At 61.4% G+C, this 56697-nt stretch carries 58 protein-coding genes (1 of these 58 running past the window's edge); 30 read left to right on the forward strand and 28 right to left on the reverse strand.

The window, feature by feature from the left end:
• Positions 1 to 227: 227 nt before the first annotated feature.
• A complete protein-coding gene (locus QMG25_RS04520) occupies positions 228 to 350 on the reverse strand; it encodes a hypothetical protein (protein WP_283457636.1) in 123 nt (40 codons plus the stop codon).
• A 104-nt stretch (positions 351 to 454) separates the two neighbouring features.
• The gene (gene purH / locus QMG25_RS04525) at positions 455 to 2128 is read right to left on the reverse strand and encodes a bifunctional phosphoribosylaminoimidazolecarboxamide formyltransferase/IMP cyclohydrolase (RefSeq protein WP_283457638.1); all 1674 of its coding nucleotides are present in this window, start codon (positions 2126 to 2128) and stop codon (positions 455 to 457) included.
• Positions 2129 to 2204: 76 nt separating this feature from the next.
• On the opposite strand from purH, the gene QMG25_RS04530 reads away from it, so the two are divergent.
• The 8 genes from QMG25_RS04530 (at position 2205) to QMG25_RS04565 (ending at position 9449) form a co-directional block, all read left to right on the forward strand.
• Entirely contained in the window at positions 2205 to 3764 is a 1560-nt protein-coding gene (locus QMG25_RS04530; protein WP_283457640.1) for a glycoside hydrolase family 3 protein, read from the forward strand.
• Complete coding sequence (gene murQ / locus QMG25_RS04535) at positions 3761 to 4702, forward strand: N-acetylmuramic acid 6-phosphate etherase (RefSeq protein WP_283457643.1); 942 nt, start codon at positions 3761 to 3763, stop codon at positions 4700 to 4702. Before QMG25_RS04530 ends, murQ begins: the two co-directional genes overlap by 4 nt.
• Positions 4703 to 4725: 23 nt before the next feature.
• Positions 4726 to 5844, forward strand: a complete 1119-nt coding sequence (locus QMG25_RS04540; protein WP_283457645.1) for a serine hydrolase domain-containing protein — start codon at positions 4726 to 4728, stop codon at positions 5842 to 5844.
• Positions 5841 to 7193 (forward strand): MFS transporter, encoded by a 1353-nt coding sequence (locus QMG25_RS04545; protein WP_283457929.1) that lies wholly within the window; start codon positions 5841 to 5843, stop codon positions 7191 to 7193. The genes QMG25_RS04540 and QMG25_RS04545 overlap by 4 nt, the downstream gene beginning before the upstream one ends.
• Positions 7194 to 7403: 210 nt before the next feature.
• On the forward strand, positions 7404 to 7652 hold the full coding sequence (locus QMG25_RS04550; protein ID WP_283457647.1) for a hypothetical protein: 249 nt from the start codon (positions 7404 to 7406) through the stop codon (positions 7650 to 7652).
• A gap of 106 nt (positions 7653 to 7758) precedes the next feature.
• Positions 7759 to 8349, forward strand: a complete 591-nt coding sequence (locus QMG25_RS04555) for a hypothetical protein (protein ID WP_283457649.1) — start codon at positions 7759 to 7761, stop codon at positions 8347 to 8349.
• A gap of 87 nt (positions 8350 to 8436) precedes the next feature.
• Positions 8437 to 8739: a hypothetical protein gene (locus tag QMG25_RS04560; protein WP_283457650.1), complete on the forward strand. Its 303-nt coding sequence runs from the start codon at positions 8437 to 8439 to the stop codon at positions 8737 to 8739.
• A 77-nt stretch (positions 8740 to 8816) separates the two neighbouring features.
• A complete protein-coding gene (locus QMG25_RS04565) occupies positions 8817 to 9449 on the forward strand; it encodes a DedA family protein (protein WP_283457652.1) in 633 nt (210 codons plus the stop codon).
• Here QMG25_RS04565 and purN read toward each other — a convergent pair.
• From purN to QMG25_RS04580, 3 genes are all read right to left on the reverse strand, one after another.
• On the reverse strand, positions 9446 to 10027 hold the full coding sequence (gene purN / locus QMG25_RS04570) for a phosphoribosylglycinamide formyltransferase (RefSeq protein ID WP_283457654.1): 582 nt from the start codon (positions 10025 to 10027) through the stop codon (positions 9446 to 9448). The genes QMG25_RS04565 and purN overlap by 4 nt on opposite strands.
• Positions 10028 to 10061: 34 nt before the next feature.
• Positions 10062 to 11384 (reverse strand): cell division protein PerM, encoded by a 1323-nt coding sequence (locus QMG25_RS04575; RefSeq protein WP_283457656.1) that lies wholly within the window; start codon positions 11382 to 11384, stop codon positions 10062 to 10064.
• 198 nt (positions 11385 to 11582) lie between these two features.
• Entirely contained in the window at positions 11583 to 11786 is a 204-nt protein-coding gene (locus tag QMG25_RS04580; RefSeq protein ID WP_038467205.1) for a cold-shock protein, read from the reverse strand.
• A gap of 490 nt (positions 11787 to 12276) precedes the next feature.
• Between QMG25_RS04580 and QMG25_RS04585 the strand changes: the two genes are divergently transcribed.
• From QMG25_RS04585 to QMG25_RS04600, 4 genes are all read left to right on the forward strand, one after another.
• Positions 12277 to 12771, forward strand: a complete 495-nt coding sequence (locus tag QMG25_RS04585) for a hypothetical protein (RefSeq protein WP_283457688.1) — start codon at positions 12277 to 12279, stop codon at positions 12769 to 12771.
• Between the two features lie 157 nt (positions 12772 to 12928).
• Positions 12929 to 13654, forward strand: a complete 726-nt coding sequence (locus QMG25_RS04590; protein ID WP_283457690.1) for a DsbA family protein — start codon at positions 12929 to 12931, stop codon at positions 13652 to 13654.
• Between the two features lie 2 nt (positions 13655 to 13656).
• Positions 13657 to 14496: a cytochrome c biogenesis CcdA family protein gene (locus QMG25_RS04595; RefSeq protein ID WP_283457692.1), complete on the forward strand. Its 840-nt coding sequence runs from the start codon at positions 13657 to 13659 to the stop codon at positions 14494 to 14496.
• A 1-nt stretch (position 14497) separates the two neighbouring features.
• Positions 14498 to 14962, forward strand: a complete 465-nt coding sequence (locus tag QMG25_RS04600; protein ID WP_283457694.1) for a hypothetical protein — start codon at positions 14498 to 14500, stop codon at positions 14960 to 14962.
• 414 nt (positions 14963 to 15376) lie between these two features.
• Here the strand turns inward: QMG25_RS04600 and QMG25_RS04605 are convergent, their stop codons facing one another.
• From QMG25_RS04605 to QMG25_RS04635, 7 genes are all read right to left on the reverse strand, one after another.
• On the reverse strand, positions 15377 to 16192 hold the full coding sequence (locus QMG25_RS04605; protein ID WP_283457695.1) for a YqjF family protein: 816 nt from the start codon (positions 16190 to 16192) through the stop codon (positions 15377 to 15379).
• A 15-nt stretch (positions 16193 to 16207) separates the two neighbouring features.
• Complete coding sequence (locus QMG25_RS04610) at positions 16208 to 17893, reverse strand: acyl-CoA dehydrogenase family protein (protein ID WP_283457698.1); 1686 nt, start codon at positions 17891 to 17893, stop codon at positions 16208 to 16210.
• Between the two features lie 86 nt (positions 17894 to 17979).
• On the reverse strand, positions 17980 to 18420 hold the full coding sequence (locus QMG25_RS04615) for a DUF1810 domain-containing protein (RefSeq protein WP_283457700.1): 441 nt from the start codon (positions 18418 to 18420) through the stop codon (positions 17980 to 17982).
• 30 nt (positions 18421 to 18450) lie between these two features.
• Entirely contained in the window at positions 18451 to 19134 is a 684-nt protein-coding gene (locus tag QMG25_RS04620; RefSeq protein ID WP_283457703.1) for an alpha/beta fold hydrolase, read from the reverse strand.
• An 84-nt stretch (positions 19135 to 19218) separates the two neighbouring features.
• Positions 19219 to 20739 carry a hypothetical protein gene (locus QMG25_RS04625; protein WP_283457704.1) on the reverse strand — a complete coding sequence of 507 codons (1521 nt, stop codon included), beginning with the start codon at positions 20737 to 20739 and terminating at the stop codon, positions 19219 to 19221.
• A gap of 149 nt (positions 20740 to 20888) precedes the next feature.
• Complete coding sequence (scpC, locus tag QMG25_RS04630; RefSeq protein ID WP_283457706.1) at positions 20889 to 22427, reverse strand: succinyl-CoA:acetate CoA-transferase ScpC; 1539 nt, start codon at positions 22425 to 22427, stop codon at positions 20889 to 20891.
• Positions 22428 to 22445: 18 nt separating this feature from the next.
• A complete protein-coding gene (locus QMG25_RS04635) occupies positions 22446 to 22652 on the reverse strand; it encodes a hypothetical protein (RefSeq protein ID WP_283457708.1) in 207 nt (68 codons plus the stop codon).
• 39 nt (positions 22653 to 22691) lie between these two features.
• On the opposite strand from QMG25_RS04635, the gene QMG25_RS04640 reads away from it, so the two are divergent.
• From QMG25_RS04640 to QMG25_RS04650, 3 genes are read left to right on the forward strand one after another with little or no spacing between them, the layout of a single operon-like run.
• Positions 22692 to 23156 (forward strand): hypothetical protein, encoded by a 465-nt coding sequence (locus QMG25_RS04640; protein WP_283457711.1) that lies wholly within the window; start codon positions 22692 to 22694, stop codon positions 23154 to 23156.
• Positions 23149 to 23514, forward strand: coding sequence for a hypothetical protein (locus QMG25_RS04645; RefSeq protein ID WP_283457713.1), 366 nt, complete (start codon positions 23149 to 23151; stop codon positions 23512 to 23514). The genes QMG25_RS04640 and QMG25_RS04645 overlap by 8 nt, the downstream gene beginning before the upstream one ends.
• A gap of 28 nt (positions 23515 to 23542) precedes the next feature.
• Complete coding sequence (locus QMG25_RS04650; protein WP_283457715.1) at positions 23543 to 23938, forward strand: hypothetical protein; 396 nt, start codon at positions 23543 to 23545, stop codon at positions 23936 to 23938.
• A gap of 100 nt (positions 23939 to 24038) precedes the next feature.
• On the opposite strand, the gene QMG25_RS04655 is transcribed toward QMG25_RS04650, so the two are convergent.
• Positions 24039 to 24935 (reverse strand): DNA-methyltransferase, encoded by an 897-nt coding sequence (locus QMG25_RS04655; protein WP_283457717.1) that lies wholly within the window; start codon positions 24933 to 24935, stop codon positions 24039 to 24041.
• A gap of 113 nt (positions 24936 to 25048) precedes the next feature.
• Entirely contained in the window at positions 25049 to 25549 is a 501-nt protein-coding gene (locus tag QMG25_RS04660) for a hypothetical protein (protein ID WP_283457719.1), read from the reverse strand.
• A 123-nt stretch (positions 25550 to 25672) separates the two neighbouring features.
• On the opposite strand from QMG25_RS04660, the gene QMG25_RS04665 reads away from it, so the two are divergent.
• The gene (locus QMG25_RS04665) at positions 25673 to 26776 is read left to right on the forward strand and encodes a C2 family cysteine protease (protein WP_283457930.1); all 1104 of its coding nucleotides are present in this window, start codon (positions 25673 to 25675) and stop codon (positions 26774 to 26776) included.
• A gap of 9 nt (positions 26777 to 26785) precedes the next feature.
• Positions 26786 to 27064 carry a hypothetical protein gene (locus tag QMG25_RS04670; protein ID WP_283457721.1) on the forward strand — a complete coding sequence of 93 codons (279 nt, stop codon included), beginning with the start codon at positions 26786 to 26788 and terminating at the stop codon, positions 27062 to 27064.
• Here QMG25_RS04670 and QMG25_RS04675 read toward each other — a convergent pair.
• The 5 genes from QMG25_RS04675 to QMG25_RS04695 all read right to left on the reverse strand — a co-directional run bounded on the left by QMG25_RS04675 (position 27061) and on the right by QMG25_RS04695 (position 35377).
• Positions 27061 to 27861 (reverse strand): pullulanase X25 domain-containing protein, encoded by an 801-nt coding sequence (locus tag QMG25_RS04675; protein WP_283457723.1) that lies wholly within the window; start codon positions 27859 to 27861, stop codon positions 27061 to 27063. The genes QMG25_RS04670 and QMG25_RS04675 overlap by 4 nt on opposite strands.
• A 151-nt stretch (positions 27862 to 28012) precedes the next feature.
• Entirely contained in the window at positions 28013 to 28213 is a 201-nt protein-coding gene (locus QMG25_RS04680; protein WP_283457726.1) for a hypothetical protein, read from the reverse strand.
• A 346-nt stretch (positions 28214 to 28559) separates the two neighbouring features.
• Positions 28560 to 29369, reverse strand: a complete 810-nt coding sequence (locus QMG25_RS04685) for a hypothetical protein (RefSeq protein WP_283457728.1) — start codon at positions 29367 to 29369, stop codon at positions 28560 to 28562.
• An 88-nt stretch (positions 29370 to 29457) separates the two neighbouring features.
• A complete protein-coding gene (locus QMG25_RS04690; RefSeq protein WP_502866352.1) occupies positions 29458 to 32577 on the reverse strand; it encodes a DEAD/DEAH box helicase in 3120 nt (1039 codons plus the stop codon).
• A gap of 238 nt (positions 32578 to 32815) precedes the next feature.
• Entirely contained in the window at positions 32816 to 35377 is a 2562-nt protein-coding gene (locus tag QMG25_RS04695) for a hypothetical protein (protein ID WP_283457733.1), read from the reverse strand.
• Between the two features lie 662 nt (positions 35378 to 36039).
• Between QMG25_RS04695 and relB the strand changes: the two genes are divergently transcribed.
• Positions 36040 to 36276, forward strand: coding sequence for a type II toxin-antitoxin system RelB family antitoxin (gene relB, locus QMG25_RS04700; protein ID WP_283457734.1), 237 nt, complete (start codon positions 36040 to 36042; stop codon positions 36274 to 36276).
• A 107-nt stretch (positions 36277 to 36383) separates the two neighbouring features.
• Here the strand turns inward: relB and QMG25_RS04705 are convergent, their stop codons facing one another.
• Entirely contained in the window at positions 36384 to 37898 is a 1515-nt protein-coding gene (locus tag QMG25_RS04705) for a SulP family inorganic anion transporter (protein WP_283457736.1), read from the reverse strand.
• Between the two features lie 184 nt (positions 37899 to 38082).
• On the opposite strand from QMG25_RS04705, the gene QMG25_RS04710 reads away from it, so the two are divergent.
• Both QMG25_RS04710 and QMG25_RS04715 read left to right on the forward strand, forming a co-directional pair.
• A complete protein-coding gene (locus tag QMG25_RS04710; protein WP_283457739.1) occupies positions 38083 to 38460 on the forward strand; it encodes a helix-turn-helix domain-containing protein in 378 nt (125 codons plus the stop codon).
• A 93-nt stretch (positions 38461 to 38553) separates the two neighbouring features.
• Positions 38554 to 39033, forward strand: coding sequence for a DUF6941 family protein (locus QMG25_RS04715; RefSeq protein ID WP_283457741.1), 480 nt, complete (start codon positions 38554 to 38556; stop codon positions 39031 to 39033).
• 42 nt (positions 39034 to 39075) lie between these two features.
• Here QMG25_RS04715 and QMG25_RS04720 read toward each other — a convergent pair whose 3' ends face one another.
• Together QMG25_RS04720 and QMG25_RS04725 are read right to left on the reverse strand one after the other, a co-directional pair.
• The gene (locus QMG25_RS04720; protein ID WP_283457743.1) at positions 39076 to 39726 is read right to left on the reverse strand and encodes an RES family NAD+ phosphorylase; all 651 of its coding nucleotides are present in this window, start codon (positions 39724 to 39726) and stop codon (positions 39076 to 39078) included.
• Positions 39723 to 40367, reverse strand: a complete 645-nt coding sequence (locus QMG25_RS04725) for a hypothetical protein (RefSeq protein WP_283457745.1) — start codon at positions 40365 to 40367, stop codon at positions 39723 to 39725. The genes QMG25_RS04720 and QMG25_RS04725 overlap by 4 nt, the downstream gene beginning before the upstream one ends.
• 323 nt (positions 40368 to 40690) lie before the next feature.
• Here QMG25_RS04725 and QMG25_RS04730 point away from each other — a divergent pair, with 323 nt between their 5' ends.
• The 5 genes from QMG25_RS04730 to QMG25_RS04750 all read left to right on the forward strand — a co-directional run bounded on the left by QMG25_RS04730 (position 40691) and on the right by QMG25_RS04750 (position 44069).
• The gene (locus QMG25_RS04730) at positions 40691 to 41347 is read left to right on the forward strand and encodes a hypothetical protein (RefSeq protein ID WP_283457747.1); all 657 of its coding nucleotides are present in this window, start codon (positions 40691 to 40693) and stop codon (positions 41345 to 41347) included.
• Positions 41344 to 41868, forward strand: coding sequence for an RES domain-containing protein (locus QMG25_RS04735; protein WP_283457749.1), 525 nt, complete (start codon positions 41344 to 41346; stop codon positions 41866 to 41868). Before QMG25_RS04730 ends, QMG25_RS04735 begins: the two co-directional genes overlap by 4 nt.
• Positions 41869 to 42021: 153 nt before the next feature.
• The gene (locus QMG25_RS04740) at positions 42022 to 43077 is read left to right on the forward strand and encodes an alpha/beta fold hydrolase (protein WP_283457751.1); all 1056 of its coding nucleotides are present in this window, start codon (positions 42022 to 42024) and stop codon (positions 43075 to 43077) included.
• Between the two features lie 153 nt (positions 43078 to 43230).
• Positions 43231 to 43443, forward strand: a complete 213-nt coding sequence (locus QMG25_RS04745; RefSeq protein WP_283457753.1) for a hypervirulence associated TUDOR domain-containing protein — start codon at positions 43231 to 43233, stop codon at positions 43441 to 43443.
• Positions 43444 to 43514: 71 nt separating this feature from the next.
• Complete coding sequence (locus QMG25_RS04750; RefSeq protein ID WP_283457755.1) at positions 43515 to 44069, forward strand: DUF488 domain-containing protein; 555 nt, start codon at positions 43515 to 43517, stop codon at positions 44067 to 44069.
• Positions 44070 to 44138: 69 nt separating this feature from the next.
• Here QMG25_RS04750 and QMG25_RS04755 read toward each other — a convergent pair whose 3' ends face one another.
• The 5 genes from QMG25_RS04755 to QMG25_RS04775 form a co-directional block, all read right to left on the reverse strand.
• Positions 44139 to 45740, reverse strand: coding sequence for a beta-N-acetylhexosaminidase (locus QMG25_RS04755; protein ID WP_283457757.1), 1602 nt, complete (start codon positions 45738 to 45740; stop codon positions 44139 to 44141).
• 121 nt (positions 45741 to 45861) lie between these two features.
• Positions 45862 to 46692 carry an ATP-binding cassette domain-containing protein gene (locus QMG25_RS04760; RefSeq protein ID WP_283457759.1) on the reverse strand — a complete coding sequence of 277 codons (831 nt, stop codon included), beginning with the start codon at positions 46690 to 46692 and terminating at the stop codon, positions 45862 to 45864.
• Entirely contained in the window at positions 46689 to 48527 is a 1839-nt protein-coding gene (locus tag QMG25_RS04765) for a dipeptide/oligopeptide/nickel ABC transporter permease/ATP-binding protein (RefSeq protein WP_283457762.1), read from the reverse strand. The genes QMG25_RS04760 and QMG25_RS04765 overlap by 4 nt, the downstream gene beginning before the upstream one ends.
• Positions 48524 to 49465 (reverse strand): ABC transporter permease, encoded by a 942-nt coding sequence (locus QMG25_RS04770; protein WP_283457765.1) that lies wholly within the window; start codon positions 49463 to 49465, stop codon positions 48524 to 48526. Before QMG25_RS04770 ends, QMG25_RS04765 begins: the two co-directional genes overlap by 4 nt.
• 69 nt (positions 49466 to 49534) lie before the next feature.
• Positions 49535 to 51073, reverse strand: coding sequence for an ABC transporter substrate-binding protein (locus QMG25_RS04775; protein WP_283457767.1), 1539 nt, complete (start codon positions 51071 to 51073; stop codon positions 49535 to 49537).
• Positions 51074 to 51220: 147 nt separating this feature from the next.
• On the opposite strand from QMG25_RS04775, the gene QMG25_RS04780 reads away from it, so the two are divergent.
• The 5 genes from QMG25_RS04780 to QMG25_RS04800 all read left to right on the forward strand — a co-directional run bounded on the left by QMG25_RS04780 (position 51221) and on the right by QMG25_RS04800 (position 55586).
• Positions 51221 to 51844, forward strand: coding sequence for a PadR family transcriptional regulator (locus QMG25_RS04780; RefSeq protein WP_283457769.1), 624 nt, complete (start codon positions 51221 to 51223; stop codon positions 51842 to 51844).
• Positions 51845 to 51858: 14 nt separating this feature from the next.
• A complete protein-coding gene (locus QMG25_RS04785; protein WP_283457771.1) occupies positions 51859 to 53460 on the forward strand; it encodes a sulfatase family protein in 1602 nt (533 codons plus the stop codon).
• Positions 53461 to 53505: 45 nt separating this feature from the next.
• The gene (locus QMG25_RS04790; RefSeq protein WP_349307108.1) at positions 53506 to 54327 is read left to right on the forward strand and encodes a TspO-related membrane protein; all 822 of its coding nucleotides are present in this window, start codon (positions 53506 to 53508) and stop codon (positions 54325 to 54327) included.
• 197 nt (positions 54328 to 54524) lie between these two features.
• Positions 54525 to 54860 (forward strand): hypothetical protein, encoded by a 336-nt coding sequence (locus QMG25_RS04795; RefSeq protein ID WP_283457772.1) that lies wholly within the window; start codon positions 54525 to 54527, stop codon positions 54858 to 54860.
• A gap of 36 nt (positions 54861 to 54896) precedes the next feature.
• Positions 54897 to 55586 carry an IS1634 family transposase gene (locus tag QMG25_RS04800; RefSeq protein ID WP_283457774.1) on the forward strand — a complete coding sequence of 230 codons (690 nt, stop codon included), beginning with the start codon at positions 54897 to 54899 and terminating at the stop codon, positions 55584 to 55586.
• 438 nt (positions 55587 to 56024) lie between these two features.
• Here QMG25_RS04800 and QMG25_RS04805 read toward each other — a convergent pair whose 3' ends face one another.
• Positions 56025 to 56697, reverse strand: the 3' portion of a protein-coding gene (locus QMG25_RS04805) for a dihydrodipicolinate synthase family protein (RefSeq protein WP_283457776.1). The gene runs 218 nt beyond the window's last position; 673 of the gene's 891 nt are visible here — the last part of the coding sequence; its start codon lies off the right edge, out of view — the gene reads right to left on this strand; its stop codon occupies positions 56025 to 56027.

The raw sequence follows: 56697 nt of genomic DNA on the forward strand, positions 1-56697 counted from the left end.
CACCCACCCCGCCCCACCATGCCCCACCCGCCCGTTTTGGACGTTTTCTTTATTAACTCTCTCGAGGTTGGGGGGGCGCTCCAATGTTGGTCAGGGGGCCGGCCCGGGGCCCCCGCCACAAAAACACTTATAAAGACAGGCGTTTTAAAAGGCGAGGGGGGCGGGGGGCTTTGGCCCCGACGGCCCCCGCCCCGACGTCGTATTTTTCCGGCTCAGCTCGTTTTGGCTCAGCGCTGGCGCATCTTTACAACAATGCCCACCAGCAGCGCCAGAAACGCTGCCGCGGCAATACCCGTGATCAGGTTCGCGGCAACATAGGGCGCCGCCAACCAGTCAAACAAATCAGTCACAATCCACTCCCATTTTGTTGGACCCGCAGGAGGGCTTGGGTGGGCCCACAGCCGCGAGGGCCCCGCCCCGAGCTTGCGACCCGAAATTGGGGAGGAAGTGGGGCCTAGTGGAAGAAGTGGCGGGCGCCGGTGAAGTACATGGTGATTCCTGCGGCGTTGGCTGCGGCAATCACTTCTTCATCACGGACGGATCCGCCGGGCTGAACCACGGCGCGGACACCGGCGTCGAGCAGGATCTGCAGGCCGTCGGCGAACGGGAAGAACGCGTCGGAGGACGCCACGGCACCCCGTGAACGCTGTTCCGAAACGGCACCTTCGGGAGCGCCAGAAGCGCCGCCGGCTGCGTCAACATCGGATTCCACGGCCACGCCGAGCGTGTTGGCACGTTCCACGGCCAGCTTGCAGGAGTCCACACGGTTGACCTGGCCCATGCCAATGCCCACTGCGGCGCCGTTGTTGGCGAGCAGGATGGCGTTGGACTTCGCTGCGCGGACGGCGGTCCAGGCGAAGGCGAGGTCGGACAGGGTGGCGTCGTCGGCCGGGGCGCCTGCGGCGAGGGTCCAGTTGGCGGGGTTGTCGCCGTCGGCGTCGACCTTGTCTGACATCTGCACCAGCATGCCGCCGGAAACCTGGCGGACTTCTGCCGGGTAGCGGCCGTAGCCCTCGGGCAGGGACAGCAGGCGGATGTTCTTCTTCTTCGAGAGGATTTCCACCGCTTCGGGCTCAAAGTCCGGGGCGATGACAACTTCGGTGAAGATCCCTGCCACGGTGCGGGCCATGCCGGCGGTGACGGTACGGTTCGCCGCGATGACGCCGCCGAATGCCGAAAGCGGGTCGCAGGCGTGGGCCTTCGCGTGGGCGTCGGCGATGGGATCTGCCGCGTCCGGGGAGGCCACGGCCACACCGCACGGGTTGGCATGCTTGATGACGGCGACGGCCGGGCCGGCGAAGTCGAAGGCAGCACGCAAGGCGGCATCGGCGTCGACAAAGTTGTTGTAGCTCATGGCCTTGCCGTGGAGCTGGTCCGCCTGGGCAATGCCCGACGGCGCACCCTTGTCCACGTACAGCGCTGCCTGCTGGTGGGGGTTTTCTCCGTAACGGAGCACCTCTGAGCGTTCCAGCGAGTAGCCCGCGTAGGACGGCCAGTCGATGAGACCGTCGCCGTCCTCGTCCAGGAACTGGGCGGCGGTCCAGGCTGCCACCGCGTTGTCGTAGGAGGCAGTGTGGGCGAAGGCTGCTGCGGCGAGGCGCTGGCGGGCGCCCAATTCGAAGCCGCCGGCCTGCGCTGCTGCAATGACGGCACCGTATTTGGCAGGGTCCACCACCACGGCCACCGAGGGGTGGTTCTTGGCGGCCGCACGGACCATGGAGGGCCCGCCAATGTCGATCTGCTCAACGACGGCGTCCTGTCCGGCACCGGATTTCACGGTGTCCACGAACGGGTACAGGTTCACGACCACCAGGTCGAAGGGCTCGACGTGCATTTCTTCGAGCTGGTGCACATGGTCGGGCAGGCGGCGGTCAGCCAGGATCCCGGCATGGATGAGCGGGTGGAGGGTCTTGACGCGGCCGTCCAGGCACTCGGGGAATCCTGTCAGCGTGGACACTTCGGTTACGGGAACACCGGCGGCAGCAATTTTGGCTGCCGTTGAGCCGGTGGAAACAATGGCGACACCGGCGGCGTGCAGGCCCATGGCCAGCTCCTCCAACCCGGATTTGTCGTAGACCGAGATCAAGGCCCGGCGGATGGGAACACGGTTAAGAGGAACGCTTGTCACAGAAATTCTCCGTAGGGTGGATCGACGATGGCGACATATAGAGTTTAGGCCACTTCCCGCCGGTAGGATTTCCCTTATGACTTCACGTGAGCTGGACCACGCAGCGTCCCTGGCTGAAACCATTGCACCCAACCTCCCCGCAGAACTTCCCCGACTGATCAATTCGGTCATCCTTCCCGGCTTTATTGGTACGACTGTGCCACAGTGGTTGGCGACGGCCCTCGACAACGGGCTGGCCGGCGTCGTGTACTTTGGCCACAATATTGACCCCGATGCCCCGGAACAGGTGGCGGCCCTGTCCGCCGCCATTCACGCGGCCAACCCGAGCGCCGTCATCGCCGTGGACGAGGAAGGCGGAAATGTCACCCGCCTGCAGTCCCGCGACGGCTCCACCCTTCCCGGTGCTGCCGCCCTGGGCGCGTTGGATGACTTGACGACGACGGCTGCCGCGGGCCGGGCGATAGGTCGCCTGTGCCGGGACGCCGGCATCAACTTGACCATTGCCCCGGTGGCGGATGTCAACACCAACCCGTTGAACCCCGTCATCGGCGTGCGGGCCTTTGGCGCCGACACCACCCTTGTCAGCGCCCACACCGCCGCTGCCGTCACCGGCATCCAACGCGAGCGGGTGGCCGCCTGCGCCAAGCACTTCCCCGGGCATGGGGACACCGTGGCCGACTCGCACATGGACACGGCGCGCGTGGACCTCACCATGGAGCAGATGAGGCAGTTCCACCTGCCCCCTTTCAAGGCTGCTGCAGATGCCGGCGTTGCCTCCATGATGAGCGCGCACATCATCATTTCCGAACTCGGCGAGGTTCCCGCCACCTTGAACCCGGCCGCCGGCGCACTTTTGCGCGAGCTGGGTTTTGAAGGTGTGTTGATCACCGACGCGCTTGACATGGCCGCCGTGCGCGCCACGGTGGGTCCCGGCGAGGGCGGCGTGCTGGCACTGCTGGCCGGCAACGACCTGCTGTGCGTCGGCAACCCGCAGAACGCCTACACCACGGGTCGGGACGACGAGTCCTGCTACACCGAGGTGTACGATGCCCTGCTCGCCGCCGCCACTTCCGGCCGCCTGCCGGAGGAGACGCTGCGCCGTGCCGCCGCCCGCGTCCAAGCACTGGCGCAGTGGTGCGCCGGCGAACCCGACGACGCCGCCGCGGATGCCATCGACTGGGCGGACGTGGCTGCCCGCGCCTGCCGCCTGGACTCGCTGGGCGAAGGCTCCGCTGTTTCACTGCCGGTGCTCACGGGGACGGGCCGGGTGACGCTGATCGATTCCCGCACAGGCCACAACATGGCAGCTGGCCCCACCAAGAATTTCCTCGCCACGGCGCTGTCCAGCTACGCGGTGACCGAAGCCAACGCTGCCGAGCTTTCCGGCGCAGAGCTGGAAATCCTCGTCACGCAGTCGCAGGGTGCAGTGCTGGTCATCGCCGATTCACTGGACTCCCCCGAGCAACAGGAAACGCTTGAGCTCGTGCTTTCCGCGGCGCCCGGCGCCGTGTGCATCAATGCCGGTTTAGCCCCCGAACATCCCTGCGCCGTCGCCACCATCCACTGCCACGGGTTCAACAGGGTTGGCGCCCAAGCAGTCGTTTCATTGCTGGAACAAGAGCAGGGAGCGCCATGACCACCGCAGAAGCACGCGGCATCGATGCGGTCCGCTCCGAAATCGGTGCGCTTGTCACCGAGTCGACCAACCCCCGGTACCCGGATTTGGCGGCACTGGGCACTTCCGAGCTCGTCGCTGGAATGAACAGCGAAGACTCCCTGGTTCCGGCCGCGATTGGCAGACAGCTTCCCGTCATCTCCGCCATCATCGATGAGATTGCCACCCGCATGCGCCAGGGCGGCCGGCTCATTTACGTCGGCGCCGGGACACCGGGCCGGCTGGGCGTGCTGGATGCCAGCGAGTGCCCGCCCACTTTTGGCACCGACCCCTCATTGGTGGTCGGTGTCATTGCCGGGGGCCGGACAGCCGTGAACCAGGCGGTGGAAAACGCCGAGGACAGCGAAGAAGCCGGGGTCGCAGACATGGCCGCCTTGGATTTGGGCCCCACGGATTCGGTGGTGGGCCTGGCAGCCTCGGGCCGCACCCCGTATGTGGTCGCCGCAGTGAAGGCCGCCCGCGCGCAGGGCGCCTACACGGTGGGCTTTGCCTGCAACAACAACTCGGTCCTGGGCGCCGCGGCGGACACGGCACTGGAAATCGAGGTGGGCCCGGAAATCCTTAGCGGGTCCACGCGGTTGAAATCCGGAACCTGCCAGAAACTGGTGTTGAACATGATCAGCACCATCAGCATGGTCCGGCTGGGCAAGACCTACAAAAACGTCATGGTTGACCTCCGCGCCACCAACGCCAAGCTGCATGCCCGCAGCGAGCGCACGCTCATGCGCGCCACCGGCTGCGACGCCGCCACGGCCACCTCGGCGTTGACCGCAGCCGACGGCCACGTCAAGTCCGCGATCCTGTCCATCATGACGGGCCTGCCTGCCTCCCAGGCGACGGAATTGCTGGCCGCCAACGACGGTTTCCTGCCTGCAGCCATCGCCGCCGGCACCCTGTAGAAGTACGACGCCGGAGCCCTCCCATGCCTGCCACCCACCAAGAACTCGAAAAAGAAATACAAAGCCTGCTCGACCAGTGCGTGGGCGACGGGGTTGCACCCGCCGCCAGCTGCGCCGTCGCGCTCGGCCGTGATTGGCTGCCGGAAATAAGTGCCGGGAAGGCCTCGGCACAGAGCTTCTTCGATCTGGCCTCCGTCACCAAACTTTTCAGCACCGTCACGGCGCTGGCCCTGGTGGATACCGGCACCCTGGAACTGGATGCGCCCATCAGCACCCAGCTGTCCGCCTACCGCGACGGGCCGAAGTCTGCCGTGACGCTGCGGCACCTGCTCACGCACACCTCCGGGCTGCCCGCGCAGTGGTTCGGTTGGCGGACCGCCCTGTCGGAGGGACGCGGCTTCAACCGGGAAGCACTCCTTGCGGACTTGCTGTCCACGAAGCTGGAGGCAGTTCCGGGAACGCGCTTTGAGTACTCGTGCACCGGATTCAACACCATCATGGCGGTGGCCGAACACGTGACGGGCACGGCTTGGGCGCAACTCGTGCAGGAGCACCTGCTGGATGCACTGCCCACCACCGGCATCACCGGCGCTCCGCCGCTGGAATTGTGCTCCCCCACTGAATTTCAGCCCCTGTTGGGCCGCGGCCTGGTCCAGGGCGTGGTCCACGACGAAGCGGCGTGGTCGCTGGGCGGATTGAGCGGCAACGCCGGCATGTTCGCCACAGCCGCCGGGTTGCGCGTCTTTGGCGTGGCGCTTCTCAACGGCCTGCCCGGCATCCTCTCCCCCGGGCTGGCTGCGGAGATGTGGCGCAGCCAGCTTCCCGAGGTGCTGGGCAGCCATTTCAGTCCTGACAACCCCGAATTCGGCCACGGACTGGGCGTGCGCATCAACCAGCAGCCATGGATGGGAACGCTCGGCACGCGGGCCCGCGGACATGGAGGATTTACCGGCACGGCGCTGCTGGTGGACAAAAGCCGGGACGCCGTCGTGGTCCTGCTCAGCAACCGGGTGAGCCCCAGCCGGGACGGCAATGACGCAACAGAACTGCGCAAGGCGGTGTCCGACGTCGTGCTGGCTGCGGCCACGAGCAACGCCGCGGAAGAAGCTGCGCCGTGCCCACAACAGCGGAAGGCACCATGAGCGTCCCCGCGGCAGTGTTGACGGGCGACCGTGTGGTCCAGGAGCTGCCGTGGCGTTGGCGGGTGCAGGGCAGTATTTTCCTCATAGGCGGGCTCGGCTTCATGTTCGATGCCTGGGACGTGACGCTGAACGGTTTCCTCATCCCCCTGCTGTCGAAGGAATGGGGTTTGAGCCCGGGCCAGGCAGCGTGGATTGGGACGGCGAATTTGATCGGCATGGCCGTGGGCGCGTTTGCCTGGGGGTCCATTGCCGACATCATTGGGCGCAAAAAGGCGTTCACCCTGACGCTGCTGATTTTTGCCGCGTTCACGGTGTTGGGCGCCGTGTCCAATGAGATTGTGCTGTTTTGTGTTTTCCGCTTTATGGCCGGTTTTGGCCTGGGCGGCTGTATCCCGGTGGACTACGCGCTGGTGGGCGAGTTCACCCCGCGCAAGCACAGGGGGCGGGTGCTGACGGCGATGGATGCTTGGTGGCCCATTGGCGCGTCGTTGTGCGGGGTGGTCTCGGCGGTGTTGATGGCCAGCTTTGGCAACTGGCGCTACTTGATGCTTGTCATGGTGCTGCCTGCGCTGCTGGTGTTTTGGGTGCGCGTGGGGGTGCCGGAGTCGCCGCTGTTCCTGGTAAAAGCGGGCCGACCCGCCGAGGCGAAGGCCGTCATTGACAAGCTCATTGAACGCACGGGAGCCACGGTGGGGCCCTGGGTCCTGCCCGATCCGGCGGATGCCCCGCGCTTGTCGCTGGGCAAGGTCACCGACCAGCTGGCCGGGCTGTGGCGCTTCAATTGGCGCATCACGGGTGTTGCGTGGTCTTTGTTCCTGACCATTCTGCTCGTGTACTACGGGGCGCTGACGTGGATGCCTTCCATTTTGGTGGCCACCGGCTACGCCGAGAACAAGGCATTCATGGCCACGGCCTCCATGACGGCGATTGGCCTGGTGGGCGTCATCGCCGCGGCCCTGCTCGTGGAGCGGGTGGGACGCAAGTGGATCCTGGCCGTCACCGGGCCGCTGGCCGCACTCTCGCTGGTGATCTTTGCCTTGGTGCTGGATGCCCCTGTTGCTGCCCAAGTATGGCTTTTGGTGTTTGGCTTCGTCATCCAGGTGGCCATCCCCGTGCTCTACACCTATGTCTCCGAGTTGTACCCGACGCATCTGCGGGCCACCGGTTTTGGCTGGGCGTCCACGGTTTCGCGGGTGGGTGCCGGGTTGGTGCCACTGATCTTCGGCTCCCTGCTGTGGCCCGTTTTGGGTCTTCCGCTGACTTTTGGCCTCACCGGCGGGTTGGTGCTGCTGGCCGTGGTTTGGATGGCATTCGCCGCGCCGGAAACGAAGGGCGCCGCGCTTGACTGACTTTGGCGGAGGCAGGGGTTGCGGCGGCGACGGGACAACTAACCGCACCGGTGTCATCACCGACCCGCTCGTGCCGGAGGCCTGAAATGACTTCAATTCCAGCGATCCCGAGAAGTCGGCCCAAGACGCCATGCGCGGCCGCGGGCTTCAGGGTGAAGGATTCACACTGGCCATGTTGACGTCCCGAACCCCCTCCATGACAACATTCTGGTGGAGACTCCCCTTCCCGACGGCAACCTGGCCAACAGGGACCAGCGCTGGGAATACATCACTGAAGACACCTATCCTGCGTACATGGATTTGGCCAACGACCCGGACCGCTTGCAGGACATTGTTGAGCAACAAGTGAGCGATCAGGGATACCAAGACGCAGTGGACTCCAACCGAATTCTTAACCGAATGGATTCCATCAGCGACCAGATAGTCTTCGGAGATGGGAATCCGTTCGATGGGAAATAACCGCCGCCATGGCCCGTTGCTGGTGTTGGCCCTGCTCCTGGCGCTGGCCCTGGCCTCATGTTCCCTACCATTCCAAACGCAACCCAGCACCACAGAGGAGACTTCCGTGGGTACCAGCACATCCATGATGGACAAGGCCGGGATCAAGAAGATCAAGGCCGACGGCGGGGGCCGCTTCGACCTGAGCGCCACCTCCGTGCCACAAGAGTCGGTGGGGCTGGCCCCCCATGCGAATGACGTCGCCTACCTTGCCACGGACATTGACAAGCCAGTGAAGATCACCCTCGAGCTTCCCCATGACACACTGACCGTGAAGACCAGCGACTTCAAAATGTCCACCTATTCAACCAGCCCCTTCGTCGACACCGTCACGTGGTTTGAGCCAGTGGACGGACTCGATGCCTTGGATGCCGCCGTTGCCGCGGCGAATGAACATTTTGGCTTTTCACACACTAACTTGGCTGCGTGGGAGGCCAAGGATTTCATGTCTGCAGGAAGCAAGGGCCAACAGAGCCTGGGCATGGGAGTAAAGAACGGCACCGCCGTGTACCTGTTGGTCTATTGGAAGAAGGACTCCCCCGCTCAGGTTCTGCAGTTCTCCGCCTTGATAGCCCCGGGCTATTACAAGCCTGAAGTTCAGGCAGAAATTGCCGAGTACGGCCGGGCACCCATCGGTTTCGATGCGGATGGGGAATAGACGCCCTCCCCCACGGTTCCGCCACATCCACCGTATAGCCTGTCTTGTACAGAGATGTGCACCCTTGCACGAATTTGAGGAGAAACCATGAGCGCTCTGCTTCCCACTGTTTTTGCCACCGCCGGCCTGCTCGGCGGATACACTGCCGCCCGTGCCACGGGGAACCGCCAGCTGGGCGGTGCCGTGCTTGCCGCAGCCGGGGCAGCAGCTTTTGCGAGCTGGAAGAAAAACGCCGGGACCGGCAGGGCGACGGTGTTGACCGCCACCTATGTGCTGGCTTTTGGCGTCTCGCACCCGTTGGCCAAAAAGATGGGGGCACTGCCTGCGGTGTACACCATCACGGCTGCCACGGCGCTGGCCTCGCTCTGCTTTGGCGGCAAGCGCGGCTAATGTATCCCGCCCGACTCGATAGAATGAATGTGGCGGCCCGTCTGGTTGCTGCCGCATTGATATAGAGAAGGGCATGCATGGAACTCGCCGCCGACGCTACAGGCTTCCTCTCCAGCTTCTGGATATACGTCGTCGGAGCAGGTTTCGTCGCATTTTCAGCATTGCTTCCGCCTGTTCCCAGCACCACCGTCTTCGTCGCCTTGGGCGCACTTGCCGGGATCGACGGTGGCCCCAACGCGGGCTTCTTGGTGCTCGCCATGCTGGCAGGTGCCGTAGCGGGGGACCTGGCCACGTACGGGCTCATGCGGCTCTTTGGCCAAACACGCTGGGGATCGACGCGCGGTCCCAGACGCCAGCGGGCCGTTGACGCCGGCACCCGCAGGCTGCGGCAACGGCCATACATGTTCATGCTGACCTCGCGCTTCATCCCACTGGGCAGGCTGTCCGCGAACATGGCCGCGACCATTGCCGGATACCCGCTGCGCGCCTTCTTGGTGTTTTCATTGGTTTCCGGCAGCATTTGGTCTCTTTATTCAGTGGGCATTGGGATCCTGACCCAATTCTGGCCCAACGTCTCCACGCAGGTGGCAGTGCTGATTGCGATCGTCGCCTCCATTGTGTTGGGCTGGCTCGTTGGCAAAGTCTCCACGTGGCTGCTGGACAGGAAAAACTCAAGGGAACATCCAGCAGCGGTACTTCCGGAAAGTTAGGCCTGCACTGAATCCCAGCGCCCGGCCAGGTCCGCCAAGACCTTGATGAGCAGCTCCCGTTCGGCCACTTTGATGCGCCCGTGCAGTGAATCTTCCGTATCTTCTGGAAAGACTTCCACAGGCGTCTGCGCGATGATGGGCCCGGTGTCCACGCCCGCATCGGCGAAATGAACGGTGCATCCGGTGACCTTGACCCCGTAGGCCATGGCGTCACGAACCCCGTGCGCGCCCGGGAATGAGGGCAGGAGCGCTGGATGGGTGTTGACGTAGCGGCCCTCGAAAGCGTCGATGAAACCGGGAGCAACGATGCGCATGAATCCGCTGGAGACAACGTAGTCGGGCGCGTAGGACGCCACCTTTCGCAGCAGCGCGGCGTCCCAATCCGTGCGGGTGGAGAAGTCCTTGAAGTTCACCTCAAATGTCTCCAGACCGGCATCGGCCGACCGCTGGACTCCGTAGGTGCCGGGCCTGTCGGCTCCCACCGCGGCGATTTCCACGGGCAGGCTGCCCTTGGCAACGGCGTCAATGACGGCCTGCAGATTTGAACCGGTTCCGGAGACTAAGACAACTATGCGCATGCGACCAATTTTAGGGCCAAGGGGCGGGTTGGCCCTATTCGGCGGCTTCGCTGCGGCTTCGCATCAGCGGCAGGGTGGTCCCGTCGCCTTCGAGCCACGGCGCCACCAACCCACCGATCATGACGCCGACGGCGACTTCGGCACCAATCCACAGCGCCGCCGAAACCGGGTCGGGGCCAAGATCCGTCAAGCGTCCAATCCCCGCCGAGCCGTGCGAGAGGAAAAAGAGGAAGCTGGAGAAGAGTGCGGCCACCACCCCTGTCACGGCGCCAAGGAAGATCGTTGACAAAGGCAGCGACAACCAGCGTTGCCTGATCTTCAACGACAACCATTCGTCAAAGTGGTTTTCGCCAGCCCGCACAAACCACCAACCACCCAGAACACCGGCAGCGACGGGAATCAGCAGCGCCACAAAGCCCCAGCCAAGCTCGCCGACGGGAAGTGCGGCCAAGAGCGGGATGGGAGGAACTGGTGCCACCGACGTGCCCAGCGGTGAAACGCTTGAGCCAACGCCAAGGGAGAAACCATCCCCGCCGGTCCAGGCCAGCGTCCAAAATGCCATGTTGGGCATGTAGGCCAATTGGGCCAGTGTCAGGGCCGCCCCGCCCGTGGCGCCGGCGTGCAGGCCCTGGTAGACGGCGATGATGTCATTCCAGCGTCCAATCACGTTGGCGGCCAGCAGCAACGCCGAGACCGAGACGGCCGAAACTACGGCGATAAAGCCTGATGTGACAACCGTCCACACATAGGACCCCGCCCAGCGCTGGTCTTGGCTTGTCCTGGAAATCCAGTCGGCGGCGCTGATGCCGATGAGCCGGCTCCACGAGCCCGCTTCAAGCCGTGAACCTGTGATGAGTCCGGCAGCTGCAGGAATGACGGGAAACAGCACGCTGGCCAGCAGCGGTGCCTTGACGTCTGCAGTGCTGCACACGAATCCCGTGGCCAGCCCGGCCGCCGCATAGACCGCAAGGGCACCAAACAGCGGCTGCCACAATTGGTCCGTGTAGGAGGCCCGTGCCAGGCGTCTGCCCGAACGCCATGAAAGGAAGAACGGGATGAGGAGAAGTCCCAGCGGGATCAGGCTGAAGGTGCCGGTCTGCATGGTGGCCGCGTCCGGACCGCTGCTCAACGTGAGGTTGAGCGGGACGCCATGGCCAACGAGCCAAATCTGTCCTGCGAACTGTGCAACAACTGAGAGGTTCTTTTCGGCGAAGCCGCCGGCGAACCAGGTGGCTGCCAAGGGAACAACCACTATCAAAGCCGAAATGACGAACATTTGGGCAGCCTCGAAGGCCCCCTGCAGCCCTAGCGGCATGGGAATCCCGTCGCGCTGGCGCTTGGCCACTTTGCTGTTCATCGACTCCCATGGTGCCACATGACGGGCCCCACATCCGTGAACGGCGCCGGTGGACTTTCCCACATAATGCTGCGAAAGCCACATTTAGCTACAAACAGGACGTTAAACACAAACAGGGCCCGGGATAAATCCCGAGCCCTGCCTGTTCAAGCCGCTAGGCCTAAAGAATGCGCGGTTGCCCGCACGGTTTCTTTAGAATTAGATAGCCTGGATGTTGACTGCCTGAGGACCCTTCGGACCCTGCTCAACATCGAAGGAAACCTTCTGGTTCTCTTCGAGGGAGCGGTAGCCTGAGGAGTTGATCGCGGAGTAGTGCGCGAAAACATCCTGGGACTGGTCATCGGGTGAGATGAAGCCGAAGCCCTTTTCAGCGTTGAACCACTTGACGGTACCTGTTGCCATTATTTCTGTTTCCTTCTGAAGTTGGAGATTCCGCCCGACCTTCGGGCCTCCGTTTACGGTGTAAGTCCGCTTCTCCAGAAAAGCGACGTCTCCCCAAGGGGCGGCATCGCTTCAACTACAAAAAACGCAACACTACAACTACGTCTCAGTATACATGCCCACGACTCCAGTGCCACTTATTACTGAGAGGTGCGTCACTTTAATTCCCGCGGCGCACGCCTAATCCGCAAAGAACGTTGAGTTTCCGGGGATTCGTGCCGATTCAATGCGACACGTCACTCATTGCCGCATTGTTGCTTCGCGGGCATGTCGGGCAAAAAGTCCGGATGTTACGCAACGGACGACGCCGAACCCACCTCCCAGCCGCCTGCCGCGAACGCTTGTGGTTCAGTTTGCGGACGCACCGTTTCAGCCAAGGCGCTGCCGTATAGTGGGTGGAATATGCCGGGACGACGCCCTGGATGACAACAACACCAAGAGGTGAGGCCGAATGCAACGCATCAATGCCCTCCCCCGTGTTGCCGCCCACGCCCTCATTCTTGCTTTCGCTGCGTTCATGCTGCTGGCCATTGGCTCCACCGGCGCCCAAGCCTCCCCCAATGGGCAAGTCGCATCGATTGGCGCTTCCGCGTTCAATGACACCGTGTTGCACGATGACAACGCACAGAACGTTGACGCCGCGCTAAACGATGGCCCGGCACTGAACACTTCAGCCGGGATGACCGCAGACACCGTCCGGGGCACCGCCGCGAAGTCGTCCGCCGGCGTCTCCGGCCAAGTGTTGACGTCCTGCACCCCTGGAAGGGACAAGGTTCGGGTGGAATCCAACGCCGTTGCTCCCGCCCAGGCCCAGTTGCAGCACTCTCCCGGCAATGACTGCACCGGGCTTTTCGCTCCCGTCCATCCGGGGATCGCAGCGGACCAGCTCTCGGGCAGGACCCCTGCAGCATTGACACATCTGGACCTTGGGATCGTGCGGACGTAGACACAGGCACGCCTGCACCCCACCGAAGGCGAAGAGCCAAAGGCGGGTGCCCGGCGTCGAACGTGTCCTTGTATATACGCATGGTGCGCCGTGGCCGGTCCGTCATTGAGACGGGACCGCCGATGTGACGAGCCTGCACAATCTTGAAAGTTCCCCCATGAATACGAAGAAAACCAGGAACCTCATCCTGACGCTGGTACTGGGTGTCGTGGTCGTTTTAACAGTGATGTTTGTTGGCGCAGCCGCCCAGGAGAAGCGCGTAAACGAAGCGAATGCCCCGGCATCCGGGGGCCAAGCCCCAGCAGGCTCCGACCAGCCTGCCGCCGCGGAACTGAATTTGGAGCGGCGCACCGCCGACGATCCCGTGGCCTTGGGAGCCGTGGACGCGCCGGTCGTCATGATCGAATACTCGGACTACAACTGCCCCTTCTGCGGCGCCTACGCCCGCAAGACCCAGCCTGAAATCGTCAAGAAGTACGTTGACACCGGCCAGTTGCGGATCGAGTGGCGGGACCTTCCAGTGTTGGGAGAAGCCTCGATGAACGCGGCCGTGGCCGCCCGTGCCGCAGGTGAGCAGGGACTGTTCTGGGAGTTCAACGAAGCGCTCTATGCGTCCGCCCCCGAAAAGGGCAAGGCCGACCTGTCCGAGAAGGCACTGCTGGCCTTTGCCGAGCAGATCGGCGTTCCAGACATGGCACAGTTTGCCCAGGACATGTTGAGCCCCGAGCTGGAGGCCAAGGTCCAGGCAGACCTGTCCGAGGGAACCCAGCTGGGGCTGAACAGCACACCCACCTTTGTCATCAACAACCAGGCCATTCCCGGAGCGCAACCGATGGATGTTTTCACCCAGGTCATTGACGAAGCGCTGGCAAAGGCCAAGTAGCGATGGACATTGGATACACGGGGGCGTTCCTTGGCGGAATGCTGACCCTTTTGAGCCCGTGCTCGGTCATGTTGTTGCCCGCTTTCTTTGCCTACGCATTTGCCAGTCCCGGCAAATTGATGGGCCGCACTGTCCTGTTTTACGCCGGGTTGCTCACCACTTTGGTGCCCTTGGGATTGCTGGCCGGTTTCCTCGGGTCCCTGGTGATGCAAAACCGGGGCTGGCTGATTACGGTGGCGGCCGCCGTGGTGATTGTCATTGGGATCCTGCAGATCATCGGCGTGGAATTCACCGGGCTGAGCCGCGGTTCCGGCGCCGACGGGACGTCGGCCGTCTCCGTTTTTGTGCTGGGTTCGGTCTACGGCGTGGCCGGAGTGTGCGCGGGCCCCATCTTGGGTTCCGTGCTTGCGGTGGCCGCTGCGGGCGGGAATCCGCTCTACGGCGGGATCATGCTGGCAATTTTTGCGCTGGGCATGGCGCTGCCGCTGGGGATCATGTCACTGCTGTGGACTCGGTTGCGGCTGGGCGAGCGGTCCTGGCTGAAGCCGCGCCGCTTCCGGTTGGGCCCGTGGGAGAATTCCGTGTGGATGGTGGTTTCCGGCGTGCTCTCGATTGGCATTGGCGTGCTTTTGCTGGCCACGCAGGGCACCTCTTCGCTGGGCGGCTTGCTCACCATTGACGCCCAATATGCTGCGGAATCGTGGGTTGTTGCCATGTCGGCCAAGGCCTCGAACTTGGTGTTCGGACTGGTTGCACTGGCTGTGCTGCTGGCGGTGGGCGGGCTGTACCTGTGGCGCACCCACCGGGCGGAACGCGAACGCAGCACCACGGAAGGGGGCTGATTTGCTCACCATTGCTGGCAATCTGCGCCAATGGCCAGGGCGCCGTTGGGTGGCAGGAACAGCTGCGGCCGTGCTGATCTTTGTGGTGGTTGCCATTCCAACCGCCTTGATCCCCAATATGTTCTTCACCCGCGAGATCCCGCCCACCTGGTGGTCCTACACCGCGCTGGGTATCAGCTCGTTGTTGACGGGACTGCTGGTGGCAACCTACGTGGCCTCCCCCATAGCCCGTACGGGAAACACCAACAAGTCCGGAATTGTCGCGTCGCTCTTGACGTTCTTTGCCGTCGGCTGCCCTGTGTGCAACAAACTGGTGCTGCTGGCATTGGGCACGACTGGTGCCATGACGTTTTTTGAGCCTGTGCAGCCCCTGCTGGCAGTGATCTCCATTGGCCTGCTGGTGTGGGCACTGCTGCGCCGGGTTTCCCAGGAAAATGCCTGCCGGGTGGCGCCGGTGGCTTCCTAGCCCGTCTCTCCGGTCCGTACCCCATTCGTACTGCAGCTCCTGCGAGTGCCCCGAACTCTCCACCGTTCATTCTGCAGCTCCTGCGGGTGCTTTGGATTCTCATCCGTTCATTCTGCAGCTCCTGCGGGTATCTTGGATCCTCATCCGTTCATTCTGCAGCTCCTGCGGGTATTGAGCCCTGACACCCGCAGGAGCTGCAGAATCAACCAGAGGAACGGCGGCACACCCGCAGGAGCTGCAGAACCAAATCGGGGTACGGCGGCACACCCGCAGGAGCTGCAGAATCAACCAGAGGAACGGCGGCACACCCGCAGGAGCTGCAGTATCAACCATGGGCCCGACGGCGTTGCTCACCGAAGCCGTGCCGCAACGTACCGATGAGTCAATACCGTTGAGTCAATACCGATGGCCCAATCAAGCGAAGGCGGGTGCCGGCGGCTGCTTCCGGCGCCCCTCTTCGACTCTCGCGCGGTGCCGGCGAGCGCGAACAAGTCGCCGTGGCGATGCGAAGACGGTGGTCACCTCACTGGCGTACAGCACCGAATCCGGGGCGCGTCCGGCCAACGCTTCGAAGCCGGCCGCGGCCAACAGCCCGTCCTCGAGATACAGGAGCTCTGCGTGCTGCAGCGGCCACTGTTGGTGGTGGTTGCGCGCGTAAATGGTGTGGCCGAGGCGGGTTTCATGGAAACCCCAGCGGGCCGTCAGAAAAGTAGATATCGGATCGGTCGCGAGCGCAGCATTTGCCGCTGGGTCATGGCCCGGACGCACGATGATGTGGGAGGTTGCCTCCGGTTCACCGTGCCGCCTGGTGCGGTAGGCCACTTTCCCATCACGCTGGTCCAGTTTCATGGAAGCCCACCGATAGTTCAGTCCAAAAGCTGCCCGAGCGATGAGCACCGGCACAAGGTGTGACGCCTCAAGGCTGAGAAACACAACGCCTCGCCGTCCCTGTTCATCGATCGAGTACAGCCGCACGTTGACTTCAGGGAAGTCGCCGAGCCACGGAATGCTTGGGCCACCGAAGAACGAGCTCTTGGACATCTGAAACGCGATGAGCCCAACCCAAGTACTTCCATCAATCACGTCGGGGCGGCATCCCGCAGGCATGAGCGTTTCGACCATTCCAGGATCGACACGCCAGTGCAGAAACGTCACATCGCTCCAGCGTTGCCGCAGAATTGCACGGCTCCCCAGTGGGGGTGCTTGCGGGGAAAGCAGGGGAACATTCATTGACAGACCCTTTCCTTACGCCCGGGCCAGGATTCCGGCCAGGTCGGCGGACGCAGGCAACGTGCCGTAGTTGAAGGTGCGCCCCTCCCCCATCCGGGAGACAACAAACGCATCGGAGACCGCCGCCGGTGCAAACCGCAGCAATAGCGAAGCCTGCAACGCAAGGGCCAGCTTTTCCACCACGGTGCGGGCCTGGCCGGCGAAGTCCTGCGGCGTTGAACGGATGGGCGCCACTTCTTCTTTCAGCCTCGCCGCGAAGTCGTCAAACACCGGATGCGCGCCCGACGCCAGCCGAAGCTCAGCAACGAACGCCTCCACGGACTCGGGCTCGGTGGCCATCGCCCGCAGCACATCGAGCGCGATCACATTGCCCGTCCCCTCCCAAATCGCCATGACCGGCTGCTCCCGGTACCGCATGGCCAGCGGAAAGTCTTCGATGTAGCCGTTGCCGCCCAGGCACTCCATGGCTTCATACGCGTGGTTGGGCCCACGCTTGCACACCCAGTATTTGGTGACGGCAGTCGCCAGCCGACGAAACGCTCGTTCGGAGGTTCCGGCGTCGTTGTCAAAGGCACGGGCCAGGCGCAGGCCGACGGCGGTCGCGGCCTCCGCTTCCAGCGCCAGGTCCGCGAGCACGTTGGTCATGGCCGGCTGGTCGATGAGCCGCGCGCCAAAGGCGTGCCGGTGGCGGGCGTGCCAGACGGCCTCGGCCACGGACTGGCGCATCCCGGCCGCCGTGCCCAGCACGCAGTCCAACCGGGTCTGGCCCACCATGCCCATGATGGCGCGCACGCCGCGGCCCGGGTCACCGATCCGCCAGCCTGCGGTATTGGCAAATTCCACCTCGGCGGAGGCGTTGGAGCGATTGCCCGCCTTGTCCTTGAGCCGCTGGAGCAGGAAGGTGTTGCGGGCCCCGTCGGGCAGAACGCGTGGTACCAGGAAACAACCCAGCCCGGCGTCGTCCTGTGCCAGCACCAAAAACGCGTCCGACATCGGCGCCGAGCAAAACCACTTGTGCCCCGTCAGCAGGTGGTGGTCGCCGTCGGACACCGCCCGGGTGCTGTTGGCGCGCACATCGGATCCGCCCTGCTTCTCCGTCATGGCCATGCCAACCAGGGCTCCGGGCTTGTCCGGCGTCAGTTCCGGCACATACCGGCGCGAATACAGCCGCGGAAGCCACTCCCCCGCCAAGTCTGGGGCCACCGCGATGGATTCGACCGCCGCATGGCTCATGGAAATCGGGCAGGCATGGCCCGGCTCAACCTGCGCGAACAGCATGAACTGGGCCGCGCGCAAAGCATTTGCCCCCTTGCCGGGATCCGCCCACGCCGAGGTGTGCGCACCGGCCGCAACAGCCTGGGCGATGATGCGGTGGTACGAGGGATGGTATTCCACCTCATCGATCCGCTGCCCATACTTGCTGTGCGTGTGCAGCAGTGGCGGGTTTTTGTGGGCCAGCCGGGCGTCTTCCTGGAATTGTGCAGAGCCAACGACGGCGCCCGTTGCCTCGAGCGACGGGGTTCCGAGCGCTTGGGTTCCGGCGGCGGTGGTGGTGGTCTCCTCGGCCTCGCCGATGGTGTGAAGGTACTCAACCAGCGGCGTGTTTTCGAGGAACTCGTTGACGTCTACGCGTGGCGGGGGCTGGTTCAGCACGTGGTGGGTCGGATAGCAGGAGACGGGTCCGGCAGCGTTGGCGGTCATGCCACTAGGCTATGCCGTGCGTCAAGACGATACGTCACGACAATGTGTCAAGACAATACGTCAGGACCGGACCTCAAGACCGGGCCTCAAGACTGCGAGCGCCACGACGTGAGGATCTTTTCGGTGGCAGGGTCGTTCAGTCCTGCAAAAAAGCGCTCAAGAACCTGCTGAAAGAGGTTTTCGTGGGGCGCTGCATGGCTAAACAGTGTCATCGATGAGCGGAGTTTCATGGCATCCATGGGGCCGAGGATGTTCACTGCCAAGCTGGCGTCGCCGTCGAGCAGGAGCCGTGAACACTCCCGCAGCCGCGGCCCAAGGACAGGATGGGCCAGGTAGGCTTTCGCCTCGCCCATCGACGTGATGGCATAAAGCCTGGCGGTCGTGCTCGAGCCAAGACCGGAGACCTGCGGAAACACGAACCACATCCAGTGGCTTCGCTTGCGCCCGGCACCCAACTCCGCCTTGACGGCGTCGTACGTCCCTGACTGCGCGGCAACGAAACGCTCAAGGCCTGCTGCCATGCCCATGGTCCGTTTCCGGGAATCCGAGGGGCGCCGTTACAACCCGGCGGCAGTGCAGGCCCCGTCCAGGAACTGCGCCACCTCCAACGGATGGGACAGGATGGGGGCATGGCTGGAATCCAGCTCGGTCACGGCCGCGCCCATGCGGGCCGCCATCTCGCGCTGCAGCAGCGGCGGAACCGCCTGATCAGCTGTGGCCACCAAATAATGCGACGGCAGATCGATCCAGGCCGGCGGCCTGACGGGCACCCGGTCAAGCCCGATCCGCACCATTCTCTGCGTGGCCGCGGCAACCGCAACGGCCTCGGCCGGAGCATCGGCGGCCAGCACCTGCGCAAAGTGGTCCCTGTCCATGTAGGTGTAGTCCCCGGCCACCACAACATGGTCCGGGATCAGACTGCCCGGGTGTCGGCGGGACAGCCCGCCGACGGATTCACCCTCGGCCGGGGCGAAGGCCGCCACGTAGGCAAGCGCCTTCACGGCAGGGTGGGCATGGGCGGCCTCGCCAATCACGGCTCCCCCATAGGACCAGCCCACCAGCAGAACCGGCCCCGGCACGGTGCCGAGGGTGCGGCGCACCGCTGCCACGTCGCCGTCGAACGTTTCAAGATCCAGCTGGGCCGCCACCGGCTGGTGCCCCATGGCTTGAAGCTCCATGATGACCCGCGCCCAACTCGTTCCGTCCGACCACAGCCCGTGCACCAAAACGATCGTTGCCATTCAAGCCACCCCGCTTTGTAGAAGTTCCCCCAAAGGTACCAAAGGCTGGCCTCGTGTCGAGGGGAATCTGGCCGCGGTGTTTGACTAATCGCAGAGGAACACGCCTGCTCGATAGCCATAGTCTCGTTCCAGCTGGTCGATGCCGTCGGGGTTGTGGCCTGTCAATGCTTCCTGGATGGCTTCCGGGGGCGCCGGGAATTCTGCGTTGAGGTGCTTCAACGCCCACGTGTTGCTGGTGAACGCCCACTCAAAAACCAGCAGGGCGCCAATCACTGCGGCCCACGTCAGCACGTGTGCCGCCGTCCACTCCATTTCTCCGTTCAACGGTCCAAGCACCATGGTGCGGGTAGTCACCATGGCGAAGCCGGCGGCAAAGAACCCGGTAAAAACGGCGGCCTCCGTCGCCCCAAACGACACCCCTGAACGGATGAACCAGCGGCTGCGCACCATGAACTGCCAGTACATGGCGGCGTTGACGATGGTCAGCACCGTGTACGCCCACAGTGCTGCGAGCGTCCACCAGGGGACGTCGTCGATCATCCCCGGAACAAGCAACGTACCCGCCAGCGCCAAAACGGCGATCAGGTTGGGTGGGATGCAGATCAGAAAGCGGGTCCGCCGGGCAGCGTGTGGCGTGGAGGGCCCGCTGGAGTGGGTTTCATCGGCCATCCACTGCGGAATCTTTGCCATGCCGGCCTGCCCGCTGCCAGAGACAGTGCCATCCGGGCCCAGTTCCTGCCCTGGCCCAGCCTCGGGGTCGCGTTGATGTTGGCCCGCAACAGGTTCGTCGGCTAGTTGGGCAAATTCCTGCCCCACGTAGCGGCGTTCAATCATAATGTTGTCCTGGACAAACGGCCGTTCAGGATCGAACCACACGTCAAATACATTGCCCGCCGCCGGCGCCCAGACCGGGTAGTCGAAGAAGCGGATCCTGGCGGTCTCCAGTTGCCCGCTCGTCCGGTACTCCAAGCCCACGTGAAACATGGCCCTGTCCTCGACCATAAGCTCTTCGTTTGTCACCGCAGCAACCGTGGCGATTGAGTGCTCGCCGCCCGCCACAATGTCCTGCAGATGGTGGTGGTCGTCCCTGGCCTGTTGCCACACGATCTGCGCCAGCCTGAGGTACTTGAGGGTGGGCAGCAGCAGCAAAACGGCGATCCCGACCAGCAGCAGGGAGCCCAGCCAGTCCTCGGCAACTGCGCGAATGGCCGCTGCGGCAACACTGCCGGCCAGCAGCCCGGACAGCACCGAGACGTGGGACAGGCGCCTGCCACGTTGTGGAAGAACCGTGTGGGCGCGGTGTTTCGAGACGCTCTTGAGATTCCCATACCCCAACACGTGTTTGAATGCGTGGCCAATCTCGTGGCCCAGTGCAAGAGCGCCCACGAAGCCAATCACGAACAGCAGTGCCGGCACAAAGTGCGCGACATCCTCAAACACCTTGCCGATTTCCAGCGGTGAGTAGAATCCGAGCATCGCCACGGCCAAGGCCCACAACAACGCCACCCCGAAGCAGGCTCGGATGGTCTTTTGGACGTAGCCGGACCACACCACCGGCGACGTGGGCAGTGGCACCGTCCGCGCCTCCAACACCGCCCGAGACATGGGATACGCCACTTGCTGCCCCCTCCACATAGCTGAGCTTTCATTGTGCCCATGGGCGGCGGCGATGTCGAGCTACGCCACGGCTGGCCCCGCAACTCTCCGCGATAACGTCCCAGCCCCTGTCACCGCACCACCGCACCACCGCGAGGCTACAGGCGCATGTCCCCGGTTTCGATGTAGCGCTGGTGCCAGGAAAGCGCCTCGCCCATCAGGTGCGGGGTGTGCTTGCCATAGGAATCGCGCGATGCCCTGGCAAAGTAGTCTTCGAGCATCGGCTTGTAGTCGGGGTGCGCACACTTTTCGGTGATGTCGCGGGCGCGCTGCTTCGGCGCGAGCCCGCGCAGGTCGGCCAGGCCCTGCTCAGTGATGATGAGCATGGTGTCATGCTCGGTGTGGTCCACGTGGCTGGCCATCGGAACAATGCCGGAGATCGCCCCGCCCTTTGCTGTGGACGGGGACATGAAGGCGCCGAGGAAACCGTTGCGGGCAAAGTCGCCGGAGCCGCCAATGCCGTTCATGACGTTCATGACGTTCATGACGTTCATGACGTGCGATCCCACCACATGGGTGGAGTTCACGTTGCCATAGATGTCCGCTTCGATCATGCCGTTCAGGGCGATGCAGCCCAAGCGGCGGATCAGTTCGGGGTGGTTTGAGATTTCCTGGGTGCGCAGCATAATGCGCTCACGGTAGAAGTCCACATGCCGATTGAATTCCTCAATGCCGGCCTCGGACAGCGAGAACGAGGTGGCGGAGGCAAAGGCCAGCGTGCCGTCCTTGATGAGTTCAAGCATGCCGTCCTGAATCACTTCGGTGTACGCCTTCAGTCCGCGATAGCCTCCGCGGGTCAGCCCGGCCAGCACGGCGTTGGCAATGTTGCCCACCCCGGACTGCAACGGCAGCAGCGTGTTGGTCAGGCGTCCCGTCTTGATTTCCCCGTCCAGGAAGTCCAGCAGGTGGTCGGCGATCTGGTTGGAGGCCTCGTCCGGAGCGGCAAACGCGGAAAGGCGGTCCGGTGCGTCGGTTTCCACGACGGCGATGACCTTGTCCACGTCCACGTCCAGGTACGGCTGGCCAATGCGGTCTTCGGGTTGGGTCAGCATGATGGGCTTGCGAAACGGCGGCAGCGCGGTGCCGTAGTAGATGTCGTGCATCCCCTCCATGGCGGTCGACTGCTGCGTGTTGACTTCCAGAATTACGGCGTCGGCCATGTCCAGCCAGGTCTTGTTGTTGCCCACTGAGGAGGAAGGAATCAGGCTGCCGTCCTCGCGAATGCCCACAACCTCGACAATGGCGATGTTGATGCCTCCGTAGAAGCCGAACCAGGTGTGCTGCGCCACGTGGCTGAGGTGGATGTCCATGTAGTCCAGGTCGCCGTCGTTGATCCGCTTGCGCAGCGCCGGGTCGGACATGTACGGCAGGCGCAGTTCCATGCCGCCCACTTTTGCCAGGACGCCGTCCAGCTCAGGCGCGGTGGAGGCGCCGGTGAGGACCTTGATCTTGAACGATCCGCCGTCGGCGTGCACTTCTTCCATCCGGGAAGCGAGCGCCTGCGGGACGGCTTTGGGGTACCCGGCGCCGGTGAATCCGCTCATGGCTACTGTCATGCCCGGCTTGATCAGCGCCGCCGCCGCCTCGGCCGACATTCGCTTATCCAACAGTCCGGCGTGGCGGATACGATCGTGCACAGTGGTCCTCTTTCACTTTTATTCCGGCAGCATCCGTCCAATGTCGCCCAGACCACTATAGACGGTGACGAACCATACACCCAGTTGGGCATCCAGTCCATAATTTTCTGCCATATTAAGCACGACGGCGTCACATGCCATGGGCGCGCCGGGAACCTTGCGCCGCTGGGCGGCCGGGCGGCTGCGCCATTGGGCGGCCGGGCGGCTGCCGAGACAAAAGACCATTCGGTGGACTATTCGGTGCCGTCATGTGCAGACTTGACCATGCCTCCGGACAAGCCAGACAAAACAGACAAGACAGAGCACACCGAGGAAACCCTGCCTCGCAAGAAATCCGCTGAGTGGGAAAAGGACGCGGAAGGGTGGGCAAAGCCTCCAGCCCCTTCCGACGGTTCGCCGAGCTCGAAGGCTCGCAAACGCCGCTTCATCACCGGATGGAGTGTGGGAATTGCGGTGGTGGGCTGGGTGCTTGCCATCATTCCCATCACTCTGCTGAATGCCTACATCCAGCTGGTGGGCCAGTGCACCAAGGATTCCAACAACCTATGCACTTCGGCCTCCGAGCGCGACAACATCCCTGTGGCAATTTTTTTCATCGTGCTGCTGGTGGTGGGTCCGCCCCTGCTGGGCTTGGCCGTCGCTGCCGGGAAACGGCCGGCACCGGAGCGCAAAGCAGCGGCAACAAACGAAGGCTCCCAGCCAAAGCTGGTAGACATGGAGGATGACTGACATTTCCAGCCACCCTGCCCCCCATGGTGAAGATTTGAAGCCGCAGCGTTCACAGCAGACTGGCACGCTGGTCTCGCTCATTGGCTGGACGGTGGTGCTCCTGCCCATCATCTTGATGTCGATAACAATTTTTGCGGCCGTTGTGAATCCTTCGGCCGGCATGGCCGCCCCTGGCCGGCTCGCGCTGATGTTCCTGGGCGCCATCTTGTTGTTCTGCATGATCGCCAGCCCGCACCTGCTGGGCCAGGCCGTCATTCACCGAGAGCGTGCCATGTGGCGCGCTGCCGTGGCCACGAGCATTCCCACCGTCGCGGTGATTGTGTACTTCATGTTCCGCTGGCTGTCCAACTTGGGTTGATCCCAGCAAGGCATGCCAAAATGTAGCCATGCCACGTCCCCATCGCGAGATCCCGTCCCAACGCCTGCCCGTCTCACGCACCCAGGCACCGGAGACCACCGCCAAAAAGCCCCGTTCCCTGTGGTGGGGCATGCTGATCACCGTGGTTGGCTGGCTCCTGCTGGCCTACCCGATTGTGCTGCTGGGCCTGGTGTCCACCGTGTTGGCGACCGGTCCGCTGGACGGAAAAGTGACGGCCGCCGGAGTTGCTTTGGGCATCCTCGGGTACCTCGGCACGCTGGCCATGCTGGCGTTCCCGCCGGTGTTGGGGTTCGCCGTCATGGCACGACGCCGGACACCCTGGATCATTGCCATCGTCACCGGAGTGCTGACGCTGGCCGCATTCCTTTACCTGACGGTCGAATGGCTGGTCCCGCTGGCCTGACGCTGCGCAACCACGCCCACTGCTAAATCCACCGCCGCTGGCACTGCCACTTCCAATCCCATTGCCGGACCACAGCGCAAGCCGCGGCCTGCGAGCGGAACTACTGGCCGGCGTCGTGCTTGATGAAGGTGACCATGCCGGGTTCCAGGCGGGTGCGCATGACCTCGATGGCCTCGGGGTTTTGGTCCACCAGCACGAAGCGGCGCCCCAGCTCCAGCGCGGCCGCTCCGGTGGTGCCGCTGCCGCCGAAGAAGTCCAGCACCCAGTCGCCCCTCTCGGTGCTGGCAGAGATGATGCGGCGCAGGATGCCCAGCGGTTTTTGGGTGGGGTAGCCGGTCTTTTCGCGCCCGTTGGGTGAGACGATGGTGTGCCACCAGGTGTCGGTGGGCAGTTTGCCGAGCGCCACTTTTTCGGGCGTGACGAGGCCGGGCGCCATGTAGGGCTCGCGGTCCACTTCGCTGCTGTTGAAGTAGTACGTTTTGGGGTTTTTGACGTAGACGAGGATGTTGTCGTGCTTGGCGGGCCACTTCTTTTTGGAGCGGGCGCCGTAGTCGTAGGCCCAGATGATCTCGTTGAGGAAGCATTCGCGGCCGAAGAGCGCGTCCAGCAGGACCTTGGCGTAGTGGACTTCGCGGTAGTCGAGGTGGAGGTAGAGGGTGCCGTCGTCGGCGAGCAGGCGCCAGGCCTCCTCCAGCCGGGGTTCCAGGAATTCCCAGTAGTCGCCGAAGGAGTCGTTGTAGCTGAGCGTCAGGCCCTTGATGGTCTCGTAGTTTTGGCCTTTGAAGCCCACGCGCGAGCCGGTTTCACTGCGCACGTTCGTCATGTTCTGGCGGGCTTGGACCTTGCCGGTGTTGAACGGCGGGTCGATGTAGATCAGCCGGAATTTTTCATCCGGCAACGTGCCCAGGTAGGCGAGATTGTCGCCTTGGACCACCAAGTTCTCCTTTTGGCCCTGCCAGATGGGCAGTTGCCCGAAGTCCTGCGCGTCTTGTGTCATGCTCCAAGGCTAGCCCGGTGGTTGGGTTCGCAGAAACCGGGTCGACAGCCACCGTCCACGGTCATAATGCGGGACGCCTTCACCCTGTACGGGCAGTGGTGGTTCAGCGGGGATTATTCCGTGGAGACCGAGCAATCGGTGTCCGAGACCTCTGCTGTGACGGAAATGTCTGTGCTGTCCTTGCTGAAAATTCGCAGCTCTCCCCCGCTGCCATCCGTGGAGCTGATTCCCTGCCACCCGCCCTTGATGGAATCCGTGTCCTTGATCTCGGCAAAGCCGCTGTCCTGCAACACCGGGTTGACGGCCTCCATGACTGCCTCCCAGCCGCCGGCAAGGTCCGGCAGCGAATCCTGGGAGCGCAGGGTCCCTATGGACAGGAAGCACTTGCCGTCGCTGTGCCGGCTGAGCCGGGTTTGCTGATTGTCCACCGGCAGCCACGGCTCGCCCGGGAATTTCGCCGCCAGAGTGTCGCCGATGTCGGTGGAGAGCTGCTGATACTGCGGACCAGCCTCGGCCGCGGTAAGCGTAGTGGACGAGCTGCAGGAGGCGGTAGCCAGCGCTGTGCAAACCAGCACCACGGAGAGGCGTGCCGGTGTGCGGAATACTTTCAACATGGCTCAACTCTAGCGATCAAGTCGCGAGGGCGGATGGTTAGGTCTCCCCATTGGCCCAAAACCATCCGCCCCGTAAGCTGAAAAAAGCAGCCGTCCACGCATACAGGAGCCTCCGTGAACAACATGATCGGTGCCGATCCCGAACAATTGCGGGAGTTCGCGCGTGCCGCCTTGAAGGGCAGCGAGCAACTGGCACGGGCCGAGTCCATGATCTCCACCAGCCTGTCCCAATCACGGTGGCAGGGACCCGACTCACAGCGCTTCAAAGCCAAATGGGGCTCCGACCACCGCACCAGGCTGAAGACCGTGGGGGCCGAATTGCGGGACATTGCCTCAGCCCTCAAGCGCAATGCCGAGGAGCAGGAGAAGGCCAGTGCCGTTGACTCCGGCGGCGCGGGCGGCCCCGGCGCACCCGGCGGCGACAGAAGCGACCGCGACCAGCCGGGCGACCCGGACCCCTTCGACGGCATGGGCGAATACCACGACCTCCCGGAGGACATCCCCCTGGACGACGAAGCGCTGGACCCAACCAACATGGAACAGGGCAGGCTCGGCGACTGCTGGTTCCTGGCGGCAGCCGGCGCAGTGTCCAAGAACGATCCGGACTGGATCAGGGACCACATGGAAAAGAACGACGACGGCACCTGGACGGTAAAAATGTACAAGGACGGGGAGCCCGTCTACATCACGGTGGAGGGCACAGTCCCGGAAGGCTCAGTTCATGACGCCAGCGGCAATGACAACTGGCTTTCCATCTACGAAAAAGCCGCAGCGGAGTACTTTGGCGGCGACTACGAAGATCTCGACGGCGGGTTCAGCCACGACGGCCTGGCCGCAATTACCGGCCAAGATGTGCAAAAAACTGGAGAAACCAACTTTGACGACCTCGCCGAGAAGCTGGAGAACGGTCCGGTTGCCGTGGGCACTGAAGACGAGCCGGACGGCAGCCGCAACTGGTTCTTTGAGTCGGACAAGATCGACGACGACCGCATCGTCCCCAATCACGCGTACATCGTCGATACCGTTGAATCCCGCGAGAACCCGGACACCGGCGAGTCTGAGACAATGATCCACCTGATCAACCCGTGGGGCCCCAACGGGGGAAACTTGGAGGGCGACACCACCACAGATGGCCAGAACCAGCGCTGGGGCGATATCTGGCTCACTGAAGAGCAGTACAAGGAGAACTTCGATTCCGTGTACTCCTCCGCGTCAACGAAGGATTAGGGGACTTAGATGGAAACCGAAAAAGTAACTCTCAGCGCGGGACAGGGGTCTCAACCCACTGTGGGGACGCTGCGCATCGGCATTATTGATGTTGCCAGGTACGACGGCGTGTCCAAGGCCCGCCTTCTGCTCCGTCCGGCGTCGGGAGACCGGGCAGTGACGGTCACGGAGGGCACCTCCGTGACCGTGCCCGGACACGGTGAACTAACCCTGGAGCATGTATCGACCGACGGGAAAGGTTCCGTCACCCTCAGTCTGCAAAGCTCTCCCGCCGCTCCGGCGGATTAGGCGCGCAGCACGTCCTTGGTGGCGTGGTCGTAGTGGAACGTCACGGGTCCGCCGTCGTGGGAGAACTCGTGGTTGGCGCCGCCGTTCACGCCGAACGCACCGTAGTTTTCATCCCACGACCCGTTCACCACGGCCTTGTAGCTGTACTGGCCTGCAGGCAGTTCGGTGGTGAGCTTCCAAACGCCACGCCGGCGGTCCAGCTTCATCTGGACGGCGTCGTGGCTCGGATCCCAGTTCGCCGCTCCGACTGCAACGCCAAAATCGCCAACCAATGCCACTGACGCGGGCTGGTTTTCAAGCACGACGTCGGACGCATCCGTTGCGGATTCCTCGGCGGCTGGGGCGGTGGAACCGTTGGCGGACGGAGCGGATGTCTTTGCCGCGGACTGCTTGGCCGGGGTTTCCTTGGCCGGCTTGGCGGCGGGCTTTTCCGCAGGCTTTTTGGGCAGTGCCGTATTCGCCGGGGCTTCGGTACCTGTTGTCAGAGCTTCAATGAGCTTGTCCACAGTGTTGAAAGCGACGGTGGCCTTCAGTCCGTTTTCGGTGATTTCCCAGCCGCTGCGGCCTTTGGTCATCCAGTTGGCCTTGGCCAGGATTGCCGTTGCCTTGGTGAGGTTCTTGTGGCCGCGGGGAATGCCGCCGCTGAGGAGTTCGGACTCTTCCGGGGTGAACGGAACGCGGGCAACGGCTTCTGCCAGCACCTCTCCCCCGTTGGGCTTCGCATCCAGCCACGATCCGGCGGCCATGATGTCCAGAACTTCTTTGAGTCGACGATTGGTGTTGTCGCGAATGCTCACAGCAGATCTCCTTGTAACAGCGGGGTGTCTATCTACTGTGACACGGTATGCAGGTACCGGCGAGTACGTGACGCTGATGGTCATCATTCCTGTCGACATCACCGCAGCTATGTGCATCACATAGTCGCAAATCAAGGAGCTCGTCGCGACACTACTGCACTACGTTCATTGTGCAGATCTCCTCCGACGCCTCGGTGCTGACCGCGATTTTTGTGGAGCTCTTCGCTGTGATCCGCAGCTCGCCACCGAGGTTATTGATGGAGGTGATGCCGGCCCACGCACCCTGAATGGAGTCTTCGTAGGTGCTGTGGGCGAATCCTGCATCATCCAGAGCCGGCTCAATGATCTCCATGACCGACTTCCATCCGCAGGCCAGTCCGCGCAAGTCCTTACATAAATTGAAATGTGCCGATGCAGAGGTTGCACACTCCCTCCTTGTTCGTCCGTATGCTGGCCCCATTTCCTTCGACAGGAGCCAGTTCCAGGCCATGGCATTCAGCACTCACAACTTAGCTGATGTCCGTGGTCAACTGCTGATACGCCGCACAAGCTTCGGCAGGTCATAGGAGGGTAGGAACACGGTAGCCCTCCGCCGGTCAAGCGGTCAGGTCAAGCACAACACCGAGCACTATTGTTACCACCCCATTTTGGGGTAATCACATGAGTGGTTACGAATATTTCACTCCAAGTCTTTGACGTCACTCAACATCTATAGAGATAGAGGAACTTTCAAAGGACTGTTCAAGCGCATTTTGAATGGATTCAAGATTATGAATCCTACTTATGAGATCACCAAGATCTCGGCCACTCGTATACAGCGAACGGTCTGGATGCATAACATCGTTCCTGAGCGCCACCAACCCTCTTTTTAATCCAGTCCAAGAGCCAAAGGAACGGAGCGATTCTTTAAATCCTTCCTGCTTACCAGCAATCTGAAGTAAATCGGCCAAGTTGCAAGCCGCAAAACAATCAATAAACTCATCGTCGATCTTTTGTCTTGCAATAAATTCAGAAAGTATTTCTTGTCGTGTTTGGGACAAAAGTAAAAGAGCATCCGCACTGTCCACGAAGCAACTTCTGAGATATTTGCAGAAGTTCATTTCCACACTCGCAACCCTTAAGTAAATAAATGATTTTCCGATTGGCGATCCGAGATCAACTGCTGTGACAAAGCCCGTCAATCGGCTCCCCTCAAGGATGAACTGAAATGGATCCTCAAGTAACCTATTTGCGGTTTCGATGAATCCCGTATCTGCTGAAATGATAGATCTCATGCCAATAGCTTGCATGGCTTCACCTGCTTCCACCCCAGATTTACAGTCTGAAAGTACAAGCACTCCCACTGGTACTCCACCTTCAATTACGGGACAGCTGTCGAACTGCCGACTCCTCAACGTAAGCGAGACTTCAAGACTGTCCGCCTGAGGAGCGCAGGAAAATACTTCCGAAATGGGCCGAGCAATATGGCTTACCTTAATAAATTCTCGGTTTCCTAAAATTAATTCCACACCTAGGTCCGATCGTTCATTTCAGATGGATGTTCTCGGTAAAAATAGCTTAAGGTAAATTCATCATTAAGTAAATCGAAATCTATAGCTACTGCGCCACGGCTGCGGCATCCGCAAACACATCGGCAGGCATGGCCCTCTGCAGCTTCCAGGTGATGGCGATTGGCTTCTCACCCTTGTGTTGGACGTAGTCCACCTGACCAAGGCACGTGTAAGGCATGGTCAACCCAGTTTCGTCTTCCGCTGCATCCCGGGTGAAGAGCACAATCTGCGATCCGTGAGACGCCCGGTCCAAATAGCGCAGCCCCGTCGGACTCGATGGTGACGTCGCGTTTTGCGACTCCCAGTGAAACAGTTCGGGGCTGACCGCATAGTCCTTGTACATGGTCGTCGCCGAATGATTGGATTCGTTCTTGTTCAGAGTCACGAAGAAGGCATCTGTCTTCGTTTCCGAACACCATGCAACACCTTCGCGGTGGCTGACGTTCTTACCCTTGGCCAGCGATCCGAACTCCAATGCGGCAAGTATTTCTTCGCGCCTGTACGTGGCGTGCGAGAGCAAGGGGATGCCAGCCAGCTCCATGCCCAGGCTCTTGCCTGCTCGCTTGGAGGCTTGTGCCGCCACAGAGACAAGCTGCTGAATCTCATGACATACGAAGGGGTAATTTCGCAGATGCCTGAACCCGGCGTCGTAGGAAGTGAAGCCGCCCGCATCGTCCCACAGGGTATAGAAGAGCATCTTGGCGAAAACCTGTTCGCGCGGTGTCAGCTCGGAGTAGGACGGGGCGCCGTTGGACACAAGCATCGAATACGTCTCGGCTCGTTCCTGGTCATCGACATGGATGAGGGCAGCCATCCGGGACAGCAGCTTGTCCTCGGCCGCGTACGACAAGCTCTCGAGCTTGCCGATTATCAAGGCTTCCGCCGGCGAGAGTCCTCCAATTAGGTTGGCCTTCCGCAGATATCCGGTCCAGGAATCTTTCGTCGAGCGGTAAATAGTCTTTATGTCGTGGCCGGACTTCACCAGGTATTCCGCAAGCAGCACCTCAGCATAGGACTTTATGTCCCTAACCAAGCTGGGCCGGTTCAAGTTCAGTTGTGCTTTCAAACCGGTCAGGACAACATCCTTGGCCACACGGTCAAGGATAATATGCGACCCGGACGGCAGGAACGGGAAATCATCCTCGACTGCCTTCGCCAACTGCTTCCGCCCGTACCCAGTCAGTGCCCGGTACCGAACATCGAAGCGGAACTCTCGGTGCTGCTGCCCGATGAAGTCCAAAACGGTAAGAACGGCCTTGTCCGGGGCCCGGCGCAACCCGCGCCCCAGTTGTTGGATGAAGATCGTGGAACTTTGCGTGGGTCGAAGCAGCAGAATCGTGTCCACCTGAGGCAGATCCAGCCCTTCGTTGAACAAGTCGACGGCGAATATGCAGTTGATTTCCCGAACACGCAACCTTCGCAGCGCAAGCGCGCGTTCGGCGTCGTCCGTTTGGCCCGACACTGCGACCGATGCGATCCCGGCACGGTTGAACACTTCAGCCATGTAAACGGCATGTTGGACGGAGACACAGAATCCGATGGCGCGCATGTCCGCGGTGCTGGTGACCTTCTCCCGCAGCTCCCTAATGACCTTTGCAGCGCGTGCATCATTGCCGGTGTAGAGCTGGCTCAGCTGCTGAAGGTCGTAGGAGCCGCGCTTCCACTCCAGATGGCTCAGGTCGACGTCGTCCGACACCCCGAAATAGTGGAACGGCACGAGCAAGTCCGCATCCAGCGCGTCCCACAGTCGCAGCTCGCTGGCCGTGCGCCCCTCGAAAAATTCGTCTGCAACGTGGATTCCGTCGCCCCGCTCAGGTGTTGCCGTGAGCCCCAGCAGTTCCATGGGTTCCAGATGGTCGATGAGCTTGCGGTACGTGGGCGCTGCCGAATGGTGGAACTCGTCGATGACGACGACGTCGAAGCGGTCTGCCTGCAATGCGTCGATGCCCTTGGCCGAAAGCGACTGGACGCTGGCGAAGACGTGCTTCCACAGTGTGGGCTTGCGCTCGCCGACGTAAAGCTCGCCGAAAGCGCCATCCTGCATGACGTTGCGGTAGGTCGTCATTGACTGTTGCAGGATTTCCTTGCGGTGGGCGACGAAAAGCAGTGACAAGTCCCGCCCTGCGGCCTCGCACAAACGCTTGTAGTCGAGTCCGGCGATGACAGTTTTGCCCGTACCCGTGGCGGCAACGAGCAAGTTTCGGTGGAAGCCCTTGGCGCGTTCGGCCTCGAGGTCCTCAAGCATCTCTTCCTGGTGGAGATACGGCTGGACTTCCAATCCAGTAATCGCGTCGGGCGCGGCCGTGAATTTGCCGCCATTGCGGGCTAGGGCGGCGTCCAGCTTGTCGGCGTCAAGCCCTGGATCGTATCTTTGGAACGCCCGCTGTTCCCAGTAGCTGTCGAACGTGACGCCAAACTTTTGAAGCAGGGCAGGGGTCCCTACGTTGGAGAGCCGCACATTCCATTCGAGTCCGTCCAACATGGCAGCCTGGCTCAAGTTGGAGCTGCCCACATATGCTGTGTCGAAGGCTGTGTTGCGACGGAACAGCCAGGCCTTTGCGTGGAGCCGTGTGGACTGCGTCTCGTAGCTGATCTTCACCTCGGCGCCATACTCGTTGACGAGGTGGTCGATGGCCCGTCGCTCGGTGGCGCCCATGTATGTGGTGGTGATGACTCGAAGTTTTCCGCCGCGTTCCTTCAAGCCAAGCAGTGCGGAATCCAGGAGACGGATTCCTGTCCAGCGAATGAAAGCACAGAGTAGGTCAACGGAATCTGCGGACTCAATCTCGGCTCGAATCTCTGCGGCGAGGTTCGGGTCATCTTTCCCGTTGGTCAGCAGCGCGCTGTCGCTGAGCAGCGTTGTTGGCCTGCGCAGCTGCCGGCGCTTCAGAGTATCAGGCCGATGCAGCGATTGAAGTTGCTGCGGACCCGTGGTGACTTGATTCCCAGGGTCTATGACTCTCAGAATCTGGTTGGCTTTGGCAACACGATCCTCGGCTTTGATGCCCTTGAGCACTTCGCGGACGGCATCGGCAACATGCCGGGCAAGGACATCCGGCGAGATTTCCTTATCGACCTGGACAAGCTCCTGCTGCAGCTCCGGTACCAGCCGTAGCCGATTTCCCAAGTCATCGGTATGCAGCAGCTCGTAGAGCCCTTCGACCAGCAATTCTGCCGGCTCTCCCCCATCAAATATGTTCACCAGGCCAGGGTATGCGATTGGTGCGACAACGACGAATGGTGAGGATTTTCCGACCGAGGACTGGAGCGCATATTTTGGCAATCAACCCAACGATCCGCCGCATCAAGTATCCTCTCAAAGAGACCCAAAATAATCATCTTCAAACTTGTTAAAGTAATCTTCAACCTACAGCACTAAATCGAGTTAGCAGCTAATATATGCACTATTTAACCTTCCCAATTTTATCATTCACAAAATGCTGCCACCGTGTTTTTTGTGCTCGAAACCTCAGCACATCTGCCAAATCTCGAAGGGATTCAGCGGTCTTTATACTGATATTTTTTATTTGATCAAAACTTCCGACAATTAATTCATTAAGTATGCGTTCCCGTTGTCCGAAAGTAGGCTGCGAACCCTTAATCACAAAAGAATAAGATATCTTGCATAGAATCTTGTTATAGTCGCTATAGTGACCCTCTTTTAAATACCGTCCAATCAATTCAAGTGCGGGAACAATTTGAGTAGAGTCTGACAACTCGAAGAGAACATTAAGCTGCAGAAGTAAATCTGCTTCCGACCAGCGACCTAATTCACTCGGCCCACATGCCATCAGATTACGCGCCGTTTTGAATTCTTTTGCTATATACATCGCACGTGCAGCGACGCGCCAAGCCCCTGGGACTGCACTCCCAAGATACAGCGTAATATCAATCAGTTGATCCTGCTCCAACAATTCTCGTGACAAATTTTCGGACACACGATTGAAAAAATAACTGAGATCCAAAGTATCCGAGTCGATCGTCGCAGTCTTCAATGGGCCGAGAAGGCGGAGATATTCGCTGTCAGCCAAAATTTCCGTGGTCAAGCCGTGATGCTTTACGCGACTCGCACCAAAATTAAAAGAAGCTGCGGGTACATTCAACCATCGGGGCTCTTCTTTACCTGTAGGGCGTAGAACTTCGACCATGCTGCTTACGACTAGTTCGTCAATGGCAGCCTCTACGTCGATATTATCTTGATTACCCGTCCTTCGTTGAACAGCATCAAGGGCGGCCAAGGGCACGACACTCCGCCAGCTGCACAGAAGTAAGAATGTTCGCTGAGCTCCAAGACTGAGCCTTTCGAACGATCGCTGAAAGAGTGCATCCAAAATATCGTCGCGTTTCGCCAATACGCGCTCTACTTTCTTGGGTATACGGTGTTCCCTAGCTATATCCCCAAGAACGATTTTGACCACATAGGGATGTCCGTATGTTTCACGGTGGAGAGAACGGATATAAGTTGGTGATTCAGCTAGAATTGTAACGATATTTAATCGACTGGCAGTATTTTTAACTAAAATATCAAATTCGTCAAATTCCATACCAACAATTTCGATAGGGTATTGGCCTTTGAAGTCTGTAAACCTAGTGGTGATTAGCAGTTTATTGGGAAGCCGAACGCTCGATTTTAATACTCTAAATAATGCCGCCGGTTCCAATATAGTTTCAAAATTATCGAATACGAACAGAGTCCGTTCACCGGCACTTCCTCGCAATGCGGACCTGAATGCATCTTCCGGTTTACTCACGTCATATCCCATAGCCTTAACCAGACTAGAATATGATTCCGCTGCATCTCCAAAACTCAATACTTTTGGCTTTACAGCGACTGCCCCTTCGGTATCTAATAAATCGACATCGCGGGCGCTAAACCAAAGAATTAAATCGAATTCTCCCTGTTCAGCTATAGTATGAAGCACCTGCAGAGCAGTGGAAGTTTTACCAATGCCACCAGGGCCACCCAATGTGATTATGGGATCAATCTCTGGGTCGAGAAGTTCATCAAATAGCTCTTTTTCTAATACCTCACGTTCGACATAGTCCTCTTTTTTGGGTGGTAAATTACCCCAAGTTGAACCCTGCAGGTCTAATTCCATAAGTCCTTCGGATTCACTCGGAGATAACAATTGAGGCTCAAGTGCATATTGGGATGCTAACGTCCGTTTACGCAACCCTGTGTGATACGACAGTGCTTCATACGATTGATCTCTGTCTAAATAATGTCCGTTCGCAAAAAAAATATCGTCACCACCGGGCAACACCTCAGCCAAGTGTACATTCAGCGCTTTATCTTCACAGATTAAGATAAGACCTTTACGTGGACATTCTTCTGGAATGTCAATTTTTGCTTCCGCGAGGAGCACATACCGCGGGTCTCCAACGATTGTTTCTGTGACAAGGCACCATGGTAGTCGTAAAAGCTCAAAATTATTGGAGAGCATTTTTAATGATTCTGATAGATATCCGGCCGCGTCCACGACCTGCCCAAGAACGGGCGCACCATGATCATACTTATTACGAATATTCGCAAATCGAGTAAAGAATGAAACAATGGCTGATTTTTCCGTACGCACTGAAGGCTCAGATATTCCAATTGCTCGTTCTGTACTTTCCAACAAATTCAAGCATTCTGCCTGCCACGCCTCTGATGCTCTGTTAAACCGCTGGGTTACTTGGCCAATAATAGAGCTAGATTCTCGACGAAATATACTCTTTGCTGGCCCTGTGACTAATTTCTGAAATTCGTAAGCCCAAGATCCCACACCTGGAGACCTGACTAGGTTATATTCTGCTTCGTAGCGAAAGAGGTGATCTTTGTCTGTGTCGAGCAAAGCTAGGGAATTTATAAGAGCGATTTTGGTCGTCAATTCACCATAGCGAAGTAGCGACTTAAATCGCGCAACATCTCCGTCGAAAGACTCATTTTCGACACGAATTTGCATCATCTGCAGTGGTGTCTTCATGGAACTAGCTTGCCACAGGTCAAAGACTTTGTCATTGAATTCTGCCCCATGATTTTGCCTCGCCCATTCATACGGGTCAGCCCAAGTCTAGGCTGCTTTATGCTCTTTGACCGTGGCGCAATTGATGGATTCTACAGGGCTGATGGAGACGATGCCGGGGTCGAAGTGGGCTACGATCGGGGCCGTCCACGCGGGCATGCTTCGGGATTAAGGATCCGTCTGACAACGGGGCGCTAAGTATTTTCCGTCAGTCGCCTTTCGTCGAAGACAGCGCTTGAGCAACTGGGGCATTCGGGTTTCGGGGCTTCTACCCCACGGGCATCAGGAAATCGATCCCGGCGGTGATTGAGTGTTCTACCGGTGCCATCGATGCCACGGGTGCTGGTGACCAGACAGACTATGGACACGTTGTACCCGTAAGCCTCGCCACCACGCCACCACGCCACCACGCCATTCTTGCCCCTGCTACCTCCTTGGTGGACATCATTCACAGGTCCGCCAAGCACCTGTGGGGGCTGTTGTGGTGATCGGACGCTGCTGTAGCGGCCTCCGATCACCACAACAGCCCCCGAAGGTATTTGGCGCCCACTGCGCAAATGGTTCCGCACCGATTTCAACGGACGGAGGGAGTTCTTATACTTGTAGAAACTGGAGAATGCGCTATGGCTAAAAATCAGACGAACTTGCGGATCGAAAAGAGTCTGGACCACCGTCTTGAAGTTCTCGCCAAGCGGACCGGGCGAAGCAAGGCCTTCCACGCAGCAGAGGCAATCGAGGGCTTCCTTGACGACCAAGAAGACTGTCTTCTTGCCCAGGACAACTTGGCGGATTTTCGCAACGAAGATGACTCTGCAATGCTGCTTCACGAGGACGTCAACTGGGATGCACTCGGTCAATGACCCACAAAATCAGGCACACTCGGAGGGCCTCGAAACAACTCAATCGTTACGGAAAAACTCGCCCGGTGGGGACAAGCTCGCCCGCCTGACGCACGCTCGGCAAACGGTCAGCCGAGCTTGCCGCCCAAGCGTTGGCGCATCAGCACGCTGGCATCGTTGAGACCGACAACTTCCACGTCCTTGCCATAGTGGCGGTATTTCTCCGTAACAGCGTCCAACGCAGCGATCGTGGAAGCGTCCCAGAGGTGTGAGCCGTGCATGTCAATGACGACTCTCTCGGGGTCCAGGGCGTAGTCGAACTGCGTGTACAGGTCATTGGATGAGGCAAAGAACAGTTCGCCGTTCACCGCGTAGGTGGCAATTTCATGCCCCTCAATGGTTTTCACGGTCCGCTCGACCGTCATGAAATGCGCCACGCGGCGGGCAAACAGGACCATGGCCACGAGCACGCCCACGCCGACGCCAATCGCCAAGTTGTTCGTGGCAACGGTAAAGACCACGGTGGCGAGCATGACAGTGGTTTCGCTCTTGGGCATCATCTTCAAGGTGCTGGGACGGATGCTGTGCCAGTCGAACGTGGCTATGGATACGAAGACCATCACCGCCACCAGGGCCGCCATGGGAATCAAGGAGACCACATCGCCCAGGACCACCACGAGAATAAGCAGGAAGACCCCTGCCAGGAAGGTGGAGATGCGGGTCCGTGCTCCGGAGGCCTTGACGTTGATCATGGTCTGGCCGATCATCGCGCAACCACCCATTCCGCCGAAGAAGCCGGTGACAATGTTTGCCACGCCCTGGCCCCACGCTTCGCGCGTCTTGGGCGAACGCGTGTCAGTGATGTCATCGACAAGCTTTGCTGTCATCAGTGACTCGATCAAGCCAACAAACGCCATGGCCAAGGAGAAGGGGAAAATGATCTTCAAGGTTTCCAGGCTGAACGGAACGTTCGGCAGGAGCAGCGAGGGCAGTGAATCGGGCAGCGCACCCTTGTCACCCACGGTGGGAACGGCCACAGCAGCAAAAACTGTGATGAGAGTCAGCACCACAATAGCGACCAGCGGGGACGGAACGGCCTTCGTCAATCGCGGCAGGCCGAAAATGATCAGCAAGCCGGCAGCCGCCAACGGGTACACCAGCCACGGCACCCCGATCAGCTCGGGCACCTGGGACATGAAGATCAGGATGGCCAGGGCGTTCACAAAGCCAACCATGACCGAACGCGGAATGAAGCGCATCAATTTTGCCACTCCGCCCAGGCCCAGCAGAATCTGGAAGATGCCGGCCAGAATGACAGCGGCGATCAGATAGTCAAGACCGTGGCTCTTCATCAGCGGGGCGATGACCAACGCAACCGCACCGGTGGCAGCTGAAATCATGGCCGGCCGCCCGCCAACAAAGGAAATGGTCACAGCCATGGTGAACGCGGCAAACAAGCCGATCCGCGGATCCACCCCGGCAATGACGGAGAAGGCGATGGCCTCCGGAATCAACGCCAGTGCGACCACGAGCCCCGCCAGGACTTCGGTCTTGAGCCGGCGCGGGGACTTCAAGGCGCCGACAACTGATTGCAACTGTTCGGGAGTTAAAACCGGGGTATCCCCGGCGGTCTTGACGGCCATTTCTGGCTCCGTTCATGGTCAGGACGACGCAGCACGTCGCCTTCGCTTTCAAAAAAATGAGAAGAATGAGGGGGCGCAACACCGCGCCGATCTGAGGATGGGCCACCCGAGGGGCCCCACGCTCCTTGGCAACTCTACCTTAACGTGATGGTAGAGTTTCACTCGGAACAGGAGGGCAGCGCCCATGACGGCAACAACAGGCATGACCATGCACATTGGTGAACTGGCGGAACGGACAGGGTTGTCCCTGCGCACCATTCGGCACTACGACGACGTCGGGCTGCTCCCGGCCACGGCCCGCACCGACGGCGGTTTCCGCCTGTATGCGGAGTCCGACTGCGACCGACTCCAAGTGATCAAGGCCATGAAACCGCTGGGATTCTCCCTCGAGGAAATGGCGGAGATCCTCTTACTCCTCTCCCCCGACGACGGCGATGCCGGGTCCTCCACGGAAGTCGCCGAACGCTTGGCCTCCTACCGCGACCGGGCCATCCACCAACGTGCCAAGATGGCGCGAAACCTTGCCCAAGCCGACGGATTCATCCAGCACCTGGGCGGCTGACACTGGTGGTTGGCTCTGGCCGCTGCCCTATGGTTAAGGCAAGGGCGGGCAAGTTTCCGCCGTGGGATTGAGCGAAGCAACGGAGTTTCTTACGTGCAGGACCTTTCAAGTGCCGACGGCAATATCCTGATCGCCGATTTCGTCAACATCGATGCGGCCGGGAAGGTCAACATCATCGGTGGCGGGGTGCAGTTCCTTGGCTTCGATCCAGACACCGGGATGACCGCGCCGTTCTCGCTGTACGCCAGCATCATCGTCACCCTTCCCACGCTCGATGAAGCGTCGGAGGCCGTGGATATCCTGCTCGTGGACGCCGACGGGCAGCCCGTGACGCTGCCCGGGCCGGAGGGGCCGAACCCGCTGCGCTTCAACCAGATTGTCGACTTCACACACGTGAAAAACCCTGCCGTCCAGCAGCCGCCCATCGGGTTTCCGGGCAGCTCAAACGTGGTGATGAACTTTCCCGGCGGGCTTCCGTTGCCGTCGGGATCCACCTATGAATGGGTGGTGCTGGTGGACGGAAGGCGGCTCGCATCCACCACCTTCTTTGTGCCGGGGCCTGCTGGGGTATGAGAGGGAAAGGTTGGCATCCCTGTGTCTCCGGAAGACCGGTTGCTAGATTTGGGGGCTTCCTGGATTGAGAATCTCAATGTTCAGGCCGTTGAGATAGTCGGCCAGCCAATCGAAGCCCCGCCCGGCAGCGAAAATCCGACCATGCAAAGGCAGCGGTTCCAGATCCCCTGATTGCACCCTGTCTCCGAAGAAAACATAAGCCCGGTCCGTGTTGCGGCGACTGCTCATCCACACCAGTCCGTCAAACCCCGCTTCATGGGCTGCCTCGGCCCAGCGCACAGTTCGGTCGTACTGGTCCGCCATAGTGTCGGTTACCTGCTTGGCTTCTGTTCCGAGGATGCGCAGTCCGTCGCCCATCAGGGAGGCAAGCCGCAGGTCGCGGGTGGGCGCCAAGGGAGCGCATACCCGGTCCGCCACATTTCGATACAGTACTTTTCCCGGACCCGGGGGAACTTCGTGCAGTATGGATTCACACACCGCAGCCTGCTCGGTATCTGCGGCATAAAGCACGGGCACAACCGGAGCGCCAAAGAATGCGAACCGGGTTCTTGATCCAATCCCCGGGTTGAAGTCTGTCACCCTCCGGGGACTTCCCTCTCCGTGGTTGGCATTGCCGAAGACTCGATACAGCACAGTGCCGCGCTGGAGCGCATGTTCCTGCGCCTGGAAAGGGGTGGGAGGAACGCGGTTCACCATTCGACGTTGAAGGACTGCCTGGCCGCTTCCACCACCGTTTCGGGGCTGTCCAGCTGATCAACCGGCCGGGCGCCATCAAGGTAGCCGGTCGGCGAGTACAGCCATAGCGCCAGATCTGCTTCCGAGTTGTCCGCCGTCGCGGCCACTTCAATGAGCTCCTTCATGACCGGCCTAATGGCGTGCTCGCGAGAGTCGATCTGAAACCCGGGATAACGCAGTCCACCGGGCCGTCTGATCGCCAAGAGCTTGCCCCTTGCGCGTTGCTCCGAGGCGTAGCTGCGGTTCGGCGATTTGGAGCCGGCCGATTGGGAAACTTCCAGACTGGAGAGCAGACCGAACTCTGCCTCCATGTCACGCCACACGTTCTCTGTGGACTGCATGCTCCGAGCGAGTTGCGGTGATACGGGCGTTTCGACTTCAGCCAGCGCACGGCCCAGTACTGCAACACTGCGCTCCATGTTGACCGCAGCAGCCACCTGCCCATCGACGGACCGATGCCGCAGGATGGCTCCCGACGATTGACCGACAAGGCTGGCCAAAAGACTGTCGCGGAGGGCGCTCATCTGCGAGCGCGCTGGTTCAGTTGTTGGCAGCCGTGCGTCAAGTACGAGTGCAGCGGCGAAAATTGTCTCATCCATCTGGGTTGAAGAGGCCTGCGTTTGAGTGAGCGTTTCGTGATCGCCATCGGGAGCACGCCCGGCTGGGCGGCGAACTTCCACGTCCCCAACAACTAACTTCTTCGAATTTGCCATTCAATAACTCCTTACGCTTCTTACGTCTATTATACGCGTCAGGACCGTGGGGGTAGAAGTGGCTCACATATACATCCAAAATACTCGCGAACGCAGCCGCCTCCGATTTCCCCAGCGCTCACTATGGTCCTCGTTGGGTCATTGACTGTTGGTTGCAAAGCGCGGATGATTAATGCTAGGAACTGGATTGGACTATTTACAATTCCTGAATGAGTTCCAAATATCGACCGAAGGATTCCCGCATGTCCCCGTCCCAGTCCATGCTGCAGAGCCCGTCTGAGGCACGCACGGCAATGTTGGGCATAAAGCTTGTTTCCCTCGCCAATTTGCTTCGCTTGGTGCCTGAAACCGACGACTTCCGCATCGGCAAGCAATCAGTCACGGCCGCCTTGGACGCCTTCGCGCAGGTTGGTGTCGGTCGGCACGCAGCCGCCCATGGTGCGCAATTCATGGCTGGCAACCTCACGCCCAGGCTGACCACCAAAATGCTTGAAGATGTCCTTGAAGCCATAGAACAGTCTCCGCTGCCTGATCATGAATGGGCTCCCATGGCGGAACTGCTCGGTGACGACCTGCTCGAGAGTTTGCTCGGAGCGTCTGCTTCCTCGGTGCGGCGTTATCGAACCGGCGAGCGTCCGACGCCGGACCGCATTGCCCAACGGCTGCACTTCGTGAGCTTGATAGTCGCAGATCTCGCCGGCAGCTACAACAGTTTTGGCATTCGCCGCTGGTTCGGCAGGAGCCGGCAGGCGTTGTCCGGCCAGTCCCCGTCCGGGATTCTTGCCGGCGACTGGGACTCGAGTGATCCCGGGGCGACGGACGTCCAAGCACTTGCCGCTGCCTTGCTGGCACCCATGTCATCATGATTGCCTTCCGCCACGGCGACAGCCGGTTTCCCTTTCTCTGGGAAGACGATGCGCAGCCCCCAGCCCGATGGCATCGAGCGGGTGAAGGTCCTGTGCAATACCTTTCCGACACGCCCACCGGTGCTTGGGCGGAATTTTTGCGGCATGAAGAAATCACCGACGAGTCCGACTTGGAAGGCATCAGCAGGGCCATGTGGGCCGTCAGGATTGATGACTCGAGTTTTTCCTCGCCCCAGCTGCCAGATGCCACTCTACGTGGGGGGATCGAGACCTACACCGCGTGCCAAGATGAGGCGGCAAAGCTCCGCAATGACGGGGCAGCCGCAGCTCGCACCAGATCGGCAGCGCTCTATGAGGGTGCTGCAAGAGGCTGGCGGGTGGAGCACGGCCTCCAGCCAGGACATGATGCCGACGGTCAGGTCTACATCCTGTTTGGCCCGCGGCCCGAAGCCGTGGGGTGGTGCGTTGTCAGCCAGGGCCGACCGCCGGCAGGACTGCTTGCCTTGGTGCGCCCGCTGTAGGCGTGCCCAGCCCTCCCCACCCGGCCGTCCGGCGTCGTACCCGGGATTGAACACTTCGCCCTGCCTAACAACTCTCGAAATTTCCGGCAGAGGTTGGTAGCGTTCGGCTCAAGGGCAGCATTGCCTCGGCCCACACTGTGAAAGGTATTTCCCATGAACGGGTTCCCGATGGATTACGAACTGTACGAGCTCGGCGATTTCAAGCTCCAAGGGGGTGCAACGCTGCGCGGGGCACGGCTGGCGTACAAGACCTACGGCACGCTGAACGCCGAGAAGAGCAACACGATTGTGTACCCCACCTGGTATTCCGGACGCCACTGGGACAACGAATGGCTCATCGGGGAGGGCATGGCGCTGGACCCGGCCAAGTACTTCATCATTGTCCCGAACATGATTGGCAACGGCCTCTCGAGTTCCGCGAGCAACATGCCGGCGCCCTACAACGCGGGCCGCTTCCCCAACATCACGTTCTACGACCAAGTCGAGGCGCAACACCAACTGGTGGCCGAGCACTTTGGCATCGAAACCCTTGCCCTAGTCACCGGGTGGTCGATGGGTGCCGGCCAAACGTACCAATGGGCCGTCAGTTATCCGGACATGGTCCAGCGCGCCCTGCCGTTCTGCGGGTCCTCCAAAACCAGCGAACACAACTTCGTGTTCCTTGAAGGCGTCAAGGCGGCGCTGCAGGCCGACGCCGCCTTCCAGAACGGCTTCTACACTGAGCAACCAACCCGCGGGCTGCGCGCGGTGGCACGCGTCTACGCTGGTTGGGGGTTCTCACAGGCGTTCTACTGGGACCGCGTCTACGAGCACATGGGATTCTCGGCGCGCCTGGGCCTGGACCTCTCCTTCTCCTCGCTGGAGGACTTTCTGGTCTGGTACTGGGAGGGGCACTTCCTGGGCCAGCGCGACGCCAACGATCTGCTGACCCAGCTGTGGACGTGGCAGCACGGCGACGTCGGGGCAACCCCCGGCTTCGACGGGGACCACATCAAGGCGCTGCAATCCATCAAGGCCAAGCTGATCGCCCTGCCCGCCAGAAAGGACCTCTACTTCTGCCCGGAGGACGAGGACTACGCCTCCCAATACATTCCCAACGGCGAGGTCCGCGTCATCCCCGGAGTGTGGGGTCACTTTGCCGGCAGCGGCGACAGCCCCGTGGACGCCGCCTACATTGACAGCGTCGCGAAGGAGCTACTGGACAGCTAAGCGACCATGGTCGCCACCGTCGCGGCGCTCAATGGCGGGGTGGCTGGACAGCACCTCCAAACTGGGCAAATATGAACTGAACCAGTGGTGAACCAGACCATCGGCAGGTCGAGACAAGGCTGCGACCGGCCTCATACGGAAGGCGGACACGTGATGAGCGCGGACTATAAAGTCGGGGACAGGGTGAGCTGGGACTCGGAGGCTGGCAGGGTTTCGGGCAAAATCATCAAAATCCACACGAAGGATTTCCAGTACAAGGGCCATCAGCGGCGGGCCAGCACGGACGACCCCCAGTACGAAATTAAAAGCGAGAAGACCGACCACATCGCAGCGCACAAGGGCGGGGCTTTGCGCAAACTCAAATAGGGTGAATCGGGATTGAACGCTACGACGCCACCGTCGCGGCGCTCAAGTGCGGGGCAATTTAGGGGGTCTCAGTGACAAAAGCCAGTACAGGCGAACGGGCCGCGCAACAGGTATTCACCATCGGCCATTCCACCCGTGAATTTGATGAGGTGCTGGCGATGCTGCGCGCCAACGGGGTGACTGAGCTGGTCGATGTGCGTTCGTTTCCAGGGTCGCGGAAATACCCGCAATGGAACCAGGATGCGATCAAGGCTGCCTTGCCCGCGGACATCAAGTACCGGTGGCTCCGGGACATTGGTGGCCGGAGGTATACGCCAGTAGGTGTGGCGAGTCCGAATGGTGCGTGGCGGGTCAAGGCCTTCAGCGACTACGCGGATTACATGGCGACCGATGAATTCCGTGCGGGGCTCCAAGAGTTGCTGCAGCTCGCGACCGAATCGGTGCCGGCCATCATGTGCAGCGAAGCCGTGCCCTGGCGGTGCCACCGGCGGCTGATCACCGACGCGCTGCTTGTCGAGGGGGTGGAGGTGTTCCACATTATGTCGGAATCCTCGACCAAGCCCGCGGAACTAACCCCGTTCGCCTCGGTGCAGGACGGAAAAATCACCTACCCCGCACCAGCGTGAGAAGGGGTGCGAATGTGGCGATGGTGCCGTCCTGCTGCATTTCTGCCGCAGGCTACTGGGGCAAATCGGCTACTGCAGGAATTCGCGGCCTGGCCAGCGAGAGATCGTTTCGGCGCCGGCCATAAAGGCGTCATAGTCCATGCCGGGAACCACGCCACGCCACATCTTCTGTGCCAGCAGCCCGAACGCGGGCTCGATCATGCCGTGCATCACGGACTCGTCGTAATCCTTGAGCACCAGGTCGTTCCACAGAGCGCTGGCCGCGCCAAGCAGCTGCGGGTGGTGCGGGTAGAGGTTCTTCCCCTCCCCAAAAACATGCGGCTCCCAAGTCTCGAACAGCAACCGGCCGTCCAGCGCACCACCATGGTAGTAGTCGGCGAAAGGCACAATGTAGAGCAAGTCGTCATTGGTGTTGATGACGTTGTAGCCGTCGGCCACGGCCGCCTGGCCGCTGTACCAGTCATTGTTCCAAGCACAAATGAGCACATCCCGGTTGTACCCGGTCTCCGGGGCGCCGGCACCGTTGGCCATGGTGCTCAGGCTCCCCCAGGCCATGGGCTGCTTGCCGAGCGAGCGGATGTGGGCGCTGATCTCATTGAAGAACTTCCGGTACTCCGGCTCGTGGTCCTTGGCGTATTCATCCGCGCCAAAGTGCACCACCGGCCCCCTGAACCACGGCATAAATTCCGTGAACAGCTCCTTGACCAGCTCCGTGGCCTCCGGGCGCGACAAATCGAGCATGTCCGAATCCCCGCCGTTGAGCCCCAGCTCCGGCTTCCACTTGATGAGCGAGCGGGCGTGGGCCGGGACGTCGATCTCCGGCACCAGGTTCACGTGGTGCGCCGCCGCCAGATCCTCCAAGCCGTCCCACTCCGCGCGGGTGTAGCTTCCGTCCGTGGCTGCCAGCCCGGCCAGAAGCGGGTTCTCGGACTCCAGCCGGAACGCCTGCTGTGCCACGTCCCAGCTGCGCTTGGTGTCCTTGGCAATCTCATTGTCGTTCAGGTGCACCAAGAAGGTGTTCAGCTTGAACCAGCCCATATACCGAACCATGTCCTGCAGGTACCCGACCTGCGAAAAGCGCCGTCCCACATCCAGCATGAAGCCGCGCACGGGGTAGTTGGGCCAGTCCACAGCGTTGCCGCGCGGCAGTTCGGGAGAAGCAAGCAGCATCTGCAGCAGCGAGCGGGTGGCCCAAAAAACCCCTGTCGCCGTCCGGCTGTGAAGCACGACGCCGTTCCCCACCGACAGCACGTAGCCCTCGCCTGCCGCCGTGGCATTGTCGGTGCCACAATCCAACGCCGGGTCCAGGGCGAGCAGGATGTCCCCTGCGCTGATGTTCCCTGAACTAAATTCTCCGGCTGCGGTGCCCCCGCCCACCCCGGCACTCTCTGCAGAGGCGGCTGTGCCGGTCAGGCCCGCCAGCTCGGCGATCTCCGCGACCAGCTGTGTTGCCGTGGACTCCAGCAAGCCATCCGCCCAGAGCACACGGAAGCCGTCCTTCAGCTCCAGGGTACCGGAGCTGGCCGTCCACCGCTGGAGTGCCGGAACCACCACGGGGGCAGAATTATCCTCTGCGGACATGTCCTCTGCAGAATTGTCCGCTGCGGAAATGTGCGCTGCGGAAATGTGCGGGGCGGAAATGTGCGGGGCGGGTACTTCGGTGATGGGCATGGGGGTTCATCCGTTTCCGTGGGTGTCGTTTAAAGAGGGTAGCCGTCAGCCCGCGTGCTGTTGGCGGCATGCGGGGCTGACGGTGGAGTCTGCAAGTTGCGCAGATGGGCAGGAAACTTGGCTATGCCTGTGCGGCCAATGCGTGCCGTTCCTCGCGGCGCTGGCGTTGGCGGGCCGGATCGGCAATGGGGGACGCCATCAGCAACCGCCGAGTGTAGTCGTTCTTCGGGTTTTCCGTCACGTCCGCGGCGTCGCCGAATTCCTTCACTTCCCCGCGATACAGCACGCAGACCCGGTGGCTCAGGTGCCGCACCACGGCCAAGTCGTGGGAGATGAACAGATATGCCACGCCCGTCTGTTCCTGGAGCTCCAGGAACAGGTCAAGCACGCGGGCCTGCGTGCTCAAGTCCAGAGCCGAAACAGGCTCGTCGCAGACAATCAGCTTCGGTTCCATGGCCAGTGCCCGGGCAATCGCCACGCGCTGGCGCTGGCCGCCGGAAAACTCGCGGGGCAGCCGGGTGGCGGCGTCGCCGGGCAGATGCACGCGGTCCAGCAGCCTTCCCACCTTGGCCTGTGCGGCCAACTTGTCCATGCCCTGGACAATGAGCGGCTCGGAGAGGATGTCGGCGATGGTCATGGCAGGGTTCAGCGACGTGTAGGGGTCCTGAAACACCACCTGGATGTCCTTGCTGACCTTCCGCCGGCCCTCGCCCGAGAGGTGGGAGATGTCCTGGCCATTGAAGGTGACGGTCCCTTCCGTCACAGGTGCCAGACCCAGGACAGCGCGGCCAATGGTGGTCTTGCCGGAACCCGACTCCCCCACCAGTCCCACGGTTTCCCCGGCCTTGACGTCCAGGTTGACGTTCTTGAGCACCCGCACGGGAGGCTTCCGCCATCCCTTGACGGGGAATTCGGTGACCAGGTTGCTGACCTGGAGCAGCGGAGCACTCACAGTGCAGCCTCCTGAAGTGATTCGTTCGCGGGCGGCAGCAGCCGGGTGCGGGGCGTTTTGTCTTCCAGCCCGGCATCGAGCAGCATCCGCGTGTAGGGGTGTTGCGGGTTGGCGAACAGCACCTCAACCGCGTTCTGTTCCACGATCCGGCCCAATTTCATGACAGCAACGCGGTCGCAGAGATCGGCCACCACACCAAAGTTGTGCGTCACCATGACCACGGCCATGTCCTTTTCCTTTTGCAGTTCGCGCAGCAGGTCAAGCACTTCGGCCTGGACTGTCACGTCCAGCGCAGTGGTGGGCTCGTCGGCGATCAGCACGTCCGGATCGCACGCCACAGCACCGGCGATAAGCACGCGCTGTGCCATGCCGCCGGAGATCTCGTGCGGGTAGGAGTCAAAGGTGCGCTGCGGATCGGCAATGCCCACCCGGTCCAACATGGCCAGGGCCTTGGCCTTGGCATCCTTGCCGGAGAGTCCCATCTGCCGGCGCAGCGGCTCCACCAGCTGGAAGCCGATCTTGAAGGAGGGGTCCAGGTTGGACATGGGCTCCTGCGGAATGTAGGCCACCTTTTTGCCCAGCACGTTGCGCATGGCGCGCTTGGACAGTCCGGGCAGGGACTCCCCAGCCACCTCGATGGTCCCGTCCACCACTTGGCCGCCGGAAGGCAGCAGGCCCAGGATGGCCCAGGCGGTCTGGGTCTTGCCGGAGCCGGATTCGCCCACCAGGCCCAGGATTTCCCCGCGCCTTACTCCAAGGGAAACTCCCTTGACCACTTCTTTCACGCCGTCTGCCGCAGGGTAGCCCACACGGAGCCCACGCACGGCCAGCACGCTGTCGGCGGGGATCTCGTCAAAGCCTTCCACGGGGGCTTCGCCACCTGCGGTGGGCAGGGGTTCGGCAGCTGCGGGGGCTCCGGCGTCGTTCTTCTTGGAAGAGGAACGACGGCGGCGACGCACCTTCGGCCTGTCTTCCAAGGCGTCCCGGAGGCTGTTGCCGAAGATGATCAGGGCGGCGCTGACAAGGCCCAGGGCGATGCCCGGCCACAGCATCAGCCCGGGGGCGATGTACAGGTTCACGAGCGCTTCGTTGAGCATGGTGCCCCAGCTGGGGACCGTGACGTCGCCCAGGCCCAGGAAGTCCAGGCCGGACTGGACACCGATCACCACGACGCCGGCCAGTGCCGCGTAAATGATGATGGGTGCGCGGATGGCGACCAGCACGTGGCGGCCCAGGATGCGTGTCAGGGACAGCCCGGAAACTCGGGCGGCGTCGACGTACAGCTCGTTGCGCACGCCGCTGACTATGGCCCGGACCAGCCGGTGGAAACCGGGGGCCATCAGCACGCCGAAAACGACCATGCTCAGCCACACGTTGCTGCCCCACGCGGCGCGGACGGCCAGCAGGATCATGATGTTGGGCAGCGCGATCAACAGGTTGCTGATCCAGTCCAAACTCGAGTCCATTGCACCGCCAAAGTAGCCGGCAAACAGGCCGGTGGTCACGCCGATGGCCGTGGCCACCGCCAGGGCCAGTGCGGCACCGCCCAGGGTGATGCGCCCGCCATAGACAATCCTGGCGAAAACGTCGCGCCCGGCACTGTCGGTGCCCAACCAATGCTCGGAGCTGGGACCCAGGAGGGCCTGCCCGATGTCCGCGGCGGAGGGGTCGAAACGGGTCAGTAGCGGCGCCAAGGCCACGGCAAGGACAATAAGTGCCAGCACGCCCAGCGAGATGGCGGCCATGGGCGAGGAGGTGATGCGCAAGAACAAGCTCTGCCGACGGGCCGACTCGCTCTTTGGCGTCACGGCAGCGGGATCAAGGACGGAGGTCATGAAAGCCGCACTTTCGGGTTGAGCCACCCATTGACCAGGTCAATGAGCAGGTTGACGATGACGACGATGATGACGGAGACCACCACGGCGCCCACGACGATGGGAATGTCCCCGACCCCCGTGGCTTCCACGGCGATGCTTCCCAGACCCGGCAGGGCGAAGACCCGCTCGATCATGACGGCACCGGACATCAGGGCGATGAAGTTCAAGGACATGACGGTCAGGGTGGGCGGGGCGGCGTTGCGCAGCACGTGCCGGAACAGCACGCTCGCCTCGGACAGGCCGCGGCTGCGCAAGGTGCGCACGTAATCCATCTCGAGCACCGCGATAGTTGCACTGCGGACCTGTTGGGACAGGCCGGCTACGGCGCCTATCGCCAGCGAAAAGACCGGCAGCAGCAGGCTTTGCGCCCAACCGCCCACCGACACCCCAAACGGCGTGTATCCCGTGGCGGGCACCAGCCCCCAATCGATGGAAACCTTGACTACCAGGACCAGCGCCAGCCAGAAGCCGGGAAACACCAGCCCCAGCACGGAAACTACCTGCAGGATCTTGTCCGGCCAGCCCCTGTACAAGGCGGCCACCACACCCACCACCACGGAGATGAGCGTGGAGATGATGACAGTTCCCACGGCAAGGGAAAGAGTCACCGGAATTCGGGTGGCCAGCAGGTAGCTGACCGACTCGGCATTGAACCAGGACTGGCCCAGGTCGCCTTGGACGGCGCCCACCAGCCAATGCAGGAATTGCACAAGCACGGGGTCGTCGAGACCCAGCTCTGCCTGTTTCGCCGCCAGCTGTTCGAGGGAGGCCTGGTCGCCGAGGATGTTGCGCGCCACGTGTTCGCTGTTGGCGAGCATCAGGGCAAACACGATGAAGGAGGCGACAGCCACCAGTGCAATGCCCGATCCGATTCGCCGGAAAATGTAGGAAATCAAGGGTCAATCCTTGCGTGTGAGGGTGGTGGCGGCCGGGATTCCGGCCGCCACCGTTTGTGCTGCTGGTGTCTACTTCGCCGGGGCGAAGTTGTAGATCGACGGAACGGGCTGGCCGTTCTGGACGTCTACTGTGACGTTCTTGGAGATGAAGTACGGCTGGTCGATGCGGTACCAGGGGGCGAACCAGGCGTTGTCCACCAGGTACTTGTTCAACTCCTTGAGCTTGCCGTCCGCGGCATCGCCTTCACTGCCGAGGATCTCGGAAATGAGAGCCTTCGTCTCCGGGGTGCTGGAGTTGAAGATGTTCCAGGGAGCATTCTCAACAACCATGCTGTTGATGGCCGACCAGGCGACCACCGGTTGGCCGAAGGCCGTGAATGCGGCACCGTAGGTGCCCGACTGCTGCTCTGCTTGGTACTGTGCCGACGGGATGTCAACCCAGTCCACCGTGATGCCGACCTTGGAGAGCTGTTCCTTGATGACCGGGGCCAAGGCGGGATCCATGTCCGAGGACGTGGGCATCTTCAGGGTGAAACCGTCGGCCAGGCCCGCTGACTTGAGCAGGTCCTTGGCCTTGTCGACGTCGTACGTGTACGCGGCGTCCAAGGACTCGTCGTAGGCAGCCGAGGACGGGCCGAAGACCTGGCTGGTGGTGTTTCCAAGGCCCTGCGCCACGTTTTTCAGCAGCGCTTCCTTGTCAATGGCGTAGTTGATGGCCTGGCGGACCTCCACCTTGCCCAATTCCGGCGAGAGTGAGCCGGCGCGGTCAAGCAAGGTCAGGCCCTGCCAGTCCCCGGGAACCATCTCGACAGTGACGCCGGCGGACTCGGCGGTCTTGACGGTCTTGGCAGTTGAGATCATGCCGTCGGCTTGGCCCGAACGGACTGCATTGAAGCGGGCGTTTTCATCCTTGATCGGCTTGATGACGAGCTTGGAGAACTTCTGCAGTTCCGGATCCCAGTAGTCGTCGTTCTTCACGAACGTGTACTGCGAGCCGGGGGTGGTGGCGGAGCGGTCCAGCTCGTACGGGCCCGAACCAATAGGCTGGGTGTCCACCGTCTCGGCGTCAAAGTTGGCCGGCGACTGGATGTAGCCGCCTGGTCCGCCCAGGGCGTACAGCAGCGCGGGGTCAGGAGTGGAAAGGTTCAGCCTCACCGTCTTTGCGTCGACCACGTCCACGCTCTCCACAGCGCCCAGTGCAGCTGCCAGCGGTCCGCCGGCCTTCTGGAACCGGTCAAGGTTGCCCTTGACCGCCTCGGCATTGAGCGCTTCGCCGTCCGTGAACTTGACGTCGTCGCGCAGCGTCAGCGTCACCGTCTTGCCGTCCTTGGACACGTCCCACTTGGTGGCCAGCATGGGCTGCAGCTCGCCCTTGGAATCGCGCCGGATGAGCGTGTCGAAGACCGGCTGGAAGTACTGGACGAACTGGGCTTCACGCGACATGGCCGGATCCAGCGACTGCGGCTCCACTCCGGAGGCGAGGGTCAGTGTGGCATCCTCGGGGGAAGTACCCGCCTGCTTGTCGGCGCCTGCTCCGCAGCCCGCTAGAAAAATTGCGGCCGTGGCCGCCAGCGCCAAGACCCGGTAGGCCCGCTTGGGTGCCTTCATGGAAACTCCTTTGTTTTACATATGCAATGGGTGACGGTGGACACGCAAGCATCTGAACTATGTACATAGTCAACTAGCTACAATGCTTATAGATCAATGCTTTGCGAGTAAATATTAAGACAGCTATGATTCTAAGCACATAGTCCAATGAGAGGCAACACGGTGCTGAGCAAACTTGAGTGCATAATTCTGGGTCATCTGGTGCGCACGCCCATGGCCGGTTACGACCTGCACAAGTGGCTCAACCAGGAGGGGCCGTTCTTCGGCTACTCCCCCCAGCCGTCGCAGATCTACCGCCAACTGAACAAATGCCTGGAAAAGGGCTGGGTGGACCTTGTCATCGATCAACGCACCACTGGCCCGGACGCGAAGGTGTACCGGTTGACCGATGCCGGCGTCGCGACGTTCAAGGAATGGGCCCTATCCCCCCACGAACCCACAGTGCGCCCGCTCGACTCCGATTTCCAGATGCGGTTCCTGCTCACAGGCATCCTGGGCCCGGAGGTGGCACTGCGCATCTTGACCACCGAACTGGACTACCGCCGCACACAACACCAGGTGAAGGCGTACAGCGACGATGTGAACCCTGACGACGCCGCCATTGCGGTGGACCCGGCCTGGCACAAGGAGCTGGTCCGCCTGGGCCGCGAACGGTCTTACCTGCTGGGCACCACCTACCTGACCTGGCTGGAGTTGACCCACGCCCGGCTCACCGAACAAATTGCTGATTTCAACACCGCCGGCAGCGGCCCCGCTCGGGAAATCGCCTAAAAAGGAAGCACCCCATGAAGATCATTTACGTCGACGTCGACACGCTCCGTCCCGACCACACCGGCCCGTACGGCTACCAGCGTCCCATCACCCCGAATCTGGATGCCTTTGCCAAGGATGCAGCACGCTTCGAAAGCTACTACGCCTCAGACTCCCCCTGCATGCCCTCCCGCACCGCCCTGACCAGCGGCCAGTTCGGGATCACCAACGGGGTGATCGGCCACCACGGCGAGGCCGCACGCTTCCGGGCCGACGCCGGCCACGGGCTGGTGGAGGGCCGCCCGCTGCTGGGACAACACTTGGGCGCACATGGCTATTTGACTGCTGCCGTCTCCTCTTTCGCCGAAAGGCACCGGGCCTGGTATTTTCTTGGCAACTTCCGTGAAAGCGTCCGCGCCACCCCCGACGTGGGAGACGAACCGGCGGACGTCGTCACCGACACGGCGCTGGAATGGATTGGACGGCACGCAGAGATGGACGACTGGTACCTGCACCTGACGTATTGGGACCCGCACATGGACTACCTCCAAGAACAGGAATGGACGGACAAGGCGGCCGCGTCCGGACCCGCCCCCGCCTGGCCCGACCAGGAGGCCATTGACGGACATGCGGAGATTTACGGGCCGCGCTCCGCCCTGGACTTCATGTACTCCGACGGACTGTTTGAACGACGCGTGCCGTACAATTTCCCGCAGGAAATCCGCACCCGCGCCGACTACGAACAGCTCATCAACGGCTACGACGGAGCCATCCACTTCTGGGACAGTGAATTTGGCCGCTTGCTGGACGGCTTGGCCGCACTCGGGATTGAAGACGATGTTGCGATCGTGGTGAGTGCCGACCACGGGGAGGCGTTCGGGGAACAGGGCTCCTATGCCGAACACGGACTGGCCAGTGAGCCGACCCACCACCTGCCGATGCTCGTGAAGTGGCCTGGCCTGACCGAAAACGCCGGCTCGGGACCTGCCTGCGACGCGCTGCTGTACAACATTGACTACGCCCCCACCATCTGCGATTTACTGGGCCTGCCCATCCCGGAAAAGTGGCAGGGCGAGTCCTTCGCCGATGCAGTGCGCGGAAGATCCATTGAATCGCGCGATTATCTGGTCCTGGGGCACGGAGCCCACACCTACCAGCGTGCCGTGCGCACCCGGGACCACCTGTATATACGCACCTACCATCCAGGGGCATTCCGTGCCGAGTGGGAATCCCTGTTCCATGTCACCGACGACCCATATCTCGTGGACAACCTCATCGATTCCGAGCCGGATCTGGTGGACAAGATGCGTTCCAAGCTTGCTGTCTGGTGGAACCGGTATGCCGGCATGCCGGGCTCACTTCCGGACCCGATGCAGACCACCTTGCAAAACGGACCCGCCCTGTACAACGATCCCGAGCTATACATGGAGCATCTGCGCCGCACCGGTCGCGGACATTTGGCCGACGACCTGCACGCGCGGATCAATCCCGGCACGGGAGCAGTCAACGTCTCCTGGCAAGCGCCTGTCGATCCGGACAACTCGGGGCGCATCAACGGCCCGGCAGTCAAGACGATTTTCCCCGACACCGGAGCGCACCTGTTCCGGAACAGCCCCGAGCCGGCAGCCGCCCGCTAGGATCGATGCCACTGCTACAAGAAAATTTTAGACAGGGGTGGCATCGTGGGCCAGCAGACCAGCATGGTCCGGCAAAGCAATGACTTAGTACGTCAAATCGTGGTGGCGGCCAGCGCCGTCGTCGCCGTCGTTGGTTCCTTCATCGGCTCCGGCGCGGCAGGGGGCACCGAAATCCAGAATGCGTCCAACGGCGCGTTGGCGGCCGATGCCACCCTGATTGCCCCCGGCGGACCGGCGTTTTCCATCTGGAGCGTGATCTATCTCGGTCTGGTGGCCTACGCTGTTTGGCAGTTCCTCCCTGCTCAAAAGACGGCGCACCGTCACCGCGTGCTGGGTTACCCCGCGGCAGCATCGCTGCTGCTGAACGCCGTCTGGATCCTGAGCATCCAGTTCGACCTGCTCTGGCTCAGCGTCCCGATCATCGTTGCGCTCTTGGCAGCGCTGGCCGCAATTTTCGTGCTGCTGTTGCGCAACAAACCGATCAACATTTTGGACACGGTGATTACCGACGGCACCATGGGCCTGTACCTGGGCTGGGTGTGCGTAGCCACCGCGGCCAACATTGCCGCCGTGCTGGTGGCTGCCGGCTTCGAAGGCTTTGGGCTCGATGCGAATGTCTGGGCGGTGGTGGTGCTGGCCGTGGCGGCTGCCGTTGGCATCGCCCTGGCCGTCTACGGACGGGGCCGGCTCGCTCCCTCCGCTTCCCTGTGCTGGGGCTTGGCTTGGGTGGCCATGGCTCGGCTCAACGGCGACCTACTTTCCACACCTGCGGCCACGGCGGCCATCGTGGCGGTCGTGTTGGTTCTTGCCGTCACCGTTGTAGCCCGCGTGCGCGCGGACCGGGGCTACCAACCGGGGTCAACCTGAAGTTACGTTGGTCCTTTCCCCGGTTTCCTTCTGAATTCCGGGGGAAGGACCTTTTTCGTACCACTATTTTTAGCTAATAAATTCTTGGGGAAATCCCTTCATTTTGTGATAGTTTGGCGCATTCTTTGGCTATGAAGAGGATGACGCCTGCGATGCATGTAGCCGTGCAAACAACTCGGCGGGTTAATAAATCCTGCATGGAGGTCGAGTACCGTTCGGCGCTACTGCGCCGGTCCTCCCGCGAAGACGGCAAGGGCAAGCACGAAACAATGGCGAATCTCTCCGCCCTGCCGGAGGCGGCGGTGGAGACTCTGCGGTCATCGTTGGCGGGCAAGCCCATGGTCGAAGCCGGTGCCGGGTTGCAGATCACCAGGTCCTTGCCCCACGGGCATATCGAAGCCGTTTACGCCATGGCTAAAGGGCTCGGGTTCGAGGCGATGCTGGGGCCGGCTTGCCGGGAGCGCGATGTGGTCATGGCGCTTTTGCCGGCACGGATTTGTGCACCGTCCTCGAAGCTGACGACCTTGTCCTGATTCGCCGATACAACCCTGGGCCATGACCTGGGCCCGGTGAGCACGGACGATTTGTACCGTGCCATGGACTGGCTCGGTGCCAGGCAGGGGACGATTGAAAAAGCGTTGGCTCGGAAGTACCTGCGCCCCGAGGTGAATCCGGGGAAACTGGCCCTCTTTGACCTCTCATCCTCGTGGGTGACGGCCACCCTCAACCCCCTGGCAGCGCACGGCTATTCCACGGATAAAAAGCGTGGCGTGGAGCAGATCGAGTACGGGATGCTGGCCACCCGGGCCGGGATCCCCGTCGCGGTCCGTGTGCTGCCCGGAAACACCGCGGATACGACCGCGTTCATCGGTATCGCCGCCGAAATCCAGGCCCTGGCCCAGGTAGAGGACATGGTCAGGGTCGGAGACCGGGGCATGATCACCTCCGCCCGCATCGACGCGTTGAAGGAGACGACCTTGGGGTGGATCAGTCCGCCCCTGGCAGCGCTGCGCAAACACAAGCGCGAAGGGCTCCTCTCTGTGACCGAGGAGCGGTTGAAAACCATCCAAAAGGCAGTGGCCGCGGGCCGGAACAACATGGCCAAGCACTTCATCCTCACGATCACCGACACCACCCTCTCCTGGGAAAGGATCCCGGAAACCATCGCACGGGAAGCGGAGTTGGAAGGGATTTACGTCATCCGCACCAGCGTTGACGCAGACACCATGGAGGCCTCTGCATGCTCGCCGGCCACCTGACCTGGCACCTACGCGCCGCCCTGGCACCCCCACCCAGACCCAGCACCAAGCCACCACCCACGGAAAGTAGCCAGACACCCCAAACGAACTAACAGGAAGGTCCCCGGAAACCCAGGGACCTTCCTGTCTCAACTAACGTAACTTCAGGTTAGAAACTGGCAGCCCTAGGCCTTGACCAAGCGACCTGGAGTTCAGGAAAACATTCCTTAACCCGAGGTCGCTTAGCTTTTGGGTGCGGCAAGGCGGTCAGCCTTGCCACCCCAGCAGACCGGGCATGGGATATCACAGCAGCCTTGGATCTGGGCTTGGGGCAGGCAACAGGGAACGTCACCGGTTTGTTGGGACCGCGTCATTGACTGGTGCTAGCCGGGTTTGCGGGATCCGTGTTCGCTCGGGAAACAGCCATCGGGATCTGGCCGGTGCAGACAGAACTGCGGGCTACAGGGAGTAGGAGAGCGTCAGCATGGAGGCAAGTACGCGCTCATCTTCCTCGCCAACGGGAAGCAGAGGCAGCCGCGGGTCACCCGCCGGGGCACCCTGCTGCGACAACCCCGTCTTGATTGCCGAGGGCAGTCCTTGTTTAACAATGAACTGCAGGAATGGCTTGAGTTCTTCGTAGAGCGTTTTCGCACGAGCACTGTCACCGCTTGAGGCAGCTACGTAGAGCGCCTTGATCGGCTGCGGCAGCAGGCACATGGCTGCCGTACTCCAACCAACAGCACCAGCTTCGACCGCGTCGAGGATGAGCGGGTTGCTGCCGTTGAGGAAGGGCAGGGTTCCTGCAGTGAGCTCCCGCATTTGATTCATCCGGGTGACGTCGCCTGTAGACTCTTTCACCGTGGTGACATTCGGGATCGACTCGAACATGCGCACCAACAGTTCCGGGGACATGTCCACGCCAGCAGTCGCCGGGTTGTTGTAGGCGACCACGGGGATGTCGATGGACGCCCCGATGGAGGCGTAATGTCCGAAGATCTCCTGCTCCTTCAGAGCCCAGTAGGAGATGGGAGCGACCATCACGGCATCTGCGCCGGCCGCCTGCGCGTACTGTACTCGCTCGATGGTGCCAGAGGTCGTCAGATCCGAGCTACCCACAACCACGGGAACCTCT

Origin of the sequence: Arthrobacter sp. H35-D1 (genome assembly GCF_030063185.1) — a bacterium.
Classification (GTDB): Bacteria; Actinomycetota; Actinomycetes; order Actinomycetales; family Micrococcaceae; genus Specibacter.

Bases quoted from the DNA above. Each gene is read 5' to 3' on its own strand.
- QMG25_RS04530 (WP_283457640.1), top strand. From the start codon at position 2,205: ATGACTTCACGTGAGCTGGACCACGCAGCGTCCCTGGCTGAAACCATT.
- murQ (WP_283457643.1), top strand. From the start codon at position 3,761: ATGACCACCGCAGAAGCACGCGGCATCGATGCGGTCCGCTCCGAAATC.
- QMG25_RS04540 (WP_283457645.1), top strand. From the start codon at position 4,726: ATGCCTGCCACCCACCAAGAACTCGAAAAAGAAATACAAAGCCTGCTC.
- QMG25_RS04545 (WP_283457929.1), top strand. From the start codon at position 5,841: ATGAGCGTCCCCGCGGCAGTGTTGACGGGCGACCGTGTGGTCCAGGAG.
- QMG25_RS04560 (WP_283457650.1), top strand. From the start codon at position 8,437: ATGAGCGCTCTGCTTCCCACTGTTTTTGCCACCGCCGGCCTGCTCGGC.
- QMG25_RS04565 (WP_283457652.1), top strand. From the start codon at position 8,817: ATGGAACTCGCCGCCGACGCTACAGGCTTCCTCTCCAGCTTCTGGATA.
- purN (WP_283457654.1), bottom strand. From the start codon at position 10,027: ATGCGCATAGTTGTCTTAGTCTCCGGAACCGGTTCAAATCTGCAGGCC.
- QMG25_RS04575 (WP_283457656.1), bottom strand. From the start codon at position 11,384: ATGAACAGCAAAGTGGCCAAGCGCCAGCGCGACGGGATTCCCATGCCG.
- QMG25_RS04580 (WP_038467205.1), bottom strand. From the start codon at position 11,786: ATGGCAACAGGTACCGTCAAGTGGTTCAACGCTGAAAAGGGCTTCGGC.
- QMG25_RS04585 (WP_283457688.1), top strand. From the start codon at position 12,277: ATGCAACGCATCAATGCCCTCCCCCGTGTTGCCGCCCACGCCCTCATT.
- QMG25_RS04590 (WP_283457690.1), top strand. From the start codon at position 12,929: ATGAATACGAAGAAAACCAGGAACCTCATCCTGACGCTGGTACTGGGT.
- QMG25_RS04595 (WP_283457692.1), top strand. From the start codon at position 13,657: ATGGACATTGGATACACGGGGGCGTTCCTTGGCGGAATGCTGACCCTT.
- QMG25_RS04605 (WP_283457695.1), bottom strand. From the start codon at position 16,192: ATGAATGTTCCCCTGCTTTCCCCGCAAGCACCCCCACTGGGGAGCCGT.
- QMG25_RS04610 (WP_283457698.1), bottom strand. From the start codon at position 17,893: ATGACCGCCAACGCTGCCGGACCCGTCTCCTGCTATCCGACCCACCAC.
- QMG25_RS04615 (WP_283457700.1), bottom strand. From the start codon at position 18,420: ATGGGCATGGCAGCAGGCCTTGAGCGTTTCGTTGCCGCGCAGTCAGGG.
- QMG25_RS04620 (WP_283457703.1), bottom strand. From the start codon at position 19,134: ATGGCAACGATCGTTTTGGTGCACGGGCTGTGGTCGGACGGAACGAGT.
- QMG25_RS04625 (WP_283457704.1), bottom strand. From the start codon at position 20,739: ATGTCTCGGGCGGTGTTGGAGGCGCGGACGGTGCCACTGCCCACGTCG.
- QMG25_RS04635 (WP_283457708.1), bottom strand. From the start codon at position 22,652: ATGGTCTTTTGTCTCGGCAGCCGCCCGGCCGCCCAATGGCGCAGCCGC.
- QMG25_RS04640 (WP_283457711.1), top strand. From the start codon at position 22,692: ATGCCTCCGGACAAGCCAGACAAAACAGACAAGACAGAGCACACCGAG.
- QMG25_RS04645 (WP_283457713.1), top strand. From the start codon at position 23,149: ATGACTGACATTTCCAGCCACCCTGCCCCCCATGGTGAAGATTTGAAG.
- QMG25_RS04650 (WP_283457715.1), top strand. From the start codon at position 23,543: ATGCCACGTCCCCATCGCGAGATCCCGTCCCAACGCCTGCCCGTCTCA.
- QMG25_RS04655 (WP_283457717.1), bottom strand. From the start codon at position 24,935: ATGACACAAGACGCGCAGGACTTCGGGCAACTGCCCATCTGGCAGGGC.
- QMG25_RS04660 (WP_283457719.1), bottom strand. From the start codon at position 25,549: ATGTTGAAAGTATTCCGCACACCGGCACGCCTCTCCGTGGTGCTGGTT.
- QMG25_RS04665 (WP_283457930.1), top strand. From the start codon at position 25,673: ATGATCGGTGCCGATCCCGAACAATTGCGGGAGTTCGCGCGTGCCGCC.
- QMG25_RS04670 (WP_283457721.1), top strand. From the start codon at position 26,786: ATGGAAACCGAAAAAGTAACTCTCAGCGCGGGACAGGGGTCTCAACCC.
- QMG25_RS04680 (WP_283457726.1), bottom strand. From the start codon at position 28,213: ATGGAGATCATTGAGCCGGCTCTGGATGATGCAGGATTCGCCCACAGC.
- QMG25_RS04695 (WP_283457733.1), bottom strand. From the start codon at position 35,377: ATGAAGACACCACTGCAGATGATGCAAATTCGTGTCGAAAATGAGTCT.
- relB (WP_283457734.1), top strand. From the start codon at position 36,040: ATGGCTAAAAATCAGACGAACTTGCGGATCGAAAAGAGTCTGGACCAC.
- QMG25_RS04705 (WP_283457736.1), bottom strand. From the start codon at position 37,898: ATGGCCGTCAAGACCGCCGGGGATACCCCGGTTTTAACTCCCGAACAG.
- QMG25_RS04710 (WP_283457739.1), top strand. From the start codon at position 38,083: ATGACGGCAACAACAGGCATGACCATGCACATTGGTGAACTGGCGGAA.
- QMG25_RS04725 (WP_283457745.1), bottom strand. From the start codon at position 40,367: ATGGATGAGACAATTTTCGCCGCTGCACTCGTACTTGACGCACGGCTG.
- QMG25_RS04730 (WP_283457747.1), top strand. From the start codon at position 40,691: ATGAGTTCCAAATATCGACCGAAGGATTCCCGCATGTCCCCGTCCCAG.
- QMG25_RS04735 (WP_283457749.1), top strand. From the start codon at position 41,344: ATGATTGCCTTCCGCCACGGCGACAGCCGGTTTCCCTTTCTCTGGGAA.
- QMG25_RS04740 (WP_283457751.1), top strand. From the start codon at position 42,022: ATGAACGGGTTCCCGATGGATTACGAACTGTACGAGCTCGGCGATTTC.
- QMG25_RS04745 (WP_283457753.1), top strand. From the start codon at position 43,231: ATGAGCGCGGACTATAAAGTCGGGGACAGGGTGAGCTGGGACTCGGAG.
- QMG25_RS04755 (WP_283457757.1), bottom strand. From the start codon at position 45,740: ATGCCCATCACCGAAGTACCCGCCCCGCACATTTCCGCCCCGCACATT.
- QMG25_RS04765 (WP_283457762.1), bottom strand. From the start codon at position 48,527: ATGACCTCCGTCCTTGATCCCGCTGCCGTGACGCCAAAGAGCGAGTCG.
- QMG25_RS04775 (WP_283457767.1), bottom strand. From the start codon at position 51,073: ATGAAGGCACCCAAGCGGGCCTACCGGGTCTTGGCGCTGGCGGCCACG.
- QMG25_RS04780 (WP_283457769.1), top strand. From the start codon at position 51,221: ATGAGAGGCAACACGGTGCTGAGCAAACTTGAGTGCATAATTCTGGGT.
- QMG25_RS04785 (WP_283457771.1), top strand. From the start codon at position 51,859: ATGAAGATCATTTACGTCGACGTCGACACGCTCCGTCCCGACCACACC.
- QMG25_RS04795 (WP_283457772.1), top strand. From the start codon at position 54,525: ATGGAGGTCGAGTACCGTTCGGCGCTACTGCGCCGGTCCTCCCGCGAA.